Genomic DNA, 41,410 nt, shown 5'->3' with positions numbered 1-41,410 from the left:
ACCGGGTCGAGGTCAGCAAGCTCATCGCCACCGGCGGCCGTGCCGTCCGGGAGGCCGGCGGCGCGGCGCTCGACGGCACCTACGCGGACGTCGTCAAGTTCCTCAAGGAGGGCCAGTACAAGGCCCGCACCGAGGACGACCGGGTCGCGATCCTGGTCGTCATCGCCGACAAGGAGGTCAGCCCGCGCGTCTTCGCGGCGGCCCAGAAGGCCCTCGACGGTACGCCCGCCGACCTGCGCCACTTCCTTGAGGTCGACCTGGCCGCCCTGCGCGAGAGCGACGACCGGGTGAAGGTCTCCCGGCTCCTGGAGACCGGCGGCCCCGCCGTCAAGAAGGCCGCCGGCGCCGCGCTCGACGGCACCTACGCGGACGTCGTCACGTTCCTCAAGGAGGGCCAGTACACGGCCCGCGCCGAGGACGAGGCCAACGCGGCGGCCGCCGCCAGGCCGACCCCGCCGGCCCAGCAGCCGGAGCAGGCCCAGAACTCCGGCACCGGGCAGGCCACCCAGGCCACTCAGGTCACCCAGACCGTCCAGACCGCCGGCACCGTGAGCGCCAACGCGAACCCGGCCCCGGCCGTGGCGCCCGCGCGGGTCGCCACCACCACCGGCACCACGGCCCCGACCTCCGGCCAGCTCGCCGTCACCGGCGCGGACGAGGGCCTCGGCTGGGAGGCCGGCGGCGCCGCCGCGGCCGTCGCCGCCGGTGCCGCCCTGATCGCCGTCTCGCGCCGCCGTCACGCCGCCGAGAGCTGATCGCAGCCCGCTCGCCCCGGTGCCCCGGCCCTCCGGCCGGGGCACCTTCGCGTGCGGCGACCCGGCTCGGGATCGACTACTTGCGGATCCCAGGCATCATTGGCGACGGCGGATGCGAGCGCATGAAGTCCTCGAACGCTTCCGGGTCCTGAACGTACCTCTGCACCTCCGGAGACAGCGGGACGTTCTCCCGACCCCTGACGCCTCCCGAGCCGTGGGCAAGGGCTGCTGCTGTGGCGCAGCCCGCCGCCACCAGGACACCAACCAGCGCCAGCAGGACCCTCCGCGCCCGTACCTCCGCCATCGCGCGACTCCCCCTCTCCACCTGCTGTCGCCCCCCCCGGATGGCGGGCCGGGAGAGCAGGTCGGCGAGCAGGCCTCGGGCGGTGCAGCTGAGCCGACGGTCCTGGAGCAGACCGTTGGGCAGCACGGTGAAGTTGCGCGCGTGAGCGCTACGATGAATCTGCATCGGGAGGTCGATACTCCTGTTGCCGGACCCCGGGGTGTTGGTAGCACCGCCGGGGTCAACCATGTCTCTGTGTGATGTTGTGATTCCGGAACGTAGCACATGCACCGTCAGGCGGGCGACGAGATCAACAGGCGCACACGAACCGGTCAACTCCGGCCCCACGACAGGCAGAAGTGACCCCGGAGCATCCACTTCGATCAAATCATTGGCTGTCACGACCCTCTTTGCGTCAGAATGACGATATGAGCAGCAAGTACACGGGGAACCCCCTCGACACCCGCGACCGGGCCGAGCTGGTGGCGGCCGTAGCCTCCGGCGCCGAGCCGAAGTGGCTGATGTTCTGGGGGCACCGGCCTCAGCAGGACGGGTCGATCGGGCAGGGCGCGCTGAGCCAGTGGTGGCCGTCCGAGTTCACCGTGGACGGCCTGACGTACGCGACCGCCGAGCACTGGATGATGGCCGGCAAGGCCCGGATGTTCGGGGACGCGGCGATCGTCCCGCGCATCCTCGCCGCCCGCACCCCGGCCGAGGCGAAGAAGCTGGGGCGCCAGGTCAGGGGCTTCGACGAACCCACGTGGGCCGCCGGGCGGTTCGAGCTGGTGGTGACCGGCAACGTCGCCAAGTTCGGGCAGGACGAGGCCCTGCGCGGCTACCTCCTCGGCACCGGGCAGCGCGTCCTGGTCGAGGCCAGCCCGGTGGACCGGCTCTGGGGCATCGGCCTCGCCGCAGACGACGAGCGGGCGGCGCGACCGGCCGACTGGCGCGGCGAGAACCTGCTCGGCTTCGCCCTGATGGAGGCCCGCGCGCGGCTGGCGCGGTGAGCACGATCGCCCCCGTACTGGACGCCACGGTGGTGGTGTCGGTGGGCGCCGCACTCACCCTCGCGCCGAGGGTGCTGCGGCGGGAGGTCCGGCCCGGGCGCGGCGGAGCGCCCGGGCCGGAGGCGTTGCTCGCGATCGTCGTGGCCCTGTTCCTCGTCAACCAACTGGCCTTCGCCGTCCACGTCCAGCGCGTGCACGGCGGCAGCACCGCGTTCATCGCGCGCTACCTGCCGCCCGGGTGGTTCGCCGTGCCGCGCGGCAACCCGTTCGTCGACTGGGTCGCCGCGCACACCCCGGCACCCGAGCTGCTCGCGCCGTCCGTGCTCCGCGTCCAGGCCTTCCTCGAACTGCCGCTCGTCCTCCTGGCGTTCGTCGCGCTGCTGCGCCGACTCGACCGGCAGTTGTACGCGCGGGTGGCCCGCTCGGCGCTGGTCCCGCTCGCCGCCGCGTCGTACACCGTCGCGTTCTGCGCGGTGGAGTGGGACCTGCGCAACCCGTACACGGTGGACGACCTCGTCGTCCGGGCGGTGTCGGCGCTCGTCACACCGCTGCTGGTCGTCCGGCTCGCGGGCCGGGAGGCGGACATCGCGTCGCACTCCCCCAGGCCGGTCGTCTTCGCGCTCGACCTCTGGGCCTACGGCTACCTGATGCTGGCCCTCTACGACACCGTGCTGCTCTACAACCTCTCCCGGCTGGACGAACGGCTGCCGGGCATGATCACCGCGGTCGCCGTGCTCGGTGCGACCCGCCTCCTGCCACGGTCCGCCGACCGGGCCGGCCCGCGCGTGGCCGCGCTCACGGACACCCTCGGCCGGGGGCTCGCGCTGTTCCTCGTCCCGGCGCTCGCCATCCGGTACGCCGGGGGCTTCGGTACGCCCCTGCTCGCCGCCGTGGCGGGCGCGGCGGTGCTGATCGCCGCCGTCGCCCGGCGCACGCCCCTGCTCGCGCTCCCCGCGGCCGTCGGCGCGGCGGCCGGATTCCTGGCCGTCCGGTGGTCCACCGACCCGTACTACGAGGCCGCCCTCCTCCGGGCGGCCGTCGTCGCGCTCCTCGCCGCCACCGCCGTCTGCGCGCTCCAGGACCACAGTCGCAAACATTTCGACGCACTGCCGTAACGCTGTCGCCGTATACCGACGCCAGGATGACCCGCAGTCAGGGTCGAGATGGACAGGGTGCGGCGATCATGCGGATACGGCACACAGAACAACCCATGGATCGGCACGGCGGCGAGAGCGAAGAGGACGCGCTCGAACTCCGTGCCGAGCTGGACGAGTTACTTCGAGCCCGCCAGTACGCCAACCAGCGCGAACGGCGGCTCGCCGAGGCGGTGCGGGCCGTGCCGGAGCGGCAGCGGCCGGACGCGGAGCTGCTGCGGCAGCTGGCCCAGGCGCGGACGCTGCGCGAGGGGCTCGGCGCACGCTGCCTGGAGCTGAGCGAGCAGTTGACGGCGCTGGAGGACCGTCTGCGCCAGCCTGCGCTGCGCCGTCCGATACCCCGGCAGCCCACCGGCGCCCGCTTCGGGGGCGCGTACGAGGAGCCGCACGCCCCGTCGGTGCAACAAGCTCCGCCCCCACCACCCGCCACCGGAGCCCGGTTCGGCGCCCCGCGCACCCGCCCCGAGGAGGCCGCCGAACCCGCGCGCCCCCCGGGTGGTGCCGCGGCCCCGCCGCCTCCGCCGCCCCAGCCCGCGCCGGAGCCGCCCCGGCGCCGCTCCCCCGCCGAACTCACCGCCCTCGCCGAGCGGATCACCACCCTGCACCGCCAGGGCGCCGCCCAGGAGATCACCGCCCTGCTGGGCCAGGCCGCCGCCCTGCTGCTCCCGCTCGACACCGTCCGGCTCGCCGGCCTGCTCGCCCGCGGCGGGCCGCCCGACGCCTCCGTCCAGCTGGCCCGCGGCGCCGCGGGCGGCACCCCGGCGCAGGCCGCCAGCACCCTCGCCGAGCTGCGCCAGGCCGGCCTGGCGCAGGAGGCCACCGAGCTGTTCCACGCCCTCTGGGCCTACCCGGCCGACGCGCTGCCGGCCCTGCTGGCGGCCCTGGAACGCGCCGGCCAGCACGCGGACAGCGCCACCCTGCTCTGGGAGTGGGGCTCCGCGCCCACCGCCGAGCTGGCCGCCCTCGCCTCCGGACTGGAGCAGGCCGGTCGCGCCGACGACGCCCGGACGCTGCTGCGCCAGGCCGCCGGCCGGCCCACCGACGACCTCACGGAGCTGGCCACCACCCTGCCCGCGCCGCTGTCCGCCGTCCTGCTGCGCGAACTCGCGGCGCTGCGTCCGGCCGCCGAACTGGTCCGGCTCGCCACCGCGCTCGCCGCGCACCGGGAGAGCCGGGCGCACCGGGGCCTGTACGACGGGCTGCTGGCCGCCCTCGCGGAGGACGAGGGCCGCCACCGGACCACCCTCGCCTCGCTGCGCAGCGCCGGCCTGCCCACCACCCCGGCCGCCGCGCCCCGCTCCCGCTGGGGCCGCCGGTAGGCGCCCGACCGGGCACCCGAGACGCCGGGAGCCCCCGCCCGCCCGAAGGCGAACGGGGGCTCCCGAAGGGTACGGACGTCAGCAGCCGATCAGCCGCGCCGCCAGGTACGACTTCACCTGGTCGAGCGAGACGCGCTCCTGCGACATGGTGTCGCGCTCGCGCACGGTCACCGCGTTGTCCTCAAGGGTGTCGAAGTCGACGGTGACGCAGAACGGCGTGCCGATCTCGTCCTGGCGACGGTAGCGCTTGCCGATCGCGCCGGCGTCGTCGAACTCGACGTTCCACGCGGTGCGCAGGTCGGCGGCCAGGCCGCGGGCCTTCGGCGACAGGTCGGCGTTGCGCGACAGCGGCAGCACCGCGACCTTGACCGGGGCCAGGCGCGGGTCGAGCCGCATGCCGACGCGCTTCTCCAGGACGCCCTTGGCGTTCGGCGCCTCGTCCTCGAAGTAGGCGTCGATCAGGAAGGCCAGCATCGCGCGGTTGAGGCCCGCTGCCGGCTCGATGACGTACGGGAAGTACCGCTCGCCGGACTCCTGGTCGAAGTACTTGAGGTCCTGGCCGGAGGCCTCGCTGTGCACCGTCAGGTCGTAGTCGGTGCGGTTGGCGACGCCCTCCAGCTCGGAGAACTCCTGGCCGCCGAAGTTGAAGCGGTACTCGATGTCCACCGTGCGCTTGGCGTAGTGGGAGAGCTTCTCCTTCGGGTGCTCGAAGAAGCGCATGTTCTCGGTCCGCAGGCCGAGGTCGACGTACCAGTCCCAGCGCTGCTGGAGCCAGTAGTCGTGCCACTGCTCGTCCTCGCCCGGCTTGACGAAGAACTCCATCTCCATCTGCTCGAACTCGCGGGTGCGGAAGATGAAGTTGCCGGGGGTGATCTCGTTGCGGAAGCTCTTGCCGGTCTGGGCGATGCCGAACGGCGGCTTCTTGCGCGAGGTGGTCTGGACGGCCTTGAAGTTGGTGAAGATGCCCTGCGCCGTCTCCGGGCGCAGGTACGCCAGGCCGCCGGCCTCCTCGGTGACGCCGAGGTGGGTCTTCAGCATGCCCGAGAACTCCCGGGGCTCGGTGAAGGAGCCCTTGGTGCCGCAGTCGGGGCAGTTGATGTCCTTGAGGCCGTTCGGCGGCGGGAAGCCGTGCTTGGCCTCGTACTTCTCCTCCAGGTGGTCGGCCCGGTGGCGCTTGTGGCAGGAGAGGCACTCGGTCAGCGGGTCGTTGAAGGTGGCGACGTGACCGGAGGCCTCCCAGACCTCACGGGCCAGGATCACCGACGAATCGAGCCCGACGACGTCCTCACGGGCCTGGACCATCGCGCGCCACCACTGGCGCTTGATGTTCTCCTTCAGCTCGACGCCCAGCGGCCCGTAGTCCCAGGCGGCACGAGTGCCGCCGTAGATCTCGCTGCAGGGGTAGACGAAGCCACGGCGCTTGCTCAGGCTGACGATCGTGTCGATCTTGTCGGCGGCCACAGTGCTCTCTTCAGTACGACGGCACGGTCAGGGCACGGCTGGTTGCGCGTACCCGAATACCTCAGGTTACCGGCCATACGGGTACGAGGTTCAAATCGGTATCGCCCCGCCCCACCCACCCATCACCACGCACCGCTCACCCGTCCGAGTGATTTGACAATCATTTCCATCTAACCTGAGAATGGTTGTCATGATGATCCGACGACCTACCCGCACCGTCCTCGCCCTGACCGCGACCACCCTCGCCGGTGGCCTCCTCCTCACCGCCTGCGGCGGGGACAGCAGCGCCAAGGGCACGGACGGCAAGCTGAACGTCGTCGCCTCCTTCTACCCCATGGAGTTCCTCGCCTCGCAGATCGGCGGCGAGCACGTCAAGGTCACCACCCTGACCCCGGCCGGCACCGAGCCGCACGACCTGGACCTCACCGCCAAGCAGGTCGCGAGCGTCAAGAAGGCCGACGCCCTGCTCTACCTCAAGGGCCTCCAGCCCACCGTCGACAAGGCGGTCGCCGCCTCCGGCGCGAAGCACGTCGTCGACGCCACCACCGCCAGCCCGCTGGTCGACCACCACCTCGGCGAGGGCGAGGAGGGCCACGCCGAGGGCGACGGCCACCAGCACGACGGGGCCCCCGGCGACCCGCACATCTGGCTCGACCCGACCCGCTACGCGGCGGTCGCCAAGAGCGTCGGCGCCGAGTTCGCCAAGGCCGACCCGGCACACGCGGCCGACTACGAGAAGAACACCGGCGAGCTGGTCGGCAAGCTCACCACCCTGGACCAGGAGTTCCGGGACGGCCTGAAGGACGCCAAGAGCAAGACCTTCGTCACCAGCCACGCCGCCTTCGGCTACCTGGCCGAGCACTACGGCCTCACCCAGGTCGCCATCAACGGCGTCGACCCGGAGTCCGAGCCCACCCCGGCCCGGCTGGCCGACGTCCAGAAGGCCGCCAAGGACAACGGCGTCACCACGATCTTCTTCGAGACCCTGGTCAGCCCCAAGCTCGCCGAGACGGTCGCCAAGGACCTCGGTCTCAAGACCGCGGTGCTGGACCCGCTGGAGGGCGTCAAGGACCCGGCCAAGGACAGCTACCTGACGGTGATGAAGCAGAACCTCGCCAACCTGCGGGCCGCGCTCGGCGCGACCACCGCGGCCACCACCAGCTGAGGGGACGACAGCACGCCATGACCCACCCGATACCCCCGGCCGTCCGCCTGCACGACGCCGTCGCCTCGCGCGGCGGCCGACCGGTGCTGCGCGGCGTCGACCTCACCGTGCAGCCCGGCGAGGTGGTCGCGCTGCTCGGCGCCAACGGCTCCGGCAAGTCCACCACCGTCAAGGCCGTGACCGGCGCCGTCGCGCTGGAGCACGGCGGCCTGGAACTGTTCGGCATCCCGTTCGCCAAGTTCCGTGCCTGGCACCGGATCGGCTACGTGCCGCAGCGCACCACCGCCGCCTCCGGCGTCCCGGCCACCGTGCGCGAGGTGGTCTCCACCGGGCGACTGCCGCAGCACCGGCTGCTGCCGCTGCGCCGCCGGGACCGGGACGCGGTGGACCGCGCGCTGGCCGCCGTCGGCATGCTGGACCGGGCCGGGGACGGCGTGGCCGACCTCTCCGGCGGCCAGCAGCAGCGGGTGCTGATCGCCCGCGCCCTGGTCGGCACCCCCGACCTGCTGATCATGGACGAGCCGATGGCCGGGGTGGACGCCGCCAGCCAGCAGGTGCTCGCCGACACCCTGCGCGCCGAGGTCGGACGCGGCGCGGCCGTGCTGCTGGTGCTGCACGAACTCGGGCCGCTGGAGCCGCTGATCGACCGCGCCGTGGTGCTGCGCGACGGCTGCGTCGCGCACGACGGCCCGCCCGTCCCCAACACCGGCCAGCACGCCCTGCCCGGCCACGACCACGTCCACCCGCACGCCGACCACACCCCGCCGAGGCTGCTCGCATGACCGAGATGCTCTCCTACGACTTCATGCAGCGCGCCCTGCTCGCCGCCGTGCTGGTCGGCATCACCGCGCCCGCCGTCGGGATCTACCTGGTGCAGCGTCGCCAGGCCCTGCTGGGCGACGGCATGGGCCACGTCGCGATGACCGGCGTCGGCCTCGGCTTCATCTTCAACACCAGCCCGGTCTGGATGGCCGTCCTGGTCTGCGTGCTCGGCGCCGTCACCATGGAGCTGGTCCGCTCCCGCGGCAACCAGCGCGGCGACATCGCCCTCGCGATGCTGTTCTACGGCGGCATGGCCTGCGGAAAGCTGCTGGTCTCGAAGTCCGCCCAGGCCGGCGCCGGCAGCCTGGAGAGCTACCTCTGGGGCTCCATCCTGACCGTCGCCCCCGCCGACCTCGTCACCATCGGCATCCTCGGCGCCGTGGTGATCGGCGTCACCGTCGGCCTGCGCCGCCAGCTCTTCGCGATCTGCCAGGACGAGGACTTCGCCCGGGTCACCGGCCTGCCGGTGCGGTTCCTCAACCTGCTGCTCGCGGTGATGGCCGCGATCACCGTCACCGTCGCCATGCGGGTGGTCGGTCTGCTGCTGGTCAGCGCGCTGATGGTGGTCCCGGTGGTGGCCGCCCAGCAGCTCACCCGCTCCTTCGCCGCCACCCAGGCCGCCTCGATCGCCCTCGGCGTGGTGGTCTCGCTGGCCGGCGTCACCGGCTCCTACCAGCTCGACGTCCCGTCCGGCCCGGCCATCGTGCTGCTCGCCATCGCGGTGTTCGCGGTGTTCAGCGCGATCGCCGCACCGCTGGCCCGCCGCCGGCACCGGACGGCGAAGGCCGACCCCGGCCCGACGGTCTGCGACGTCCAACTGCCCGGGCAGAGCCCGTCCGACGCGACCACACCGGACCGGAGTGCGGGGCTGGCACAATGAGGTGCGAGATGCCCACACCCCCAGGAGGACCCACGGTGACCACCGCAGGCCCGTCGCCGCGCGCCCGCTCGACCCGGCAGCGAGCCGCCGTCTCGGCGGCCCTGGACGAGATCGAGGACTTCCGCAGCGCGCAGGAGCTCCACGACATGCTCAAGCACCGAGGCGACTCGGTGGGTCTGACCACGGTCTACCGGACCCTGCAGTCGCTCGCCGACGCGGGCGAGGTGGACGTGCTGCGCACCGCCGACGGTGAGGCCGTCTACCGCCGCTGCAGCAGCGGGCACCACCACCACCTGGTCTGCCGGCACTGCGGCGCCACCGTCGAGGTGGAGGGACCGGCCGTCGAGCGCTGGGCCAACTCGGTCGCCGCCGAGCACGGCTTCAGCGACATCGCGCACACCCTGGAGATCTTCGGGACCTGCGCGGAGTGCGCCAAGAAGGCCTGATCCGGCCATGCCGAAGGGCCCGCGGGAGTCTCCCACGGGCCCTTCGGCATCGGTCCCGACCGCAGCGGTCGCGGGGCGCCTCAGCGCTGCGCGGGCACTTCGGCGGCGGCCTCACCGGGGGCGACCTCGTTGGGGATCGCCCCGCCGAAGCGGCGGTCGCGCCGCGCGTACTGCTCGCAGGCCCGCCAGAGGTCCCGGCGGTCGAAGTCCGGCCAGAGCACGTCCTGGAACACGAACTCGGCGTACGCCGACTGCCAGAGCAGGAAGTTGGACGTCCGCTGCTCGCCGCTCGGGCGCAGGAAGAGGTCCACGTCCGGCATGTCCGGGTGGTAGAGGTACTTGGCGATGGTCTTCTCGTTGACCTTCTTCGGGTCGAGCCGGCCCGCCGCGACATCGGCCGCCATGGCCGCCGCCGCGTCCGCGATCTCGGCCCGGCCGCCGTAGTTGACGCACATGTAGAGCGTCACGGCGTCGTTCTCCTTGGTCTGCTCCTCGGCGACCTTGAGCTCCTGGACGACGCTCTTCCACAGCTTGGGCATCCGGCCGGCCCAGCGGACCCGCACGCCCATCGCGTCCATCTCGTCGCGGCGGCGGTGGATGACGTCCCGGTTGAAGTTCATCAGGAACTTCACCTCGTCGGGCGAGCGCTTCCAGTTCTCGGTGGAGAACGCGTACAGCGAGATGTTCTTCACGCCGAGCTCGATCGCGCCCTTGAGCACGTCCAGCACCACGGCCTCGCCGACCTTGTGCCCCTCGGTGCGCGGCAGCCCGCGCTCCTTGGCCCAGCGCCCGTTCCCGTCCATCACGATCGCGACGTGGTCGGGGACCAGCTCACCGGGGATCTTCGGGGGCTGTGCGCCGCTGGGGTGCGGGGTCGGGGGGAGGTACTCCCTTTGCTTGCCACCGCCGAAGAGCCGTCGCGCTGCCATGTGCTCACTTCTCCACGTATCTCATCGAGCGGATGCCCCGCTCCAGGTGCCACTGCAGATAGGCCGCGACCAGGCCGCTGCCCTCCCGCCAGTACCTCGGCTCGCAGGTGTCGGCCGTCCGCCAGTCCCCTGACAGCAGCGCCCCGAGCAGTACCAGTGTCTCAGGGGAGGGTACGGCACAACCGGGGACTCGGCAGTCTCCGCAGAGCACACCGCCCGCCTGGAGCGAGAAGAACCGGTTGGGGCCCTCCAGACCGCACTTGGCGCAGTCGGTGAAGCTCGCGCCGTAGCCGTTGACGGCCAGCGAGCGGAGCAGGAACGCGTCCATCACCAGGTGCGACTCGTGCACCCCGGCGGCCAGTGTCCGCAGGCCGCCGACCAGCAGCAGGTACTGCTGGACGGCCGGCTCGCCCTCGTTCTCGGCGAACCGCTCCGCCGTCTCCAGCATGGCCGTCCCCGCGGTGTAGCGGCCGTAGTCGGTGACGATCGAGCCGCCGTACGGGGCGATCGTCTCCACCTGGGTGCAGAGCGGCAGCCCGCGCCCCAGCAGCTCGCTCCCCCGGCTGAAGAACTGGACGTCCACGTGCGAGAACGGCTCCAGCCGGGCGCCGAACTTGGACTTGGTCTTGCGCACCCCGCGGGCCACCGCGCGCACCTTGCCGTGCTGGCGGGTGAGCAGGGTGATGATCCGGTCGGCCTCGCCGAGCTTCTGCGCCCGGAGCACCACGCCGTCGTCCCGGAACAAGCTCATGCGCCCACCTCGCTACGCTCGGCAGCGGCATTCACCGACGCGCACCCCATGACGATTCGCTCGCTCCGCTCGCTCATGCGCCCACCTCGCGGCCGGCGTCGAACAGTGTGGACATCCCACCATTGTCCCCTACCGCCGACCCCGGACGGCAGCCGTGTGGCCCGCACCGGGGCCGTGGGGGAGGCTCGATCGGTGCGGGTCACGGCGGGCCCGAGGTGGGGGCGCCTCCCCGTCGGGGGGCAGGGGGGCAGGTCGGGCCCGGTTCGTGGGGGTCCCGGGGGGCCGTGCAGGAGGATCCGCTGCGAAGCCCGGATCACGGAGGTCGAGTGGCGAGGATCCGATGCCGAGGGTCCGGTGCCGAGGATCGAGTGGCGAGGATCGAGTGATGAGGATCCGGCGACGGAGCTCTAGTACGAAGCCCTGGTGGCCGCCTCCAGCAGCGCGCCGACCCTCGCCTGCGGCAGGTCCAGGCAGCGCCCCACGGCGGCCAGCGCCTCACGCTCCTGGGGCAGGTACCGACCGTCGGCCAGGGCGATCACCGCGCCCTGCAGCAGCAGCCGCTCCCGGCCGTGGTGCGCCAGGTGCGGGGCGAGCGGTTCGAGCACCGCGTGCAGCTCCACCGCCAGGGCGCCGGCCTCCCCCAACCCGTGACCGGAGGGCGACTCCAGGTCGTGGGCGTCGTGGAGTTCGCCGCCGAGCCCGGAGAGCGCGGCCAGCGCGGCGAGCACCTGGGCCTCGCCGCAGTCGTCGAAGCCGGCCTCGCGGACGGCCGTGCAGGCCGCCTCGCGAGCCGCCCGGTGGGCCGTGCCGCCGGCCGCCAACAGCGCGAGGGCGACGGTGTACTGGGCGTCGCGCAGCATCCCGCCCAGCCGCACGCAGGTGGGCTGGTCCAGGCTCTCCACCCCGTGGCGGCCGTGGCAGGTGGTGCACTGGACACTCCGGACGACCGGGCCGAGCGGCAGGACCGCCGCTCCCAGCAGCCGCAGCCACCGCCGGCCGTGTTGCCGGCGGTAGTTGCGGTCCCCGCCACAGCCCGGACAGAAGAAGTCACCGAGAACGTCAGTCCGCCACCGCGGGCGAACACCCCACAACCCTGTCACGGCGCCACTCCCCAGACATGGCAGGCGGCCTGCACAAGAATGGGCAGGTCACGCGACCGGAGCCCGAGGCCGTCCCACCGACCCGGATTTCCGGTGGGTCGATGTTGCCATGGTTACCGGCACGTGTCAGTACCTCGAACGGCTTCCGATCCGAAAAGATGTGGCGCAGGCCACAGCGACCGCCCGGGGCCACCCGGAACGGCGACGGGCCGCCCCGCAGGACGACCCGTCGACTGTCACTCGTACGAACTAACCGCGCTGCGCCCGGTTGACGGCGCTGATCATCGCCTTCAGCGAGGCCAGCACCGTGTTGCCGTCGATGCCCACGCCCCACAGCACCTTGCCGTCCACCGCGCACTCGACGTACGCGGCGGCCTGGGCGTCGCCGCCCTCGCTCAGCGCGTGCTCGGCGTAGTCCAGCACCCGGACGTCCAACCCGATCCGGGCCAGCGCGTCGGCGAAGGCGGAGACCGGGCCGTTGCCGGTGCCCTCCAGGGTGACGGGCGCGCCCTCGACCAGCGCCTGGGCGGTCAGCGCGTCCCGGCCGTCCTCGGTGGTCAGGCTGCGCGAACCGCTCAGCGAGATCCGGCCCCACGGGTTGTCGGTGGTCGGCAGGTACTCGTCCTGGAAGACCGCCCAGATCGCCGCCGGGGTGACCTCGCCGCCCTCGGCGTCGGTCTTGGCCTGGATGATCCGGGAGAACTCGATCTGCATCCGGCGCGGCAGGTCCAGCTTGTGGTCGTTCTTCAGGACGTACGCGACGCCGCCCTTGCCGGACTGGCTGTTGACCCGGATGACCGCCTCGTACGTGCGGCCGACGTCCTTCGGGTCGATCGGCAGGTACGGCACGCCCCAGGTGTGCTCCTCCACCGGTACGCCGGCCGCCTTGGCGTCCGCCTCCAGGGCGTCGAAGCCCTTCTTGATCGCGTCCTGGTGCGAGCCCGAGAAGGAGGTGTACACCAGGTCGCCGGCGTACGGGTGGCGCGGGTGCACCTCCATCTGGTTGCAGTACTCGGCGGTGCGGCGCACCTCGTCGATGTCGGAGAAGTCGATCTGCGGGTCGATCCCCTGCGAGAACAGGTTCATGCCCAGGGTCACCAGGTCGACGTTGCCGGTCCGCTCACCCTGGCCGAACAGGCAGCCCTCGATGCGGTCGGCGCCGGCCATGTAGGCCAGCTCGGCGGAGGCGACGGCGGTGCCGCGGTCGTTGTGCGGGTGCACCGACAGGCAGACGTACTCGCGGCGGGACAGGTTGCGCGACATCCACTCGAACTGGTCGGCCTGGACGTTCGGGGTGGCCCGCTCGATGGTGGCCGGCAGGTTCAGGATGATCTCGCGGCCCTCGCCCGGCTGCCAGACGTCCATCACCGCCTCACAGACCTCCAGCGCGAAGTCCAGCTCGGTGTCGACGAAGATCTCCGGCGAGTACTGGTAGCCGAAGACGGTGTCGTCGCCCAGCAGCTTCTCCGCGTACTCCATCACCAGCCGGGTGCCGTCGGTGGCGATCGCCTTGGTGGCCGCCCGGTCGTTGCGGAACACCACCCGGCGGAACAGCGGCGCGGTCGCGTTGTACAGGTGGACGGTCGCCCGCGGCGCACCCACCAGCGACTCGACGGTCTTCTCGATCAGCTCCTCGCGGGCCTGGGTCAGCACCGAGATGGTGACGTCCTCCGGGATCGCCCCCTCCTCGATCAGCGACCGTACGAAGGCGTGGTCGGTGGCACCGGAGGAGGGGAACCCGACCTCGATCTCCTTGTAGCCCATCCCGACCAGCAGGTCGAACATCTTGCGCTTGCGGGCCGGGGACATCGGGTCGATCAGCGCCTGGTTGCCGTCCCGCAGGTCGGTGGAGAGCCAGCGCGGCGCCTTGGTGATCACCTTCGACGGCCAGCTGCGGTCCGGCAGGTCGACGGTGCCGAAGGGCAGGTAGCGGCCGTGGCGCATGCCCGCACCCTGCTGGCGCACGCTCGCGGCGGTGATCGGGGTGGGGCGGTCGACGAACGCGCGACCGGCGGGGATGGACGCGGCGGAGCTCTGCTCGGTCATGGAGGTGACTCTCGGCTTCCTGTATGCGGGGCGTGTCGGGGTGAGGAGGACACCCGACTGGCCGGCCTGCTGCCGCTCGCGACCCGTCGTCGGGTCGCCCGATTCCTACGCGCACAGCACAGTCCCCGCGGCGAGGGAGCCGGCCCTGGTGGACTACAGGCCCTCGACGCGGCAGCTAAGAAGGAGCAGCCAATTGCGCATGATGTTCACCAGCGTAACCCAGGGACACGCGCCCCCGAAGTGAGCCGGGCGGACATTCCACCCCTTGAGACGGCGCTCGATTCGGTCCGCGCCGGTGACAACACGTCACGAATGCCTCACCCTTGGCCACATGACCGCCGAACTGCCGCTCTGCGCGATCGTTCCGCCGTACGTCCTGGACCGCCTCGCCGAGGACGGTCACGAGCCCGCCGCCCGCTCCCTCGCCCTGGACGCCGTGCACCGCACGGCCCGCCTCACCGCCGTCCCGGCGCAGCCCGGCGCCACCCGCCTGGAGCGGGTGATCTGCGACGCCGGACACGCCGAGCGACTTCCCGGCCGCACCGTGCGCCGGGAGGACCAGGGGCCCGTCCCCGACCAATCCGTCAACCACGCCTACGACGGCCTCGGCGCCACCTTCGCCCTGTTCGCCGACGCCTACGGCCGCCGCTCGATCGACGACCAGGGCCTGCGCCTGGACGCCACCGTGCACTACGGCCGCAGCTACGACAACGCCTTCTGGGACGGCCACCGGATGGTCTTCGGGGACGGCGACGGCGAGGTGTTCGGCGACTTCACCGCCTGCATCGACGTGATCGGCCACGAACTCACCCACGGCGTCACCCAGTTCACCGCCGGCCTGGAGTACCGGGGCCAGTCCGGCGCGCTCAACGAATCCGTCTCCGACGTGTTCGGCTCGCTCGTCAAGCAGTACGCGCTGCGCCAGGACGCCGGCGACGCGGACTGGCTGATCGGTGCCGGACTGCTCGCCCCGGGCGTGCAGGGGGTGGCGCTGCGCTCGATGAAGGCGCCCGGCACCGCGTACGACGACCCCCGGCTCGGCAAGGACCCGCAGCCGGCACACCTGCGCGACTACGTGCGCACCGCCCAGGACAACGGCGGCGTGCACATCAACTCCGGCATCCCCAACCACGCCTTCTACCTGCTCGCCACCGCACTCGGCGGCCCGGCCTGGGAGCGGGCCGGGCAGATCTGGTACGACGCGCTGACCGGCCGGCGGCTGACCTCCGGCGCCGACTTCACCGCCTTCGCCCGGGCCACCGTCGCGGCCGCCGGGGCCCGCTACCCGGAGCCCGCGGTGGCCGACACCGTGACGGCGGCCTGGGCGAAGGTGGGTGTCAGCACGGCCTAGACCGCCCGACCTGGGCCGAGTCCGACTTGAGCGGGCATAAGGTTTAAGAGCCCATAAGGTCAAGGTCCGGGAAAAGCCCGGCAAACGCCATCCCTGCGTAGCACCATGGACACCATGCGTATCCAGGTGACCCGGACCGGCGGCCTCGCGGGGAACGTCCGCCGCGCGGAGCTCGACACCACCGCACGGACGGACGCCCCGCACGTGCACGCGCTCGCCCGCGAGGCCGTCGCGGGCGGGCTGCGGGCTCCCTCGTACGGGGTCCCGGACGGCTTCCACTACGAGATCACCGTCGACGGCCGGACGGTGCACTGCGCCGACCCGAAGCTCACCGACTCACAGCAGGAGCTGGTCTCGCTGGTACTCCGCGAGGGCGCCTAGCCCCCGCCCCCGCACGGCAGCGGCACGGCAGCGAGCCGCCGGCGGTCGGATCCGGGTGTCCGGTGCCTGGCGTCCGGTGCCGGGCGTTCAGATCCAGCCGTCCAGCGAAGCCATGAAGCCCGCGAGGTCGTCGCGGTGGATGGTGTGGCCGGCGCCGGCCACGGTCCGCACCTCGTAGCCGGTGGCGCGGAGCCGCTCGGCGTCCTGCGGGCCGATCAGGGCGCTCCGGTCGGCGAGTTGGACGAGCGAGGGGACGACCGGCGCACCGGGCAGGGCGGCCGTCGCCCGGTACCCGGAGAGGGCGAGCGCGCTGTCGGCGTCCCAGAGCGCGAGGGTGGCCAGCTCGATCTCCACGTCGGCCGCCTCCCAGCGCGGGCTGATCGCGGTGATCTGCTCCCGGGTGGCCCGCTTGAACCGGGTGAAGACGGCCGGGTCGAAGGTGTCCGGCTGGGCGAACTTCCAGGCCGGGTCGGAGTAGACCACCCGGGCGGGCTTGAGCTGCTCGACCGCGCCCAGCAGGGTCAGGGCGCCGAGCGAGTGGCCGATGGCGAGGTCGGCGCCGATCGGCAGGGTGTCGACCAGGTCCTGGGCGTACTGCCCGGGGCCGTAGCGCTCCAGCGGGGTGGCGCCCTCGCCGCGCGGGCTCGCGCCGTGGCCGCGCAGATCGACGGCGATCACCCGGTAGCCGCGCTCTGCCAGGGCGGGTCCGACCCTGCGCCAGGTCCGGTGGTCGGACATGATCCCGTGCACCAACAGGGCGGTCCTGTCGCCGGAGCCCCACTCATGGGTGTTCAGCTGCATCGCGGAAACCTCTCTGCTCGACCGTCCGGGCCCTCGGCCGGCGGCACTGTGCCGCGCGGCTGTCCGGTACCGCCCCAGCGAACACCCCGGACCGGGCGGACGGCCAGAGCACCCCGCCCGCGCACCGCACCGGGCCGGTGCGCGGGCGAACGGCACAGGGCCCGCCCGGACGCGGTCGTCCGGACGGGCCCTGCTCGGTACGGGCGGGCTCAGAAGCCCAGCTTGCGCAGCTGCTTCGGGTCGCGCTGCCAGTCCTTGGCCACCTTGACGTGCAGGTCGAGGTAGACCGGCGTGCCGAGCAGCGCCTCGATGTGCTTGCGGGCGGTGGTGCCGACGTGCTTCAAGCGCGCGCCCTTGGCCCCGATCACGATGGCCTTCTGGCTCTGCCGCTCGATGTAGACGTTCGCGTGGATGTCCAGCAGCGGGCGGTCCGCCGGGCGGTCCTCGCGCGGGATCATCTCCTCGACCACGACGGCCAACGAGTGCGGCAGCTCGTCCCGGACGCCCTCCAGGGCGGCCTCCCGGATCAGCTCGGCGACCATGATCTGCTCGGGCTCGTCGGTGAGGTCACCGTCCGGGTAGAGCGGCATGCCCTCCGGGAGCAGCTTGGTGATCAGCTCGGCGACCAGCCCGACCTGCTTGTCGCCGACCGCCGAGACCGGGATGATCTCGGCCCACTCGAAGCCCAGCTCGGCGCCGAGCTGGTGGACGGCGATCAGCTGCTCGGCCAGCTTCTTGGAGTCGACCAGGTCGGTCTTGGTGACGATGGCCACCTTGGGGGTCTTCTTGATGTCGGCGAGTTCCTTGGCGATGAACTTGTCGCCGGGGCCGAGCTTCTGGTCGGCGGGCAGGCAGAAGCCGATCACGTCGACCTCGGCCCAGGTGGAGCGGACCAGGTCGTTCAGACGCTCGCCGAGCAGGGTGCGCGGCTTGTGCAGACCCGGGGTGTCGACCAGCACGAGCTGGGCGTCCGGGCGGTGCACGATGCCGCGCACGGTGTGCCGGGTGGTCTGCGGACGGTCGGAGGTGATCGCGACCTTCGTCCCCACCAGGGCGTTGGTCAGGGTCGACTTGCCCGCGTTGGGCCGGCCGACGAAGCACGCGAAGCCGGAGCGGTACGAGGAGGAAGGGGCACTCATGGGCTCCATTCTCCCTGATCACCGGGAGCTCGACGGACAGGCGGCCCCCGTCAGCCCTTTTTGCCGCCCAGGACGGCGGAGATCCCGCTGATCAGAACGACCAGGAGGAAGGTCACCGAGCCCCAGAGCCAGAACGGCGATCCGGTCTCCTGCCACTTGCCCATCCCCATGACGCCCAGCAGCAGGCCCGCGAAGAACGCGAACGGCCCCATGTCCCCAGCCCCCTCACCGCCATCCCTACCGGTGAGATTATCTGCGGATCCTGGTGGGTGGGGCGCCCGGGTCCCCCCGGGCGCCCCACCGGCGCCCCGCGCGACCGCCGAAGGCCCCCGGGAGGCTCCAGCGGGCCTCAGCGGGCCTGGGCCGCCACCTTCAGCGCCCCGTCCGGCCCGGCCAGCAGCACCGGCGTCCCGGCCCCGCCGAGGTCCCGTACGGCGGCCAGATCGGCCTCGGCGGGCTCCCCGGCCTCGCTCACCACGGCCGCCGCCTCCAGCGACGTCGCGCCGCTGGCCACCGCCATCGCCACCGCCGTCTGCAGCGCGCTGAGCCGCAGCGACTCCAGCGCGACCGTGCCGGCCACGTAGGTGCGCCCGGTCTCGTCGCGCACCGCGGCCCCCTCCGCGACGCCGTTGCGGGCACGCGCGGAGCGGGCCAGGGTGATGATCTTCTTGTCTTCGGGGTCGAGCTCGACGATGTCACTCATGGCGCCGAGCATAGGACGCCCCGCTCACCGGCCGTCCACACCCTCCGCCGACCCGACCGGCCGCCGAGGCCGGCCTCAGTGGCCGATCGGATTGGGCGGCCCCGGCCGCATGACCTTGACGAAGGTCTTCGGACCGTTCGGCAGCGGCTCCTCGTCCTCGGCGCGCTTGCGCCAGTACGGGTTGTCGTGCGGCAGGTGACTGCTGACCCGGCCGTACATCCCGAAGGTCACCACGACCACCCCGAAGATGAACGCGAACAGCACGTTGGACATCCGGAAGTTGAGGATGTTGGCGTCCGGCCGGCCGAGCACCGCCAGGCCGTAGAAACCGGAGAGCACGAAGAGGATGCCCACCACCATGTTGAGGTTGGCGGCGAAGTTCCCTCCGATGACGGCGCCGACGACGAGGATCGCGCCCACCACGATGGAGAGGATCGCGAGCGCCCCGTTGGTCGACAGTCCGGCGATCTCACTGCCCCGGGTGGACAGGAAGCCCGGATGGTCCGCCAGCCCGAGGATCCCGAACACGATCAGGAACACCCCGCCGAGCCCCGCCCCGGTCCGCCAGACCAGCAGCAGCCGGTGGTCGACGGGCAGTTCGTCTTGCAGCTTCATGGTGACCTCCACCATGGGACGTCGAACGGCCTTCGTTCACGCCGTTCCGGTCACGGGGCGGCGCACGGCCTGGTCGCGGGGTGACAGCCCCCGCCTGTGCCTAGCTGTAGGGGTGGCTCCCCTCCATGTGCGGCACCTCGTGCATGTACAGCGAGCCGCACTGCTGGCAGCAGCGCAGCCCGGTGCCCCACTCCTCGTCCGACCGGGTCTCGGCATCGGTGTCCATCGTCCGGCCGCACAGGGCCGTCGTCGGATCCGCGGCCCGGACGACGTGCCAGGACTTGGCCCCGGCCGACCGACCCTGCGGGCCGTACTCCGCACGCAGTAGATGAGTCATGACGCCATCGTCGCCCCGCGGCCGCCCGAACGCTACTCGCCGGGCTCCTGGAGGGCCTCGGCCGAGACCCGGACGGGGGTGGCGACCATCGAGCCGATCCGGTTGCGGCGGCCCGCCGAGCTCTCGGCGGTCAGCCGGATCGCGGTCAGGTCGGTGGCCGCGTCCTCGGGCAGCGGGATCTCGCAGGACGAGCCCGGGATCGGCACCCGGCCGAGGTGCTTGGCGAGCAGGCCGCCGACGGTCTCGACGTCCTCGTCCTCCAGCTCGATCCCGAACAGCTCGCCCAGGTCCTCGACCAGCAGCCGGGCGGTGATCCGGTACGAGCCGTCCCCGAGGTCCTCGACCGGCGCGATCTCCCGGTCGTACTCGTCGGTGATCTCGCCGACGATCTCCTCCAGGATGTCCTCGATGGTGACCAGCCCGGCCGTGCCGCCGTACTCGTCGATCACGATCGCCACGTGCGAGCGGCGCTGCTGCATCTCCCGCAGCAGGTCGCCGGCCGCCTTGGAGTCCGGGACGAAGACGGCCGGCCGCATCACCGCGCCGACCTCCTCGGACTCGGCCTCCCGGTTGATGTGGGTGCGCCGCACCAGGTCCTTGAGGTAGACGATGCCGACCACGTCGTCCTCGTTGTCGCCGACCACCGGGATGCGCGAGAAGCCGGAACGCAGCGCCAGCGTGAGCGCCTGGCGGACGGTCTTGTGCCGCTCGATCATCACCAGGTCGGTGCGCGGCACCATCACCTCACGGACGATGGTGTCGCCCAGCTCGAAGACCGAGTGCACCATCCGGCGCTCCTCGTCCTCGATCAGGTCGTCCTTCTCCGCGAGGTCGACCAGGGCCCGCAGCTCCGCCTCGGAGGCGAACGGCCCCTCGCGGTAGCCCTTGCCCGGGGTCAGCGCGTTGCCGAGCAGGATCAGCAGCCGCGGGATCGGGCCGAGCACGCCGGCCAGCGGCAGCAGCACGAAGGAGGCCGCGGTGGCGGTGGTCAGCGGGTGCTGGCGCCCGATCGTGCGCGGCGAGACGCCGACCGCCACGAAGGACACCAGCACCATCACGCCGAACGCCAGCAGCACGGCCTGCCAGGTGGAGTCCAGGCTCCGCACACAGACCACGGTGACCAGGACGGCCGCCGCCATCTCGCTGGCCACCCGGATCAGGGTGGCCAGGTTGAGGTAGCGGATCGGGTCGGAGGCCAGCGCCAGCAGCCGGGCCGAGCCCCGCCGGCCGGCCCGGACGGCCTCCTCCGCGCGGAACCGGGAGACCCGGGAGATGCCCGCCTCGGCGCAGGCGGCCAGCCAGCCGAGGACGACCAGCAGCACGGCACCCAGGATGAAGCTCGTACTCTCACCACTCACAGGGGTTCGGGCTCCGCGCTCAGTGGGTGGTGGGGGCCGGGGAGATGCCGCCCAGGCCGCGGCCGGCCCGCCAGCCGTCCAGGATGGCCTTCTGGAGGCCGAACATCTCCTCCTCCTCGTCCGGCTCCTCGTGGTCGTAGCCGAGCACGTGCAGCACCCCGTGGACGGTGAGCAGCTGCAGCTCCTCGTCCATCGAGTGCTTGGACGGGGCCGCCTTGCCCTGCTGCTCGGCCACCTCGGGGCAGAGCACGATGTCGCCGAGCAGGCCCTGCGGCAGCTCCTCGCCCTCCTTGCCGGGACGCAGCTCGTCCATCGGGAAGGACATCACGTCGGTCGGGCCGGGGAGGTCCATCCACTGGATGTGCAGCTCCTCCATCGCCGCACCGTCCACCAGGATCACGGACAGTTCTGACTGCGGGTGGATCCGCATCTTGTCCAGCGCGTAGCGGGCGACGTCGAGGATGGACTCCTCGTCGGCGTCCCAACCGGACTCATTGGCGATGTCGATCGACATGACGGGCTGGTTACTCAGCTTTCGGTGCGATGGGACTGTCGGGGTGCGCGCGGTGCGGTCGTCTTGCCGGGGCGCCGCTGGCCGGGCTTGCGGGCCGACGGAGCGTTCTCCTCGGCCTCCTGCCGGGCGTCCCAGCGCTCGTACGCGTCCACGATCCGGCCGACCAGCTTGTGGCGGACCACGTCGGTGCTGGTGAGGACGGAGAAGTGGATGTCGGGCACGTCGACCAGGATCTCCTGGACGACCTTGAGGCCGCTGCGGGTGCCGCCCGGGAGGTCGATCTGGCTGGTGTCGCCGGTGACGACCACCCGGGAGTTGAACCCGAGGCGGGTGAGGAACATCTTCATCTGTTCGGGCGAGGTGTTCTGGGCCTCGTCGAGGATGATGAAGGCGTCGTTGAGGGTCCGGCCGCGCATGTAGGCGAGCGGGGCGACCTCGATGGTGCCGGCCGCCATCAGGCGCGGGATGGAGTCCGGGTCCATCATGTCGTGCAGCGCGTCGTAGAGCGGACGCAGGTACGGGTCGATCTTCTCGAAGAGGGTGCCGGGCAGGAAGCCCAGCCGCTCCCCCGCCTCGACGGCCGGACGGGTCAGGATGATCCGGTTGACCTCCTTGGCCTGGAGGGCCTGGACGGCCTTGGCCATCGCGAGGTAGGTCTTGCCGGTACCGGCCGGGCCGAGGCCGAAGACGATGGTGTGCTTGTCGATCGCGTCGACGTAGCGCTGCTGGTTGAGCGTCTTGGGGCGGATGGTGCGGCCGCGGTTGGACAGGATGTTCGCGGTGAACACCTGCGACGGCGCCGGGCTGTCCGGGTCGTCGACGGCGCTCCGGAGCATGGCGATGGAGCGCTCCACGGCGTCCTCCGTCAGGGGTTGGCCGGTGCGCAGCACCAGCATCATCTCGTTGAAGAGCTGCTGCACGAGGGCGACCTCGGCGCGCTCTCCGGTGGCGGTCACCTCGTTGCCGCGGACGTGGATGTCCGCGGCGGGGAAGCCTCGCTCGATCACCCGCAGCAGCGAGTCCGCGGTGCCGAGCAGGGTGACCATCGGGTGCTTCTCGGGGATGACGATCCGGGCGCTGGTGCGGCCCTCGTCGGCCGGTTCGGGGCGCGACTGTCCGTTCGTACGGGTCTGCGATGTGTCACTCATAGGTCGGCGCTGGGGCCTGCCTCATCCCATCCGTGGTCTCGTGGTGCCGCTCGAACCTTCCGGGGCACCAGGGTACGCCGCGAGCGTGATCGCTGCGGCGGGCGGCGGGGCCGCACCCGACGATGCTGCGGCAGATCCGAGGGCGGCGCGAGCGGTTTTCCGCCCGGCCGCGGCCGGGCCGCGCACTCACGACCGCCGTCGGGGCGGCACGGGCACCCGGGCCAGGTCCTCGGCCAGCACGACGGTGCCGTCGAAGTGCTTGCGGGCGTCGGCGAGGTGCTGGCCGAGGTCCGGGTAGCGCTGCGAGAAGTGGGTCAGCACGAGGGTGCCCGCGCCGGCCTCGGCGGCGACCTTGCCGGCCTGGCCGGCGGTGAGGTGGCCGTGCTCCTCGGCGAGCCGGGTGTCGGCGTCGGTGAAGGTGGCCTCGATGACCAGCAGGTCGGCGCCCTCGGCGAGTTCGTGGACGCCCTCGCAGAGCCGGGTGTCCATCACGAAGGCGAACCGCTGGCCGCGCCGGAACTCGCTGACCTGGTCGAGGGTGACGGACCGGCCGTTCGACTCGATCGCGCCCAGGTGCTGGAGGCGGCCGACGTCCGGGCCCGCGATGCCCAGCGCGGCCAACCGCTCGGGCACCAGCCGGCGGCCGTCGGGCTCGGTGAGCCGGTAGCCGAAGGACTCGACGGGGTGCGAGAGCCGGACGGCGTCCAGCGCGAAGCGGGCGCCGGGCGCGGGCAGCGGGCCGGGCTCGTCGATCGGGCGGGGGCGCAGCACGGCCGTCTCGTGGAAGGCGGTGGCGTGCCGCAGCCGCTCGAAGTAGACCTCGCCGGAGGCCGGGTAGTAGACGTCGACCGGGTGCGGGACGCGGTCCAGGTTGATCCGCTGGATCACCCCGGCGAGGCCCAGGCTGTGGTCGCCGTGGAAGTGCGTGACCGCGATCCGGGTGATCTGGGTGGCGGAGACCCCGGCGTGCAGCATCTGGCGCTGGGTGCCCTCGCCGGGGTCGAACAGCAGGCCCTCGCCGTCCCAGCGCAGCAGGTAGCCGTTGTGGTTGCGGTGCCGGGTCGGTACCTGGCTGGCCGTGCCGAGGACGACGAGTTCGCGCTGTGACACGTCGTTCAGACCATGCGCTCGTTCATCGGGATGCCGCCGAGGACGTGGACGTGGGCGTGGAAGATCGTCTGGCCGGCGCCGGCGCCGGTGTTGAAGATCAGCCGGTAGTCCTCGATGCCCTCGTCCCTGGCGACCTCGCCGGCCTCGGCGAGGAGCTCGCCGGCGATCTGCGGCTCGGCGGCGGCCAGCGCGGCCGCGTTCGGGTAGTGCACGTGCGGGATGACCAGGACGTGGGTCGGGGCCTTCGGGGCGATGTCCCGGAAGGCGAGGGTGCGCTCGGTCTTGCGCACCACGGTGGCCGGGATCTCGCCGGCCACGATCTTGCAGAACAGGCAGTCGGACTGCGGCTCGCCGGCCATCGGGGTCTCCTCGCGGTGTCGCACGGTGTCGGTCGGGGCGTACGGCCGCATGCTAGCCGAGCCGCCCGGTCGCCTGCTGGTACTCGCGCAGGTGCTTGCGGCGGACCACGCGGACCCCGACGGCCGTCCCCTCCGATTCCGGATCCTCGGTCAGCAGGCCGACCACCACGATGACGTAGCCGAGCAGCCAGCGCTTGGTGAGCCGCCAGGTGTGCGGACGGCTGCCGTCCTTGCGGCGGATCACCCGGGTGGCCAGGACGCCCTTGCCCAGGCTGAAGCCGGTCAGGCGGGCGAGCAGCACCTGGTTGGCGAAGGAGGCCCCGAAGAAGACGCCGACCAGCGTGCCGAAGTAGACGCCGACCGGGCCGTCCGGGCCGCTCGCCGCCTTGGCGGCGGCGAAGCCGGCCGCGAGGGCCAGCACACCGTCGAGGGTGGCGGCGAGGAACCGCCGGATGCTGCCGGCCTCCTCGGGCCGCCGTGCCCGGGGGGCCTGCGCCTGCTGGGGGTACGACGGGTACGGCTGGGGGTGGTGGGGCTGGGGGTACGGCTGGGGGTGGGACTGCGGCGGGTACTGGCCGTACGCCTGCTGCGGCGGGTACGGCTGCGCGCCGTAGGGGCCCTGCCCGTACGGCGGTTGCCCGTACGCGGGCTGCCCGGACGGCGGCTGTCCGTACGCGGGCTGTCCGTACGGCGCCTGTGGATAGCCCTGTGCCATGTGTGCTCCCCCGTGAGCTGCCGACCGGCCGACGACCGGTCTTGATCAAGAACAGCCCCGCATCCTACCCAGCCCCGGAGCGGGGCGCCGGGGTGCCCGGCCACCCGCTCCGGGCACCCCCGCCGGGCCCTACGCCGGGCCCTGCGCCGGGCCCTGCGCCCACGGCAGCGGCGGCGGCGTGCTGGCCGGGGTCTCGGCCAGCGTGGCCAGGGCGATCCGGACGCCCTCGGCGAGCTGCGGGTCCTCCCCCGCGGCCCACTGGTGCGGCGCGACCGGCACCTCGACGTCCGGGTCGACGCCGTGGTTCTCCACGCCCCAGCCGTACCCCTCCAGCCAGAACGCGTACTTGGGCTGGGTCACCAGGGTGCCGTCCACCAGGCTGTACTTGCTGTCGATGCCGATCACGCCGCCCCACGTCCGGGTGCCGACCACCGGGCCGAGCTTCAGGGCCTGGATGGCGGCGTTGACGATGTCGCCGTCCGAGCCGGAGAACTCGTCGGCCAGCGCCACGATCGGCCCGCGCGGCGCGTCACCGGGGTAGGGCACCGGGTTGGCGAGGTCCCGGGCGACGTTCCAGCCGACGATCCGCCGGGCCAGCTTCTCGATCACCAGCTGCGAGGTGTGACCGCCGCGGTTCTCCCGGATGTCGACGATCACGCCCTCCCGGGCCATCTCCGACCGCAGGTCGCGGTGGATCTGGGCCCAGCCGGTGCTCTGCATGTCGGGGATGTGCAGGTAGCCGAGCCGCCCGCCGGACAGCTCCCGGACGGCGGCCCGCCGGCCGGCCACCCAGTCGTGGTAGCGCAGCGGCTCGTCGTCGGCGAGCGGGACGACCACCGGGTGGCGCCGGTCGGTGCCGTCCTTGCCGGCCACCGTCAGCTCCACCGGCTGCCCGGCGGTGCCGGCCAGCAGCGGGGCCGGGCCGGCCACCCCGTCCACCGGGCGGCCGTTGACGGCCAGGATCGCGTCGCCCGGGCGGACGGCGGCGCCCGGCGCGGCCAGCGGCGAGCGGGCCCGCGGGTCGGAGGACTCGCCGGGCAGGATCCGGGCGATCCGCCAGACGTCGCCGTCCTTCACCAGGTCGGCGCCGAGCTTGCCCTGCCGGCGGGCGGCCTCGGTGTGGACGCCGTAGGGCGCCACGTAGGCGTGCGAGGTGCCCAGCTCGCCGTGCACCTCCCAGAGCAGGTCGACCAGGTCGTCGTGCGAGCCGAGCCGCTCCACCAGCGGCCGGTAGCGGTCCAGGACGGCGGCCCAGGGCAGGCCGCCGAGGTCCGGGCGCCAGAAGTTGTCGCGCATCAGGCGGCCGTTCTCGTCGTACATCTGGCGCCACTCGGCCGCCGGGTCGACGGTCACCCGCAGCCGGTCGAGGTCGACGTCGATCTCGTCGTCCTCGCCGACCGCCTTGTGGTCGGCCGGGACGATCCGCAGCTCGCCCTCGTCCAGCACGGCCACCCGGGTGCCGTCGCCGCTGACCTCGAACGCGTCCAGGCCGTCGACCAGTTGCTCGGCGCGGCGCTTGCGCAGGTCGAACCGCTCCAGTGCGGGGCGCGCCTCGTCGTCCTCCAACGAGGCCGCGTCGTCGCCGAGTTCACCCGTGAGCGGGATCCTGGTCCAGAGCACGCCGTCCTTGGCGGCCGCCAGCTCGCCGAACCGGCCGCCCTCGACCGGGAAGGGGACGATCCGGTCGGCGATCCCGTCCAGGTCGACCCGGGTGGCGGGCGGGGCGTCGGCCGACCCCTCCTCGCCGTCCGCCTTCTTGCCCTTGGGCTCGTCGTCCTCCCCGCCGACCGGCCGGCCGGACCGCCGCGGCCCGAACGGGGAGGGCGTGTCGGCGGCCAGCGTCACCAGGTACGGGCGGCAGCCGTTCGGGAACGACAGGTCGAAGACGTGCGAGTCGTAGACCGGGTCGAAGTTGCGCACCGAGAGGAAGGCCAGGTGGCGACCGTCGGCGGTGAAGGCCGGCGAGGTGTCGACGAAGCGCGCCGGGGTGACCTCGCCGACCGTGCGGGTGGCCAGGTTGGCCAGCACGATCTGGCGCAGCGACCAGGCCCCGAAGCCGGGGCACGGCCGCGACCAGGCCAGCCAGGCGGAGTCCGGGCTGAACGCCAGCCCGCTGACCTCGCCGTCGGCGCTGCGGTCCAGCTCGTGCACCGTCCCGTCGGCGAGCGTGACCAGCAGCACCCGGCCGTCGTGCGCGCCGACCGCCGCCTGCTTGCCGTCCGGCGAGACGGCCAGCGCGCGGACCCGGCCCAGCTGTCCGGCGGCCAGCCGGCGGCGCTCCTCGCCCAGCACGGCGGGGGCGTACTCGATGGCGTCCTCGCCCTCGGCGTCGGTCACCCAGAGCACGCCCTGCGCGCCGTCCTCGCCGGGCACCACCCGGGCCCGCCGGGCGCGCACGCCGGGCGTTTCGTCCAGCACCCGCGCCGGGCCCTCCCGGTGCGGCAGCCAGTGCACGCTGCCGCGCACCACGACGGCGCCGGCCCGGCCGGTGCGGTCGGGGACGGCGGTCTCCAGCCAGTGCGCGGCCGCCACCGGGCGGGGCCGCCGGCCGGCCCGGGGACCGGAGGGCCGGACGTCCAGCCGGCGCGGCTCGGCGCCGTCGAGGTCGTCCAGCAGCCAGAGGTCGCCCGCCCGGTGCCAGATCACCCGGGTGCCGTCGGTGGTGGCGCCGCGGGCGTAGAAGCCCTCCGCGGAGGTGGTGTGGCGGCGCAGGCCGCTGCCGTCGGGGAGGCTGGAGTAGAGCTCGCCGACGCCCTCGTGGTCGGCCAGGAAGGCGATCCGGGCGCCACCGGGCGCGTCGACCCAGAGCGGCGACTCGATGTGCCCGTCCAGCTCCTCGTGGACGCGGGCGAACTCCTCGGTGCCGATCCAGAGCTTGCCGACCCGGCCGCCCCGGTAGCGCTTCCACCGCGCGGGCTCCGCGCCGGCCGCCGAGAGCAGCAGCACGCGGTCGCCGCCCGGCTCGTGGGCCAGGCCACCGATCGGCCCGTACGGCAGCCGCTGCGGCTCGCCGCCGTCCAGCGGCACGGCGTGCGCCCAGGTGCGGCGCAGGGTGGCCTGCCCGGCGGAGGTGGTGGCGATCGGGCGGCCGTCGGCGGTCCAGCCCTGCAGCTGCGTCTGGTCACTGCCCCAGTACGTCAGCCGGCGGGATGGTCCGCCGTCCACCGGCGCGACGTGCACCTCGGGTGCGCCGTCGCGGGTCGAGACGAAGGCGATGTGCCGCCCGTCCGGCGAGAAGCGCGGGCGGCGGACCGGGACGTGATCGGCCGTCAGTCGCCAGGGCCGGCCACCGTCCAGCGGGGCGAGCCAGACGTCGTTCTCCGCGACGAAGGTGATCAGGTCACCGCGCAGGTGCGGATGGCGCAGGTACGCGCCGGCAGGGGTGCTCGGGGATTCGCTCACAGCGGCACCCTACGCACCCGTCCGGGCGGCGCGCCCCGGGTTTCGCGGAGGCCGCCCCCTACGAGGGACGAACGGGCACCGGGCCCGCGCGGGACGAACGGCCGCTCAGCCCCAGCGGCCGGTGCGGCCCAGCAGCAGGGCGCCGGCGGCCACCCCGGCGGTCGAGGTGCGCAGCACCGAGGGCCCGAGCCGGTACGGACCGGCGCCGGCCTCGGCGAAGGCGGCCAGCTCCTCCGGGGAGACCCCGCCCTCGGGGCCGACCACCAGCACGATGTCCCCGCTGCCGGGCAGCGCGGCGCCGGCCAGCGGCTCGGCACCCTCCTCGTGCAGCACCGCGGCGAGCGCGGCACCGGCCAGGACGGGCACCAACTGCCGGGTGGTCGCGAGCTCGCGGACCTCGGGGAAGCGCAGCCGGCGGGACTGCTTGCCCGCCTCGCGGGCGGTGGCCCGCCACTTGGCGAGCGCCTTGGCGCCGCGCTCGCCCTTCCACTGGGTGATGCAGCGGGAGGCGGCCCACGGGATCACCACGTCCACGCCGACCTCGGTCATGGTCTCCACCGCCAGCTCCCCGCGGTCGCCCTTGGGCAGCGCCTGGACGACGACGATCCGCGGCGCCGGCTCGGCCTCCCGGCGGACCGCGGCCACCGTCACCTCGACGGCGTCCTTGCCGTGGACGGCCGTGACCGTGCCGTCGACCCCGAGGCCGAGCCCGTCGGCCAGGGTCACCGCCTCGCCCGGCTCCAGCCGCTTCACGGCGGCGGCGTGCCGCCCCTCCGGGCCGTCCAGCCGGACCACCGCGCCGGGGGCGGCGGAGGCGAGCTGCGCGGTCTCGACGACGAACACGGGCGCGGTCATGGCGGTTCCTGGGAGTCGGGGGGTACGGGCGGGGGAACGACGGCGCCCGGTGACCCGCCGGAGCGGGGTCACCGGGCGCCGGTGCGGTCAGCGGCCGTTGAAGGCGTCCTTCAGCCGGGAGAACAACCCCTGCTGGCCCGGCGCGAACTGGCCGGACGGCCGCTCCTCGCCGCGCAGCACCGCGAGGCGGCGCAGCAGGTCCTCCTGCTCGGGGTCGAGCTTGGAGGGCGTCTGCACCTCGACATGCACTATCAAGTCGCCGCGGCCGCCGCCGCGCAGATGGGTGATGCCGCGGCCGTGCAGCGGGATCGACTGGCCGGACTGCGTGCCGGGCCGGATGTCGACCTCCTCCAGCCCGTCCAGGGTCTGCAGCGGCACCTGGGTGCCGAGCGAGGCGGCCGTCATCGGGATGGTGACCGTGCAGTGCAGGTCGTCGCCGCGGCGCTGGAAGGTCGGGTGGGTGGTCTCGGCGATCTCGACGTAGAGGTCGCCGGCGGGGCCGCCGCCGGGGCCGACCTCGCCCTCGCCGGCCAGCTGGATCCGGGTGCCGTTGTCGACACCGGCCGGGATCTTGACGGTCAGGGTGCGGCGGGCCCGCACGCGGCCGTCGCCGGCGCACTCCGGGCACGGGGTCGGCACGACGGTGCCGAAGCCCTGGCACTGCGGGCAGGGCCGGGAGGTCATGACCTGGCCCAGGAAGGACCGGGTGACCTGGGAGACCTCGCCCTTGCCGCGACACATGTCACAGGTCTGCGCGGAGGTGCCGGGAGCGGCCCCCTCGCCGCTGCACGTGGTGCAGGTGACGGCGGTGTCGACCTGGAGTTCCTTGGTGGTGCCGAAGGCGGCCTCCTCCAAGGTGATCTCCAGCCGGATCATGGCGTCCTGGCCGCGCCGGGTGCGCGAGCGCGGGCCGCGCTGACCGGAGGCCGCGCCGAAGAACGCGTCCATGATGTCGGAGAAGCCGAAACCGGCCGCGCCCGCGCCGAAGCCGCCCGCGCCGCCGCCGTTGGGCGAGAGGGGATCCCCGCCGAGGTCGTAGACCTGCCGCTTCTGCGGGTCGGAGAGGACCTCGTAGGCGGCGTTGATCTCCTTGAACCGCTCCTGCGTCTTCGGGTCCGGGTTGACGTCCGGGTGCAGTTCGCGCGCCAGGCGCCGGAACGCCTTCTTGATCTCGTCCTGCCCCGCATCCCGTCGGACGCCGAGTACCGCGTAGTAGTCCGTGGCCACCAAATGCTCCGCTTGTTCCGCCTGTAGAAGTGCTTGCGACTGGTACCGGTGTCACCTATGTGACACCGGCCGTTCCCTACGACTCGGCCAGGATCTGGCCCACGTACCGTGCCACCGCTCGCACCGCCCCCATTGTGCCCGGATAGTCCATCCGGGTCGGACCGATCACACCCAGTTTGGCCACGCTCTCGTCGCCCGAACCGTAACCGACGGAGACGACCGAGGTGGAATTGAGCCCTTCGTACGCGTTCTCCCGACCGATCCGGACCGTCATCCCGGCGTCGGCGGTCTCACCCAGGAGGCGGAGCAGGATGACCTGCTCCTCCAGTGCTTCCAGCACCGGCTGGATGGTGAGCGGGAAGTCGTGGCCGAAGCGGGTCAGGTTGGCCGTGCCGGCCAGCATGATCCGCTCCTCGTTCTGCTCGGCGAGCGCCTCGAAGAGCGTCGCCAGGACGACGGTGACGGCCGGCCGGTCCGTCGCCTCGAACATCGCCGGGAGCTCGTCCAGCAGCCCCGGCACCTCGGGCAGCCGCACGCCGACGGCCCGGGCGTTGATCCTGGCCCGCAGGTCCGCGAGGACCACCTCGCCGACCGTGCCCGGGCAGTCGACCATCCGCTGCTCGACCCGGCCGGTGTTGGTGATCAGGACCAGCATCACCTTGGCCGGAGCCAGCGCGACCAGCTCGATGTGGCGCACCGTGGACCGGGAGAGCGAGGGGTACTGGACCACCGCGACCTGCCGGGTGAGCTGGGCGAGCAGCCGGACCGTGCGGGCGACCACGTCGTCCAGGTCCACCGCGCCGTCCAGGAAGTGCCGGATGGCCCGCCGCTCGGGCGCGCTCATCGGCTTGACCTCGGCCAGCCGGTCGACGAACAGGCGGTACCCCTTGTCGGTGGGGATCCGCCCGGCACTGGTGTGCGGCTGGTGGATGAAGCCGTCCTCCTCCAGCGCGGCCATGTCGTTGCGGACGGTGGCCGGGGAGACCCCGAGGTTGTGTCGTTCGACGAGGGCCTTGGAGCCGACCGGCTCCTCGGTGCCCACATAGTCCTGGACGATGGCGCGGAGCACGGCGAGCTTGCGTTCGTCGAGCTGGCGGACCTCACCGGCCATGGGGCACGCACCTCCCTCTTCGCACGTTGTCCGTGGTGACATGTGTCCGTTCTGGCATGTTCCGGGCCGCTCTGGGCGGACCGCGGCTTTGGCACTCTGAACAGACGAGTGCCAGAACCGTACCTGCCAGTGTAAGGCCCGGGTCCGACGGCAGGAACGGTCCCACCGGGGTGATCCTGCCCGCACTCCGCGGCACGCGGGTGATGCCGCGGGCCCGGCCGGGTGGCAGCATCGATAGCGAACGGCGAACGGAGGACCAGCGATGTCGACCTCGGGCCAGCACACCCGCTTCGCACCGGACCGCGGCCTGACCGGCCGGATGGTCGGGACGATGTTCGTGATCGGGCTGCTGTACGTCGGTTTCACCGGCCTGCTGATCGCGCTGCTGCGCGGCGCCTGGCCACTGATCGTGCTGATCTCCGGCGGGCTGTTCGTGGCCCAGTTCTGGTTCAGCGACAAGATCACCGAACGGGCGATGGGCGCCCACCGGGTGACCCCGGAGCAGTACCCCCAGCTGCACGGCACCGTCGACCGGCTCTGCGCGCTCGCCGACATGCCCAAACCGCGGGTGGCGGTCGCCGACAACGACATGCCGAACGCCTTCGCGACCGGCCGCAACCCGCAGAACGCGGTGGTCTGCGTGACCACCGGGCTGCTGCGGCGGCTGGAGCCCGAGGAGCTGGAGGGCGTCCTGGCGCACGAACTGTCGCACGTCGCCCACCGGGACGTCGCGGTGATGACCATCGCCGGGTTCCTCGGGGTGCTGGCCGGGGCGATGACCCGGATCGCGATGTACGGCGGCTTCATGGGCGGCGCCCGCAACAGCAACGACTCCAACGCCGCGATCGCCGCGCTGGTCATCCCGCTGGTGTCGGTCGTGGTGTACGCGATCAGCTTCCTGCTCACCCGGCTGCTCTCCCGCTACCGGGAGCTGGCCGCCGACCGGGCGGCCGCCCAGCTCACCGGCCGGCCCAGCGCGCTGGCCTCGGCACTGACCAAGGTGACCGGCCAGATCGCCGCGATCCCGACCAAGGACCTGCGCCAGGCGCAGGCGTACAACGCCTTCTACTTCGCCCCGGCGCTCAGCGCCCGGGACGCCGCCTCGCAGCTGTTCTCCACCCACCCGTCGCTGGAGAAGCGGCTGGAGCAGCTGGTGAGGATCTCCACCGAGCTCGGCCGCTGAGCCGCCGTACGAACCCCGGAGGGGACCGCCGTGGGAATCCTGGACGCGCTGTTCGGCCGCACCAAGCCCGTCAGGCCCGACCTCGACCAGCTGTTCGGCGTGCCGTCGGCCGCGCTGACCCTGGAGGCGGCGGCCGGCTTCCGGCCGACCGGTGTCGGGTCGGTCTGCTTCGCCTCCGTCGAGGGCGGGGCGTTCGTCGAGGTCGAGCGGCAGGTCCGGGCCCTGCTGGACGCCGACACCGAGCGCGGCGGCGTCCCGGTGGAGGCCTCCAAGGACGCCTACGGGTACTCCTGGCTGCTCGCCCGACACACCCCCGAGGAGCTGCCGGAGCTGGTCAACGACCTGCACGCGGTCAACAGCGAGCTGGAGGCGAACGGCTTCGGCCCGCAGCTGCTCTGCTCGCTGGTGGGCTTCCGCAGCGCCGAGGGGCAGCCGCTGGCGCTGGTCTACCTCTACAAGCGCGGCACCTTCTACCCGTTCGCGCCGGCGCCGGGTGGCGGGGAGAAGCGCAACAGCCCGCTGGAACTGCAGGTCAACGCCATGCTGGGGAACGACCTGCGGCTGGAGAAGGACCTCACCCGCTGGTTCCCGGTCTGGGGCGCGCCGGGCCTGTGACGCCCCCGCCGCCGGCCGGCGGCGCTGCCTATAGTCACCTGCATGCGCAGCCGCCAGTACGGACCGGACCTGACCCCGCCGTGGAAGAAGCAACAGCCCGCCCCCGAAGTGCCCGCCGAGCGGGACCTCGTGGTCGAGGAGGCCGCGACCGGCTTCTGCGGGGCGGTGGTGCGCTGCGAGAAGACCGCCGAGGGGTTCACCGTCACCCTGGAGGACCGCTTCGGCAAGCACCGGGTCTTCCCGCTGGTCCCGCGCGGCTTCCTGCTCGACGGGAAGGCGGTCACCCTGGTCCGGCCCGCCGCCGCCGCACCGGCGCCCTCACGCGCCCCGGGCCGGACGGCCTCCGGCTCGGTCGCCGTCCCCGGCGCCCGGGCCCGGGTGGCCCGGGAGTCGCGGATCTACGTCGAGGGGCGGCACGACGCCGAGCTGGTCGAGCGGGTCTGGGGCGACGACCTGCGGATCGAGGGCGTGGTCGTCGAGTACCTGGAGGGCATCGACGACCTGCCGGCGATCGTCGCCGACTTCGCCCCCGGCCCCGGCCGCCGGCTCGGCGTCCTGGTCGACCACCTGCTCCCCGGCACCAAGGAGCACCGGATCGCCGCCCGGGTCACCGGCACGGCGGTGCTGGTCGTCGGCCACCCGTACATCGACGTCTGGCAGGCCGTGAAGCCCTCCTCCGTCGGCGTCCCCGGCTGGCCGGACGTCCCGTACGGCGAGGACTGGAAGGAGGGCGTCTGCCGCCGCCTCGGCTGGCCGGTGGACACCCCCGCCGCGTGGAAGCGGATCCTCGCCTCGGTCGACTCCTACAAGGACCTGGAGCCCGCGCTGCTGGCCAAGGTGGAGGAACTGATCGACTTCGTGGCCTCGGAGGACTGAACCCCGCTCGGAGCGCGCCGAACTCGCCCGTGTCCAGCGTGATCCCCAGGACGTCCACGTCCCGACGGCTGACACCCACGGTAGCGAACGTCAGTCCACCAGGTCACGCACGACCGCGTCGGCCAGCAGGCGGCCCTGGAGGGTGAGGGTGGCGCGGCCCCCGGCCCAGCCCGCGGGGTCGAGCAGGCCCTCGCCGAGGGCCCGCTCGGCGGCTTTCAGGCCGGCCCCGGCGAGGAGGGTGAGCGGGATGCCCTCGGCGAGGCGCAGTTCGAGCAGGATCCGCTCGACCCGGCGGTCCTCGTCGGTGAGCAGCTCGCGGCCCTGGGCCGGGGTGCGCTGCTCGGCGAGGGCGCGGGCGTAGCCGGCCGGGTGCTTGGCGTTCCACCAGCGGACGCCGCCGACGTGGCTGTGCGCGCCGGGGCCGGCGCCCCACCAGTCGCCGCCGGTCCAGTAGAGCTCGTTGTGGCGGCAGCGGCCCTCGGGGGTGGTGGCCCAGTTGGAGACCTCGTACCAGGAGTAGCCGGCGGCGGCGAGCGCCTCCTCGGCGATCAGGTAGCGGTCGGCGTGCACGTCGTCGTCGATCATCGGCAGTTCGCCGCGCTTGACCCGGGCGGCCAGCTTGGTGCCGTCCTCGACGATCAGCGAGTAGGCCGAGACGTGGTCCGGTCCGGCGCCGATCGCGGCGTCCAGCGAGGCCCGCCAGTCGTCGTCGGACTCGCCGGGGGTGCCGTAGATGAGGTCGAGGTTGACGTGCTCGAAGCCGGCCGCGCGGGCCTCCGCCACGCAGGCCTCCGGGCGGCCCGGGGTGTGGTGGCGGTCGAGCAGTCGGAGCACGTGCGGCCGGGCGCTCTGCATGCCGAAGGAGATCCGGTTGTAGCCGCCGGCGCGCAGCTCGGCGAGGTAGGCCGGGTCGACCGACTCGGGGTTGGCCTCGGTGGTGATCTCGGCGCCGTCGGCGAGCCCGAACTCCTCGCGGATGGCCGCCAGCATCTTCACCAGGTCCCGGGCGGGCAGCAGGGTGGGCGTGCCGCCGCCGAGGAAGACGGTCCGCACGGGCAGGTCGGCGGAGCCGAGGACCTTGCGCGCCAGCCGGATCTCGGCGACCACGTTGTCGGCGTACGTCTCCTGGGAGGCGACGGCGCCCGAGGAACGCAGCTCGGTGGCGGTGTAGGTGTTGAAGTCGCAGTAGCCGCAGCGGCTCGCGCAGTACGGCACGTGCAGGTAGAAGCCGAACGGCCGCGACCCGAGCCCGGTGAGGGCGTGCGCGGGCAGGGAACCGTCGGACGGCACGGGTTCGCCGTCGGGGAGTGCGGAGGGCATGGCCCCATTGTCCCGTACGGCCCGGGCCCGCCCGAAACGGGCGGGCCCGGCTGCCGCACGGGACGACGGGCGGATCAGGCCTCGTTGGCGCCCGCGTACATCTCGGTGACGGCGTCCGCGTACGTCCGCTCGACCACCGGGCGCTTGATCTTCAGGCTCGGCGTGAGCTCGCCGTGCTCGATGTCCAGGTCGCGCGGGAGCAGGGTGAACTTCTTGATCGTCTGCCAGCGCTGGAGGTCGGTGTTGAGGCGCTGCACGAAGCCGTCGATCAGCTGGTGCGTCTTCGGGTCGCCGACCACCTCGGCGTAGGACTTGCCGGCCAGACCGTGCTCGGCGGCCCACGGCATGATCACCGACTCGTCCAGGCCGATCAGCGCGGCGCAGAAGTTGCGGCCGTTGCCGATCACCAGGATGTTGCTGACGAACGGGCAGACCGCCTTGAACTTGCCCTCCACCTCGCTCGGCGCGACGTACTTGCCGCCGGAGGTCTTGAACATGTCCTTCTTGCGGTCGGTGATCCGCAGGAAGTCGTCCTTGCCGATCTCGCCGATGTCCTCGGTGTGGAACCAGCCGTCCGGCTCCAGCACCTCCGCGGTCTTCTCCGGCAGGTTGTGGTAACCGCGCATGACACCGGGACCGCGGAGCAGGATCTCGCCGTCCTCGGCGATCCGGACCTCGGTGCCGGGCAGCACGGTGCCGATGGTGCCGACCCGGACGTCCTCGGCGGGGTTGACGCAGACCCCGGCCGAGGTCTCGGTCAGGCCGTAGCCCTCCAGGACGGGCACGCCGACGCCGGCGAAGAAGTAGCCGATCTCGGGTGCCAGCGCGGCGCTGCCGGACACCGAGCCGCGCATCCGCCCGCCGAAGGCGGCCCGGATCTTGACGTACACCAGCTTGTCGGCCAGCGCGTGCTGCAGCCGCAGCCCCAGCGGGGCGCTGTCGCGCCCGGTGGCGATCCGGTTGGCCTGGGTGACCCGGGCGTAGTCGCGGGCGGTCTTCGCCGCCCACATGAAGATCTTGTACTTGGCGCCGCCCTCGGCCCGGGCCTTGCCGGCGATGCCGTTGTAGACCTTCTCGAAGATGCGCGGCGCCGAGGCCATCATGGTCGGGCGGATCACCGGCAGGTTGTGGATGATCCGGTCGACCCGGCCGTCCAGCGCCATCACGTGGCCGGTGGCGATCTGGCCGCAGATCAGGCTCTTGCCGAACACGTGCGACAGCGGCAGCCACATGAACTGCACGTCGTCCGCGCGCAGCAGCCCGCTCTCCTCCTGGGCCCGGCCCTGGTACGCCCAGCAGTCGTGCACCAGGCGCACGCCCTTGGGGCGGCCGGTGGTGCCGGACGTGTAGATGAGGGTGGCCAGCTGCTCCTTGTCGAGCGCGGCGACGGCCTTCTCCACGGCGTCCGGGTGCTGCTCCAGGTACTCCGCGCCGAGCTGCTCCAGCTCGGCCAGGGTGAGCACGTTCAGCCCGGCCGGCACCTCAGGGGGCACGGCCCCGTCGAAGAGCACGGCGGTGCGCAGCTCGGGCAGCTGCCCGAGCTCGCCGATCACCTTGGCGAGCTGCTTCTCGTTCTCGACGAAGAGCGCCCTGGAGCCCGAGTCGGAGAGGATGTAGGCCGTCTCGTCGGCGTTGGTGCTGGGGTAGACGGCCGTGGTGGCCGCGCCCGCGCACATGTTGCCGAGGTCGGCGACGACCCACTCCAGCCGGGTGGAGGACATCAGAGCGACCCGGTCCTCCGGGCGGATGCCCAGTGACAACAGGCCGGCGGCCACCGAGAACGCCCGGGTGGCGGTCTGCGCCCAGGTCAGCGAGCGCCACTGCTCGGCGCCGGGGGCGCCGTCCGCCGCGTGCTCGTCCACCGGGACGGGGAAGCGGTAGGCCTCACCCGCCGGCGTGGCGGCGACCCGCTCCAGGAACAGGTGGGCGACGGAGGCGGGACGCGCGGCGACGATGTCGGCACGGCCGGAGTCGATCAGGGACTGCGCGGAACTCAACGAGGACCTCCGGAGGCGGGTGGCCGTCTGAGGGATGTCGCGGCGCCCGTGGGGGCGGTCGCCGGGCCCCCGGTTAACCGGACGGGTACCGGCGAGTAACAAGGGGGCAATCAGCAGCCTAGGGGGAAACCGGTCATTCCGTAAGAGGGTGAGGACAGCTGGCACACCGGCGGGCCACCGGTGCAGCGCGCAACCGGGCCCGCCGGTAGGTTCGGCAAAGGACTGGACAAACCTCGGGGCGGCGAAGCCCGAATCACCTGTACGAGTCCACCGAAGCATGAGAATTGGGATGCGAATCCCCACTGCCGACGACAAGAGTGTGCCAGTGCTGATCAGACTGCTCAGGGCGCATCTGCGCCCGTACTCCCGACCGATCTCCCTGCTGGTGATGCTCCAGCTGGTGTCCACCCTGGCCCTGCTCTACCTGCCGACGCTGAACGCCGACATCATCGACCAGGGCGTGGTCAAGGGCGACACCGGCTACATCCTGCGCATCGGCGGTGTGATGATCGCCGTCACCGTCGTCCAGGCGCTCTGCTCGATCGGCGCCGTCCACTACGGCGCGCGCACCGCCATGGCGTTCGGCCGGGACGTCCGGGCCGCCGTCTTCGACCGGGTCCAGACCTTCTCCGCCCGCGAGGTCGGCACCTTCGGCGCCCCCTCCCTGATCACCCGGACCACCAACGACGTCCAGCAGGTCCAGATGCTGGCCCTGATGAGCTTCACCCTGATGGTCGCCGCACCGATCATGTGCGTCGGCGGCATCATCATGGCGCTCAACCAGGACGTGCCGCTCTCCGCGCTGCTGCTGGCCGTCGTCCCCCTGCTGGGCGTCGTGGTGGTCCTGCTCGTCCGCTCGCTGCGCCCGAAGTTCCGCAGCATGCAGAAGAAGATCGACACGGTGAACCGGATCCTGCGCGAGCAGATCACCGGCATCCGGGTGATCCGCGCCTTCGTCAAGGACGACCACGAGCAGGCCCGGTTCGCCGACGCCAACAAGGACCTGACCGGCGTCGCCCTCCAGGTCGGCCAGCTGATGTCGTTCATGTTCCCGGCCGTGATGCTGGTGGTGAACGTCTCCAGCGTCGCCGTGCTCTGGTTCGGCGCGCAGCGGATCGACAGCGGCGGCATGGAGATCGGCGCCCTGACCGCCTTCCTCTCCTACCTGATGCAGATCCTGATGAGCGTCATGATGGCCACCTTCATGTTCATGATGGTGCCGCGCGCCGAGGTCTGCGCCGAGCGCATCCAGGAGGTCCTGGACACCAGCTCCAGCGTCGTCCCGCCGGCCACACCCGTCACCGAACTCCTGGCCCGGGGCCATCTGGAACTGCGCGCCGTCGAGTTCCGCTACCCCGGCGCCGAGGCCTCCGTCCTGCGCGGCATCGACATCACCGCCCGCCCCGGCGAGACCACCGCCGTCATCGGCTCCACCGGCAGCGGCAAGTCCACCCTGCTCGGCCTCGTCCCCCGGCTCTTCGACGCCACCGCCGGACAGGTCCTGCTGGACGGCGTGGACGTCCGCGAGCTCGCCCCCGAGACGATCGCCGACACCGTCGGCCTCGTCCCGCAGAAGCCCTACCTGTTCACCGGCACCGTCGCCAGCAACCTGCGCTACGGCCGGCCCGACGCGACCGACGAGGAGCTCTGGCACGCCCTGGAGGTCGCCCAGGCCAAGGAGTTCGTCGAACGCCTCCCCGAGGGCCTCGACGCCCCGATCGCCCAGGGCGGCGGCAACGTCTCCGGCGGCCAGCGCCAGCGCCTGGCCATCGCCCGCGCACTCGTCCGCAAGCCCGGGGTCTACCTGTTCGACGACTCCTTCTCCGCGCTCGACTACGCCACCGATGCCAGGCTGCGCAAGGCGCTCGCCCGGGAGACCGCCGACGCCACCGTGCTGATCGTCGCCCAGCGCGTCTCCACCATCCGCGACGCCGACCGGATCGTCGTCCTCGACGAGGGCGCCGTGGTCGGCAGCGGCACCCACGGCGAACTGATGGCCGACAACCCGACGTACCGGGAGATCGTGCTCTCCCAGCTCACCGAGCAGGAGGCGGCGTGACCACCCCGCAGAACAAGGCGCCCGCCAGGAAGGGCCGCGGCGCCGGCGAGCTGCCCAGCGACTCGCAGGCCGCCGCCGCCCGCCGCGGCCCGGCCGGCCCCGGCCGGTTCATGGGCGGCCAGGGCTCCGAGAAGTCGATGGACTTCAAGGGCTCGGGCAAGCGGCTGCTCACCCTGCTGCGCCCCGAACGCGCCCTGCTCAGCGGCGTCCTGGCACTCGGCGTGCTCAGCATCGGCTGCGCCGTGACCGGCCCCAAGGTGCTCGGCCAGGCCACCGACCTGATCTTCGCGGGAGTGGTCGGCCAGCAGTTCCCGGCCGGCACCTCCAAGGCGGACGCCGTCGCGGGCCTGCGGGCGAACGGCGACGGCGGCACCGCCGACCTGCTCTCCTCGGTCGACTTCACCCCCGGCCAGCACATGGACTTCGGCGCGATCGGCACCGTGCTGCTCTGGGTGCTGGTGATCTACCTCGCCTCCGCCGTCTTCGGCATCGCCCAGGGCCGGCTCGCCACCAAGGCGATCCAGCGGGCCAGCTACCGGCTGCGCCAGGACGTCGAGGCCAAGCTCGCCCGGCTGCCGCTCAGCTACTTCGACAAGCAGGCGCGCGGCGAGGTGCTCAGCCGGGTCACCAACGACATCGACAACGTCGGCCAGTCCATGCAACAGACCATGGGCCAGGTGGTGAACTCACTGCTCACCGTGGTCGGCGTGCTGGCGATGATGTTCTGGATCTCACCGCTGCTCGCCCTGATCGCGCTCGTCTCCGTCCCGCTGTCGGTGATGGTGGCGACCAGGGTCGGCAAGCGGGCGCAGCCGCAGTTCGTCCAGCAGTGGAAGTCCACCGGCCAGCTGAACGCGCACATCGAGGAGATGTACACCGGCCACGCGCTGGTGAAGGTCTTCGGCCGGCAGAAGGAGTCCGCCGAGACCTTCCGGGAGCACAACGAGGCGCTGTACGAGGCCAGCTTCCGGGCGCAGTTCATCTCCGGGATCATCCAGCCCGCGATGATGCTGATCGGCAACCTGCAGTACGTGCTGGTCGCCGTCGTCGGCGGCCTGCGGGTCGCCAGCGGCGCGCTGTCGATCGGCGACGTGCAGGCGTTCATCCAGTACTCGCGGCAGTTCAGCCAGCCGCTCACCCAGGTCGCCAGCATGGCCAACCTGGTGCAGTCCGGCGTAGCCTCCGCCGAGCGCGTCTTCGAACTGCTGGACGCGCCCGAACAGACCCCGGAGCCCGCCATGCCGGAGCGCCCCGACGCGGTGCGCGGCCGGGTCGCCTTCCAGGACGTCTCCTTCCGCTACGACCCCGACAAGCCGCTCATCGAGGACCTCTCGCTGAAGGTCGAGCCGGGCCAGACCGTCGCCATCGTCGGCCCGACCGGCGCCGGCAAGACCACCATGGTCAACCTGCTGATGCGGTTCTACGAGGTCAGCGGCGGGCGGATCACCCTGGACGGCGTCGACATCGCGGCGATGTCCCGCGAGGACCTCCGCTCCGGCATCGGCATGGTCCTCCAGGACACCTGGCTGTTCGGCGGCACCATCGCCGACAACATCGCCTACGGGGCCCAGGGGGCCACCCACGAACAGGTCGTCGAGGCGGCCAGGGCCGCCCACGTGGACCGCTTCGTACGGACCCTGCCGAACGGCTACGACACCGTCATCGACGACGAGGGCACCGGCGTCAGCGCGGGCGAGAAGCAGCTGATCACCATCGCCCGGGCGTTCCTGGCCCAGCCGTCGATCCTGGTCCTGGACGAGGCGACCAGCTCGGTGGACACCCGGACCGAGGTGCTGATCCAGCGCGCCATGGCCCGGCTGCGCACCGGCCGCACCAGCTTCGTGATCGCCCACCGGCTCTCCACCATCCGGGACGCCGACGTGATCCTGGTGATGGAGAGCGGCTCCATCGTCGAACAGGGCACCCACGACGAGCTGATCGCCGCCGGCGGCGCCTACGCCCGGCTGTACCAGGCGCAGTTCGCCGAGGCCGTGGCCGAGGTCGACTGACCCGCGTCCGTGGCCGGGGTCTGGCGGCCGGAGGGGGGGGGGGGTTGACCCCACCACCCCCACCGGCACGCCGCCCCCCCGCCCCCGACGCGACGGGGGGCCCCGGA

At 72.6% G+C, this 41,410-nt stretch carries 38 protein-coding genes; 15 read left to right on the top strand and 23 right to left on the bottom strand.

The genetic code is table 11. From position 1 onward, the window contains the following. From ACFVYI_RS21920 to ACFVYI_RS21905, 4 genes are all read left to right on the top strand, one after another. Positions 1-755 (top strand): ALF repeat-containing protein (locus tag ACFVYI_RS21920; protein WP_387888078.1); only part of this gene is annotated, 755 nt, incomplete at its 5' end. Between the two features lie 711 nt (positions 756-1,466). Beyond that, on the top strand, positions 1,467-2,045 hold the full coding sequence (locus tag ACFVYI_RS21915; RefSeq protein WP_387888077.1) for an NADAR family protein: 579 nt from the start codon (positions 1,467-1,469) through the stop codon (positions 2,043-2,045). After that, positions 2,042-3,160 (top strand): hypothetical protein, encoded by a 1,119-nt coding sequence (locus ACFVYI_RS21910; protein WP_387888074.1) that lies wholly within the window; start codon positions 2,042-2,044, stop codon positions 3,158-3,160. Before ACFVYI_RS21915 ends, ACFVYI_RS21910 begins: the two co-directional genes overlap by 4 nt. A 95-nt stretch (positions 3,161-3,255) precedes the next feature. Next, positions 3,256-4,518, top strand: a complete 1,263-nt coding sequence (locus ACFVYI_RS21905) for a hypothetical protein (protein ID WP_387888072.1) — start codon at positions 3,256-3,258, stop codon at positions 4,516-4,518. A 78-nt stretch (positions 4,519-4,596) separates the two neighbouring features. On the opposite strand, the gene ACFVYI_RS21900 is transcribed toward ACFVYI_RS21905, so the two are convergent. Continuing rightward, a complete protein-coding gene (locus ACFVYI_RS21900) occupies positions 4,597-5,979 on the bottom strand; it encodes a glycine--tRNA ligase (RefSeq protein ID WP_387888070.1) in 1,383 nt (460 codons plus the stop codon). Between the two features lie 190 nt (positions 5,980-6,169). Between ACFVYI_RS21900 and ACFVYI_RS21895 the strand changes: the two genes are divergently transcribed. From ACFVYI_RS21895 to ACFVYI_RS21880, 4 genes are read left to right on the top strand one after another with little or no spacing between them, the layout of a single operon-like run. Further along, entirely contained in the window at positions 6,170-7,144 is a 975-nt protein-coding gene (locus ACFVYI_RS21895) for a metal ABC transporter substrate-binding protein (protein WP_387888067.1), read from the top strand. 17 nt (positions 7,145-7,161) lie between these two features. After that, positions 7,162-7,926: a metal ABC transporter ATP-binding protein gene (locus ACFVYI_RS21890; protein ID WP_387888064.1), complete on the top strand. Its 765-nt coding sequence runs from the start codon at positions 7,162-7,164 to the stop codon at positions 7,924-7,926. Then, positions 7,923-8,846, top strand: coding sequence for a metal ABC transporter permease (locus ACFVYI_RS21885; RefSeq protein ID WP_387888063.1), 924 nt, complete (start codon positions 7,923-7,925; stop codon positions 8,844-8,846). Before ACFVYI_RS21890 ends, ACFVYI_RS21885 begins: the two co-directional genes overlap by 4 nt. 35 nt (positions 8,847-8,881) lie before the next feature. Further along, positions 8,882-9,292 carry a Fur family transcriptional regulator gene (locus ACFVYI_RS21880; RefSeq protein WP_329487566.1) on the top strand — a complete coding sequence of 137 codons (411 nt, stop codon included), beginning with the start codon at positions 8,882-8,884 and terminating at the stop codon, positions 9,290-9,292. An 80-nt stretch (positions 9,293-9,372) separates the two neighbouring features. On the opposite strand, the gene ACFVYI_RS21875 is transcribed toward ACFVYI_RS21880, so the two are convergent. The 4 genes from ACFVYI_RS21875 to leuA form a co-directional block, all read right to left on the bottom strand. Next, positions 9,373-10,221, bottom strand: a complete 849-nt coding sequence (locus tag ACFVYI_RS21875; RefSeq protein WP_387888061.1) for an isoprenyl transferase — start codon at positions 10,219-10,221, stop codon at positions 9,373-9,375. A gap of 4 nt (positions 10,222-10,225) precedes the next feature. Next, positions 10,226-10,972, bottom strand: coding sequence for a DNA repair protein RecO (gene recO, locus ACFVYI_RS21870; protein ID WP_387888059.1), 747 nt, complete (start codon positions 10,970-10,972; stop codon positions 10,226-10,228). Positions 10,973-11,379: 407 nt separating this feature from the next. After that, positions 11,380-12,072, bottom strand: a complete 693-nt coding sequence (locus ACFVYI_RS21865) for a TerB family tellurite resistance protein (protein ID WP_387888057.1) — start codon at positions 12,070-12,072, stop codon at positions 11,380-11,382. Between the two features lie 249 nt (positions 12,073-12,321). Continuing rightward, on the bottom strand, positions 12,322-14,118 hold the full coding sequence (gene leuA, locus ACFVYI_RS21860; protein WP_387888054.1) for a 2-isopropylmalate synthase: 1,797 nt from the start codon (positions 14,116-14,118) through the stop codon (positions 12,322-12,324). Between the two features lie 331 nt (positions 14,119-14,449). Here leuA and ACFVYI_RS21855 point away from each other — a divergent pair, with 331 nt between their 5' ends. Further along, positions 14,450-15,469, top strand: coding sequence for a M4 family metallopeptidase (locus tag ACFVYI_RS21855; RefSeq protein WP_387888051.1), 1,020 nt, complete (start codon positions 14,450-14,452; stop codon positions 15,467-15,469). A gap of 114 nt (positions 15,470-15,583) precedes the next feature. Further along, the gene (locus ACFVYI_RS21850) at positions 15,584-15,850 is read left to right on the top strand and encodes a protealysin inhibitor emfourin (RefSeq protein ID WP_387888048.1); all 267 of its coding nucleotides are present in this window, start codon (positions 15,584-15,586) and stop codon (positions 15,848-15,850) included. An 87-nt stretch (positions 15,851-15,937) separates the two neighbouring features. Here the strand turns inward: ACFVYI_RS21850 and ACFVYI_RS21845 are convergent, their stop codons facing one another. From ACFVYI_RS21845 to hrcA, 16 genes are all read right to left on the bottom strand, one after another. Further along, positions 15,938-16,651: an alpha/beta fold hydrolase gene (locus tag ACFVYI_RS21845; protein WP_387888045.1), complete on the bottom strand. Its 714-nt coding sequence runs from the start codon at positions 16,649-16,651 to the stop codon at positions 15,938-15,940. Positions 16,652-16,860: 209 nt separating this feature from the next. Next, on the bottom strand, positions 16,861-17,790 hold the full coding sequence (era, locus tag ACFVYI_RS21840; RefSeq protein ID WP_387888042.1) for a GTPase Era: 930 nt from the start codon (positions 17,788-17,790) through the stop codon (positions 16,861-16,863). Between the two features lie 50 nt (positions 17,791-17,840). Further along, positions 17,841-18,002 carry a hypothetical protein gene (locus tag ACFVYI_RS21835; protein WP_387888041.1) on the bottom strand — a complete coding sequence of 54 codons (162 nt, stop codon included), beginning with the start codon at positions 18,000-18,002 and terminating at the stop codon, positions 17,841-17,843. 137 nt (positions 18,003-18,139) lie between these two features. Continuing rightward, on the bottom strand, positions 18,140-18,493 hold the full coding sequence (locus ACFVYI_RS21830) for a cytidine deaminase (RefSeq protein WP_387888039.1): 354 nt from the start codon (positions 18,491-18,493) through the stop codon (positions 18,140-18,142). A 75-nt stretch (positions 18,494-18,568) separates the two neighbouring features. Beyond that, positions 18,569-19,108, bottom strand: coding sequence for a DUF4383 domain-containing protein (locus ACFVYI_RS21825; protein ID WP_387888037.1), 540 nt, complete (start codon positions 19,106-19,108; stop codon positions 18,569-18,571). A 100-nt stretch (positions 19,109-19,208) separates the two neighbouring features. Beyond that, positions 19,209-19,445, bottom strand: a complete 237-nt coding sequence (locus ACFVYI_RS21820) for a hypothetical protein (protein WP_387888034.1) — start codon at positions 19,443-19,445, stop codon at positions 19,209-19,211. A 32-nt stretch (positions 19,446-19,477) separates the two neighbouring features. Then, positions 19,478-20,803: a hemolysin family protein gene (locus ACFVYI_RS21815; RefSeq protein ID WP_387888033.1), complete on the bottom strand. Its 1,326-nt coding sequence runs from the start codon at positions 20,801-20,803 to the stop codon at positions 19,478-19,480. Between the two features lie 19 nt (positions 20,804-20,822). Continuing rightward, the gene (gene ybeY, locus ACFVYI_RS21810; RefSeq protein WP_329487582.1) at positions 20,823-21,317 is read right to left on the bottom strand and encodes an rRNA maturation RNase YbeY; all 495 of its coding nucleotides are present in this window, start codon (positions 21,315-21,317) and stop codon (positions 20,823-20,825) included. A gap of 14 nt (positions 21,318-21,331) precedes the next feature. Then, a complete protein-coding gene (locus tag ACFVYI_RS21805; protein ID WP_387888030.1) occupies positions 21,332-22,465 on the bottom strand; it encodes a PhoH family protein in 1,134 nt (377 codons plus the stop codon). 186 nt (positions 22,466-22,651) lie between these two features. Beyond that, entirely contained in the window at positions 22,652-23,575 is a 924-nt protein-coding gene (locus ACFVYI_RS21800; RefSeq protein WP_387888029.1) for a ribonuclease Z, read from the bottom strand. 5 nt (positions 23,576-23,580) lie between these two features. Further along, positions 23,581-23,934: a histidine triad nucleotide-binding protein gene (locus ACFVYI_RS21795; protein WP_387888028.1), complete on the bottom strand. Its 354-nt coding sequence runs from the start codon at positions 23,932-23,934 to the stop codon at positions 23,581-23,583. Positions 23,935-23,986: 52 nt separating this feature from the next. Further along, entirely contained in the window at positions 23,987-24,649 is a 663-nt protein-coding gene (locus ACFVYI_RS21790; RefSeq protein WP_387888025.1) for an RDD family protein, read from the bottom strand. Between the two features lie 129 nt (positions 24,650-24,778). Further along, complete coding sequence (locus tag ACFVYI_RS21785) at positions 24,779-28,051, bottom strand: S41 family peptidase (RefSeq protein ID WP_387888023.1); 3,273 nt, start codon at positions 28,049-28,051, stop codon at positions 24,779-24,781. 105 nt (positions 28,052-28,156) lie between these two features. After that, complete coding sequence (locus ACFVYI_RS21780; RefSeq protein ID WP_387888021.1) at positions 28,157-28,906, bottom strand: 16S rRNA (uracil(1498)-N(3))-methyltransferase; 750 nt, start codon at positions 28,904-28,906, stop codon at positions 28,157-28,159. Between the two features lie 87 nt (positions 28,907-28,993). After that, entirely contained in the window at positions 28,994-30,133 is a 1,140-nt protein-coding gene (dnaJ, locus tag ACFVYI_RS21775) for a molecular chaperone DnaJ (RefSeq protein WP_387888018.1), read from the bottom strand. 76 nt (positions 30,134-30,209) lie between these two features. Beyond that, positions 30,210-31,244 carry a heat-inducible transcriptional repressor HrcA gene (gene hrcA / locus ACFVYI_RS21770; RefSeq protein WP_387888016.1) on the bottom strand — a complete coding sequence of 345 codons (1,035 nt, stop codon included), beginning with the start codon at positions 31,242-31,244 and terminating at the stop codon, positions 30,210-30,212. 262 nt (positions 31,245-31,506) lie between these two features. Here hrcA and htpX point away from each other — a divergent pair, with 262 nt between their 5' ends. The 3 genes from htpX to ACFVYI_RS21755 are packed head-to-tail and all read left to right on the top strand — an operon-like array spanning position 31,507 to position 33,918. Continuing rightward, positions 31,507-32,427 (top strand): zinc metalloprotease HtpX, encoded by a 921-nt coding sequence (gene htpX, locus ACFVYI_RS21765; RefSeq protein ID WP_387888013.1) that lies wholly within the window; start codon positions 31,507-31,509, stop codon positions 32,425-32,427. 30 nt (positions 32,428-32,457) lie between these two features. Then, a complete protein-coding gene (locus ACFVYI_RS21760; protein WP_387888012.1) occupies positions 32,458-33,042 on the top strand; it encodes a hypothetical protein in 585 nt (194 codons plus the stop codon). Between the two features lie 42 nt (positions 33,043-33,084). Then, positions 33,085-33,918 carry a DUF3097 domain-containing protein gene (locus ACFVYI_RS21755; protein ID WP_387888009.1) on the top strand — a complete coding sequence of 278 codons (834 nt, stop codon included), beginning with the start codon at positions 33,085-33,087 and terminating at the stop codon, positions 33,916-33,918. Positions 33,919-34,008: 90 nt separating this feature from the next. On the opposite strand, the gene hemW is transcribed toward ACFVYI_RS21755, so the two are convergent. Together hemW and ACFVYI_RS21745 are read right to left on the bottom strand one after the other, a co-directional pair. Next, positions 34,009-35,238: a radical SAM family heme chaperone HemW gene (hemW, locus tag ACFVYI_RS21750; RefSeq protein WP_387888007.1), complete on the bottom strand. Its 1,230-nt coding sequence runs from the start codon at positions 35,236-35,238 to the stop codon at positions 34,009-34,011. Positions 35,239-35,312: 74 nt separating this feature from the next. Then, on the bottom strand, positions 35,313-37,235 hold the full coding sequence (locus ACFVYI_RS21745; protein ID WP_387888005.1) for an AMP-dependent synthetase/ligase: 1,923 nt from the start codon (positions 37,233-37,235) through the stop codon (positions 35,313-35,315). 325 nt (positions 37,236-37,560) lie between these two features. On the opposite strand from ACFVYI_RS21745, the gene ACFVYI_RS21740 reads away from it, so the two are divergent. Then, the gene (locus ACFVYI_RS21740) at positions 37,561-39,294 is read left to right on the top strand and encodes an ABC transporter ATP-binding protein (RefSeq protein ID WP_387888178.1); all 1,734 of its coding nucleotides are present in this window, start codon (positions 37,561-37,563) and stop codon (positions 39,292-39,294) included. Positions 39,295-39,404: 110 nt separating this feature from the next. Beyond that, positions 39,405-41,303 (top strand): ABC transporter ATP-binding protein, encoded by a 1,899-nt coding sequence (locus tag ACFVYI_RS21735; RefSeq protein ID WP_387888176.1) that lies wholly within the window; start codon positions 39,405-39,407, stop codon positions 41,301-41,303. The last annotated feature ends 107 nt before the right edge of the window (positions 41,304-41,410 follow it).

This window comes from Kitasatospora sp. NPDC058218 (assembly GCF_042882445.1).
In the GTDB taxonomy this organism is placed as follows: Bacteria; Actinomycetota; Actinomycetes; order Streptomycetales; family Streptomycetaceae; genus Kitasatospora.
The sequence above is the reverse complement of the archived record's forward strand: the minus strand, read 5'-3'. Positions and strand labels throughout refer to the sequence as shown.

Excerpts from the sequence above, each read along its gene's own strand:
- hrcA (WP_387888016.1), bottom strand. The coding sequence starts at position 31,244 with ATGGCCGGTGAGGTCCGCCAGCTCGACGAACGCAAGCTCGCCGTGCTC.
- ACFVYI_RS21755 (WP_387888009.1), top strand. The coding sequence starts at position 33,085 with ATGCGCAGCCGCCAGTACGGACCGGACCTGACCCCGCCGTGGAAGAAG.
- era (WP_387888042.1), bottom strand. The coding sequence starts at position 17,790 with ATGAGTGCCCCTTCCTCCTCGTACCGCTCCGGCTTCGCGTGCTTCGTC.
- ACFVYI_RS21795 (WP_387888028.1), bottom strand. The coding sequence starts at position 23,934 with ATGGCCGGCGAGCCGCAGTCCGACTGCCTGTTCTGCAAGATCGTGGCC.
- recO (WP_387888059.1), bottom strand. The coding sequence starts at position 10,972 with ATGAGCTTGTTCCGGGACGACGGCGTGGTGCTCCGGGCGCAGAAGCTC.
- ACFVYI_RS21885 (WP_387888063.1), top strand. The coding sequence starts at position 7,923 with ATGACCGAGATGCTCTCCTACGACTTCATGCAGCGCGCCCTGCTCGCC.
- ACFVYI_RS21780 (WP_387888021.1), bottom strand. The coding sequence starts at position 28,906 with ATGACCGCGCCCGTGTTCGTCGTCGAGACCGCGCAGCTCGCCTCCGCC.
- ACFVYI_RS21855 (WP_387888051.1), top strand. The coding sequence starts at position 14,450 with ATGACCGCCGAACTGCCGCTCTGCGCGATCGTTCCGCCGTACGTCCTG.
- ACFVYI_RS21735 (WP_387888176.1), top strand. The coding sequence starts at position 39,405 with ATGGGCGGCCAGGGCTCCGAGAAGTCGATGGACTTCAAGGGCTCGGGC.
- ACFVYI_RS21790 (WP_387888025.1), bottom strand. The coding sequence starts at position 24,649 with ATGGCACAGGGCTATCCACAGGCGCCGTACGGACAGCCCGCGTACGGA.
- ACFVYI_RS21850 (WP_387888048.1), top strand. The coding sequence starts at position 15,584 with ATGCGTATCCAGGTGACCCGGACCGGCGGCCTCGCGGGGAACGTCCGC.
- ACFVYI_RS21820 (WP_387888034.1), bottom strand. The coding sequence starts at position 19,445 with ATGACTCATCTACTGCGTGCGGAGTACGGCCCGCAGGGTCGGTCGGCC.
- ACFVYI_RS21890 (WP_387888064.1), top strand. The coding sequence starts at position 7,162 with ATGACCCACCCGATACCCCCGGCCGTCCGCCTGCACGACGCCGTCGCC.
- ACFVYI_RS21915 (WP_387888077.1), top strand. The coding sequence starts at position 1,467 with ATGAGCAGCAAGTACACGGGGAACCCCCTCGACACCCGCGACCGGGCC.
- ybeY (WP_329487582.1), bottom strand. The coding sequence starts at position 21,317 with ATGTCGATCGACATCGCCAATGAGTCCGGTTGGGACGCCGACGAGGAG.
- leuA (WP_387888054.1), bottom strand. The coding sequence starts at position 14,118 with ATGACCGAGCAGAGCTCCGCCGCGTCCATCCCCGCCGGTCGCGCGTTC.
- htpX (WP_387888013.1), top strand. The coding sequence starts at position 31,507 with ATGTCGACCTCGGGCCAGCACACCCGCTTCGCACCGGACCGCGGCCTG.
- ACFVYI_RS21905 (WP_387888072.1), top strand. The coding sequence starts at position 3,256 with ATGGATCGGCACGGCGGCGAGAGCGAAGAGGACGCGCTCGAACTCCGT.
- ACFVYI_RS21805 (WP_387888030.1), bottom strand. The coding sequence starts at position 22,465 with ATGAGTGACACATCGCAGACCCGTACGAACGGACAGTCGCGCCCCGAA.
- ACFVYI_RS21830 (WP_387888039.1), bottom strand. The coding sequence starts at position 18,493 with ATGAGTGACATCGTCGAGCTCGACCCCGAAGACAAGAAGATCATCACC.
- hemW (WP_387888007.1), bottom strand. The coding sequence starts at position 35,238 with ATGCCCTCCGCACTCCCCGACGGCGAACCCGTGCCGTCCGACGGTTCC.
- ACFVYI_RS21835 (WP_387888041.1), bottom strand. The coding sequence starts at position 18,002 with ATGGGGCCGTTCGCGTTCTTCGCGGGCCTGCTGCTGGGCGTCATGGGG.
- ACFVYI_RS21825 (WP_387888037.1), bottom strand. The coding sequence starts at position 19,108 with ATGAAGCTGCAAGACGAACTGCCCGTCGACCACCGGCTGCTGCTGGTC.
- ACFVYI_RS21845 (WP_387888045.1), bottom strand. The coding sequence starts at position 16,651 with ATGCAGCTGAACACCCATGAGTGGGGCTCCGGCGACAGGACCGCCCTG.
- ACFVYI_RS21875 (WP_387888061.1), bottom strand. The coding sequence starts at position 10,221 with ATGGCAGCGCGACGGCTCTTCGGCGGTGGCAAGCAAAGGGAGTACCTC.
- ACFVYI_RS21895 (WP_387888067.1), top strand. The coding sequence starts at position 6,170 with ATGATGATCCGACGACCTACCCGCACCGTCCTCGCCCTGACCGCGACC.